We start from the raw sequence: 54693 nt of genomic DNA on the forward strand, positions 1-54693 counted from the left end.
GCAACTGGAAGCGCAGTGCCGGGGTGCCGGCCTCTTTGGCCTTGAGCGCGACCACTGCCGCCATGTTGCCGCCAACGCTGTTGCCAGCCACGGCCAGGCGCTTGCCGTCGACACCGATTTCCTTGCCGTGCTCGGCCACCCACTGGGTCGCGGCGTAGGCCTGGTTGATCGCCGCCGGGTAGTGCGCCTCTGGCGATGGGGTGTAGTCCACGTAGACCGCCACCGCGCCAGAGCCGACCACCAGGTCGCGGATCAGCCGCTGGTGGGTCGGGAAGTCGCCGAGCACCCAGCCGCCGCCGTGGAAGAACATGAACACGGGCAGGTCACCTTTGACATTGGCCGGGCGCACCACTTGCAGCTTGATCGACTGGCCGCTGGCCTGGATGGTGCGTTCCTTGACCTCGATACCGGACAGGTCGACCTTCACCGAAGCTTGGGCGCCGGTCAGCACGGCGCGGGCGTCTTTCGGGCTGAGCTGCTCGAGCGGCTTGCCACCCCCTTGTTCCAGCGCTTCGAGGAACGCCTGGGTGTGCTGTTCGACGCCTGGGCTGCCGGCGGCGAATGCGCTCGATACGAACAGGGCGAGGAGGGAAGCGGTGAGGGTCTTGTGGACAATGTTCATGAGCGAATCCTTTTCTGTTCAAGTGTTGGTAATGGGCGTCTTGCCTGGCCTTCAGGGCCATCGCTGCGACCTGTGTGTAGATTAAGAAGATGCACTTGCGAGAAAAAGCCGCTATAAAGCGTTTGACTGTCACCAAGAACGAGACAATGAACCCCTACGAAGACATGCGCATCTTTGCTCAGGTCATGGAGGCCGGTAGTTTCACTGCCGCTGCCGACCGCCTCGGCATGTCCAAGCAATCGGTCAGCCGCCGCCTGATGCAGCTCGAAGAGCGCCTCGGCGTGCGCCTGCTCAACCGCTCCACCCGGCGCCTGGACGCCACACCGCTGGGCCAGCACTACTACCAGTCGGCGCTGCGCCTGCTGGGCGAGGTGCAACAGGTGGAGCACGACATCAGCGGCCAGGCCCAGGCCTTGCGCGGCACCTTGCGCGTCAGTGCGCCGCTGTCGTTCGCCATGGCTCATTTGGGCTGCTTGCTGACCGAGTTTCTGCAGTTGCATCCGCAGGTGGATGTGGAGGTGGACCTCAGCGACCGCCCGGTGGACCTGATCGGCGAGGGTTACGACCTGGCACTGCGTATCGGTGCGCTGGAGGACTCCAGCCTGATTGCCCGGCGCATCGCCGATGTCGCACGGGTGTATTGCGCGAGCCCCGCATACCTCGAAGCACGTGGTGTGCCGGCCAGGCCGGAAGCGCTGGCCGAACATGATTGCCTACCCTACGGGCACTCGCGGCAGGTGCAGTGGCAGTTCCGCCAGGGCGGCAAGGTGCAGACGATCCAGGTGAGCGGGCGGATGCGGGCGAACAACGGCGAGTTGCTAAGGGATGCGGCGATTGCCGGGATGGGGGTGACCTATTTGCCGACCTTCATCGTCGGGCAAGCGCTGGCGGACGGGCGGCTGGTGACGGTGCTGGATGAGTGGGCGACGCCAGCGTTGCAGCTGTCGGCGGTGTACCCCCAGCACCGCCAGGTGGCGCGGCCGGTGCAGGGGTTTGTGAACTTCCTGCGCGAGCGGTTGGTGCAGCTGTAAAGCTGGGGCTGCTTTGCAGCCCTTTCGCGACACAAGGCCGCTCCTACAGGCGATCGCATTCCCCCTGTAGGAGCGGCCTTGTGTCGCGAAAGGGCCGCAGAGCGGCCCCCAGGGATATCAAACCTCCTACTCGTCCACCCCAACCCACCCACCATCGAACTCACCCATGGCATCCAGCAGCGCTTCCTGGAAATACGCCAGCGACGCCCGGTCGAACAGCAGCTGCAACGCCGGTAGCTCATCACTCCCGACATTCACCACGATCACATTGATCCGCGCCGCCGAAGTCTGCGCCACGGCCCCGACCGCAAACGCCTGCAAACGCAGATCGACCCCGCACAACTTGGCCATCACCGCACTGCAATGCTCCCCTGACAGCTGCAACCAGGCATGGCTGTCCTGGCGCGGCAGCAGGTAGTTGCGCCGGGCATCCTGCACCCATGCCTGTTCTTCGGCGGCTACCCGTGCACCCTGGTCGGCAAAGCTGCCCAGCAACAGATACTCGCTGGCCGACAGGCGCGCCACCCAGCTGCCGTCATCCTGGCGCAACGCCTGGTTGGGCAGCGCTGGCAAACGGTAGCCGAGTTCCTGCAAATACGCCGCACTGTCCCCCCCACGAAACCCGACCCGCGCCAGGTCGGTCAGGTCGCTCAACGCGCAGGTGTGCAGCAGCTCGGCCCGGGGGCTGCGTGGGATGAAGGCTTCGGCTTTCAGACTGGTCATGGCTCAGAGCTCCTGGCGCAGGTTGTTTGGGTCATGGAAGGGCAGTTGCACCACCTTGGCATTGACCATCAGGCCGCCTTCAACGCGGATCGGGATGTGCATGCCAGGCGTCGCCTGATGGGCGCCGGCATAGGCCAGGCCGATGATCTGCCCCAGGGTTTGCGAGTACTCGCAGGAAGTGACGTTGCCGCTGATGTCCGGGCCGTCCAGCACCAGGTGGCCTTCCAGTGGCTGCGGGCTGCCCTTGGGCAGGGTAAAACCGACCAGCTTGCGTTTGAGCGGCTGCGCTTCAAGAATCTCGATCGAGCGCTTGCCGACGAAGAACGGCTTCTTGCGGCCGATCGCCCACTGCATGTCGATTTCCGCCGGGTGGGTCATGCCATCGGTGTCCTGGCTGATGATCACGTGGCCTTTTTCCAGGCGCAGCAGGCGCTGGGTCTCGACGCCGAAAGGGCGGATGCCCAGCCCTGCACCGGCCTGCATCAGGGCGTCCCACAGGCGCTCGGCGTGGCGCGCCGGCACGTGCACTTCGTAACCCAGCTCGCCGACGAAGCCGACGCGCAGGATACGCGCCGGGATGCCGGCCACCGTGCCCAGGCGTACACCCAGGTAGGGGAAAGCAGCGGCCGACAGGTCGACATCGTCACAGACCTTGGCCAGCACCTGGCGCGACAGAGGCCCGGCCAGGTTGACCGCGGCCAGCGCGGCAGTCACGTTGGTGATGTCCACGTCCAGGCGCCACTGCGCGTTCCACTTGAGCATCTGCTGGTAGATACGGTCGACACCGCTGGTGGTGGCAGTGACGTAGAAGTGCTGCTCGGCCAGCCGCGCACAGACGCCGTCGTCGATCACCACGCCGTGCTCGTTGGTCATCAGTGCATAGCGGGTGCGGCCGATGGCCAGTTTGGCGAAGCCGAAGGTATACAGGCGCTCCAGCAGTTCGGCGGCGTCCGGGCCGCGCACGTCCAGGCCGCCGAGGGTGGAGACGTCGATCAGGCCGACTTTCTCGCGCACATGGCGCGCCTCCTCCTGCATGCAGCGCTCACGCTCTTCGGGCTTGCCGTAAAAGGCCGGACGCTGCCAGATGCCCGCAGGCATCATCTTCGCGCCGGCTTGCAGGTGGCGGCGGTGCATTGGCGTCTGCCGGTACGGGTCGAATGCGCGACCGGCGACATGCGCCAGCTTCTCTGCCTGGAACGGCGGGCGGGCGGTGGTCACCCCGGTTTCGCTGATGCTGCGGCCGGTGGCCTGGGCCACCAGGCGCGCGGTGGGCAGTGCCGAGTGGCGGCCCTGGGACGGGCCCATGCCGACCGTGGAGAAGCGCTTGACCAGTTGCACGTCGCGGTAGCCGCTGCGGGTGGCGTTGACGATATCGCGCACTTGCAGGTCCTCGTCGAAGTCGACGAAGTCCTTGCCCTTGGGGTGCGGGAAGATCGGCCAGGGGAAGTTGACCTTGGCCTCGGCAACGTAGGCCGATGGCGTAGGTGCTTGCAGGCCCAGCGCTGCGAGTGCTTCAGCGGCGCCGCGGCTGGCGTCGGTGAGCACGTTGTCCAGGCGGTGGCGGCCGTTCACGGAACCTGCGATATCCAGCCCGGCTGGCAGGTTGCTGATGGCGAACTCGTCACGGTCGACGTCATAGGCCAGCTTGCCACCGGCCTGGCACAGCAGTTGGTACACCGGCATGTAGCCGGCGGACATGCACAGCAGGTCGCAGGCCACACGCAGGCCCTGCTCGGCAACCTTGCCCTGGCCAGTGACCGGGCGGATGTCCGCGCCCGTGACATGGCGCATGCCCGCTTCGTGCAGGGCTTCATAGACGGTGCAGCCCAGGTGCAGTGGAATGTCGCGGCGCTTCAGCTCGCTGGCCAGCGCGGCATCGGCAGGCGCGGCGCGCATGTCGACCAGGGCGGCAATGGCCACGCCTTGCTCCTGCAGGTCGAGCGCGGCGAGGTAGCCGTCATCGTGGCCGGTGAGGATCACCGCGCGCTGCCCCGGCTTCACGGCGTAAAGCTTCATCAGCCGCTGCGCGGCACTGGTCAGCATCACCCCGGGCAGGTCGTTGTTGCGGAACACCACCGGCTGGTCGAACGAGCCGGCCGCCACCAGGCAGCGCGTGGCCCGCACTTTGTACAGGCGCTTGTGCTGGATCACCGGCAGGTAGTTATCGGTGAACCAGCCGTTGCAGGTGGCCTCGCACAGCACCTGGATGTTCGGGTGCCCATCGACGGCGGCCAGCAGTTCCTGGCGCAGGCTGCTGGCGCGGCTGCCGGCGATGTCGAAGCGGGCGTAGGTCAGCGAGCCGCCGAGCACCGGCTGCTGCTCGACCAGCAGCACCTTGGCCCCGGCATTGGCCGCGTCCAGCGCAGCGCGCAGGCCGGCCGGGCCAGCACCGATGACGGCGACATCGACAAACAGATAGGCCTTGTCGTAGTACTGCGGCTTGAAGCCCTGGTCCAGCACGCCGAGGCCGGCCTTCTTGCGGATCAGCGGCTCCCAGACCTTCCACATGCCCTTGGGCTTGTAGAACGAGCGGTAGTAGAAGCCCACCGGCATGAAGCGCGAGAACTTGCCCAGATAGGCGTCGCGGTCGTGTTCCAGGCTGCCGCTGAAATTCTGCCCGGTGACCACCTGGCCATCACGGGCGGCCTCCATGTCGGCCAGCACGTTGGGCTCTTCGGGTAGTTGCACCAGGGTGTTGGCGTCCTGCCCGGCCATGCTCAGCGGGCCACGCGGGCGGTGGTATTTGAACGAGCGCGACAGCAGCCAGCGGCCGTTGCCAAGCAGGGCGCTGGCAATGGTGTCACCGGCAAAGCCCGGGCAGGCCTGGCCGTCGAATTCGAAACGAATGGGTCGCTCGCGGTCGATCAGCAGGCCCATGGGCGCGGGGAGGCGAGTGTGGCTGTTCATCCGGCGATCTCCGGGGTGGCGGCAGGGCTGAAGTCGACGCGGCGGTCGAACAGTTCTTTGGGGTCGAAGGTGCGCAGTACCTGGTCGCTGAGGGTGTGGCGCTCAGCCAGGAACCAATAGCTGGAGGCGTTGTGCAGCCACCACTCGATGACCACGCCGGCCAGGTTGTCGCTGTTGAACACGTAGTCGGCCCACTCGGCGTCACTGCAACTGGCCGGGTCGGGCATGTGCTTGAACTCGCCGCCGTAGGTGAACTCGCTGATGTTGCGCGGGCCGTTCAAGGGGCAGGTCAGGATCTTCATCGTCGTATGCTCCTAGTGGCTGGCCGCGGTGGCGCCCATTTCGTTGACTTGCTGGAAGCGGCTGAAGCGCTCCAGGGCAAATGGCGCAATCATGTCTGGCACCTTGCCGCCGCTGGCGACCAGCTCGGCCATGGTCTTGCCGCAGATCGGCGTCGCCTTGAAGCCCCAAGTGCCCCAGCCGGCGTCCAGGTAATAGTTCTCGACCGGCGACAGGCCCATGATCGGGCTGTAGTCCGGGGTCATGTCGGTCATCCCGGCCCACTGGCGCATCAGCTTGGCGTTGGCCATGAACGGGAACATCTCGATGGCATGGGCCAGCAGGCTTTCCTTGAGGTCGAGGGTGGAGCGGGTGTTGTACAGCGGGTACGGGTCGGAGCCGCCGCCGAAGACGATCTCGCCACGGCTGGTCTGCTGCACGTAGCAGTGCAGTGCCGAAGAGCTCACCAGCGGGTCAAGGAACGGTTTGAATGGCTGGGTGACCATGGCTTGCAGCGGGTAGGTGTGGATCGGCGCACGGATGCCGGCCTTGGCCATCAGTAGCGAACTGGCACCGGCCACCGCCTGCACCACGCAACCGCACTGCACGGTGCCACGGTTGGTCTTGACCGCTTCGATGCGGCCGTTGCGGATCAACAGGTCCTGCACTTCGGTCAGCTGGTGGATCTCCACGCCGCGCTTGGCGGCCTGCTTGGCGTAGCCCCAGGCCACTGCGTCGTGGCGCGCGGTGGCGCCATCGATGTGCCACAGCCCGGCGAGCACCGGCAAGTGCCCGGGGTCGAGGTTCAGGCTTGGCACCAGCTCGCGGATCTGCTGGCGGTCGATCATTTCGGTGCGCCCGCCGAAGTGCTTGTTGACTTCGGCGCGCTGGCGGAAGGCGCGCACCGTGGCGTCGGTGTGCGCCAAGGTCAGTTGGCCACGCTCGGAGTACATGATGTTGAAGTCGAATTCGTTGGACAGGTTCTGGAACATCCGCACCGATTCTGCGTAGAAGCGCACGCCCTCCGAAGTCAGGTAGTTGGAGCGGATCACCGCCGTGTTGCGCGCAGTGTTGCCGCCGCCCAGGTAGGCCTTTTCCAGCACCGCGACATTGGTCACGCCGTGATACCTGGCCAGGTAGTAGGCGATGGCCAGGCCATGGCCGCCGCCGCCGATGATCACCACGTCGTAGCGTGGCTTGAGTTCGCACGGTGGCGGCAGGTCGACCTCCACCGGGTAGTCGGCGCTCAGGCCGTATTTCAGCAGGGCGAAAGGCATGCGGTGCGCTCCTGGTGGGCGGCCTGTTGCTGCAGGTCGAGGGCGAGCAGGGTGTTTTTCATCAGGTAGGCGATGGTCATCGGGCCGACGCCGCCGGGTACCGGGGTGATGGCGGCGACCTGTGGCAGTGCGGCGGCGAAGTCGACGTCACCGACCAGGCGGCTGTGGCCGGCCTCCTCGATGCGATTGATGCCGACGTCGATCACCACCGCGCCGGGCTTGAGCCAGTCGGCACCGATCAGGCGCGGCTTGCCGACGGCGGCGACGACGATATCGGCCTGGCGGCACAGTGCTGGCAAGTCGCGGCTGCGCGAGTGCACCACGGTCACCGTGCAGTCGGCCTGCAGCAGCAGGGCGGCCATGGGTTTGCCGACGATGTTCGAGCGGCCGACCACCAACGCATGCTTGCCGCGCAATTCGCCGCAGGCATCGCGCAGCAAACGCATGCAGCCGCTGGGTGTGCAGGGGGTGAGCACGTCACGCCCCTGGGCCAGGCCGCCGACGTTTTCGCTGTGGAAACCGTCGACGTCCTTCAGTGGGCTGATCGCCTGCAGAATGCGGTGTTCGTCCACATGCTCGGGCAACGGCAGTTGCACGAGGATGCCGTTGACCCCGGAGTCACGGTTGAGCCGGTCGATCAAGGTCAGCAGCTGCGCCTGGGTGGTGTCGGCAGGCAGGCGGTGTTCCAGCGAACGGATGCCCACTTCCTCGGCACGCAGCACCTTGTTGCGCACATACACCTGGCTGGCCGCGTCGGCCCCGACCAATACCACCGCCAGGCCCGGCTGCACGCCAGCCTGGCGCAAGCTCTGCACCTGCTCGCGGACCTCGGCCAGCACCCGCGCCGCAGTGGCCTTGCCGTCGATCAGCTTGATGCTGGGGATGGCGTTCATTTGAAGATCACCGTGCGGTCGTGGTTGAGGAACACCCGGTGTTCGAGGTGGTACTTCACTGCGCGGGACAGGGCGATGGTCTCGGTGTCGCGGCCGATCGCCACCAGGTCGTCGGGGGCGTAGGCGTGGTCCACGCGCTGCACTTCCTGTTCGATGATCGGGCCTTCGTCGAGGTCGCTGGTGACGTAATGGGCGGTGGCGCCGATCAGCTTGACCCCGCGCTGGTAGGCCTGGTGATAGGGTTTGGCTCCCTTGAAGCCGGGCAGGAACGAGTGGTGGATGTTGATCGCCCGGCCCGACAGCTGGCGACACAGGTCATCGGAGAGAATCTGCATGTAGCGCGCAAGCACCACCAGCTCGGTGCCGGTGTCCTCGACGATGCGCATCAGCGCGGCTTCCTGCTCGGCCTTGGTCTCCTTGGTCACCGGCAGGTAGACGAAGCGGATGCCCTGGCGCTCGGCCATCGGCCGCAGGTCGAGGTGGTTGGAGACCACGGCGGTGATCTGCATGTCCAGCTCGCCCTTGGCGTGGCGGTAGAGCAGGTCGGCCAGGCAGTGGTCGAACTTGCTGACCATCAGCAACACGCGCAGCGGCCGGGCACTGCTGTGCAGGCTCCAGTCCATGTCGAAACGCCGGGCCACGTCGGTAAAGCCCGCTTGCAGTTGCGGGGTGTCACCAGTGATGCCGGTGTTATAGCGGAACACGGCGCGCATGAAGAAGCGGCCATTGTCCTCGTCGTCGAACTGCGCCATCTCGCTGATGTAGCAACCGTGCTCGGCCAGGTATGTGGTCACCGCGGCGACGATGCCGGACACGGCCGGGCAACTGACGCGCAGGATGAAATGATCGGGAGCGGGGTGCATGTCGGATAGGCCTCGTGATGGAGTGGGGCAGGTCGGGCACAAGGGCAAAAGAAGTTTCGCGGCGGGCGAAGTGGTGTTTCTTGGTGGGAATATAAATTTCCCTTGGGCGATTTATAGGCGAAGGGAGGGGCTGCGGTCTAGTAGTTTGTGAAATTTTTTATCCTGTCAGGAAAGTTCTGGTCAGGCGTTCACCGCGAACTGGCCGTGAGGCTATGCTTGCTCCATGAGCTCCCCACCCCCTCTTCGCCAACCGTGCCCCCCTGGCGCCTGTGACTGCGGCCGCGAACACCTGGCCGAGCACCCGCCGGCGGCCCAGCGCATCCTTCTGCTGACCCGCCAGGAAGAGAAGCGCCTGCTCGAACGCCTGGAACACCTCAAGGACCTCGAAGACCTGCAGCGTCTGCAGCTGAAGCTGTACGAAAACCTCGGCATCCGCGTGCACATCAGTCCAGGCTTCAACGAGGTACGTACCATGCGCGGTATCGTTATTGAACTGGACGACCAGCCCGGGCTGTGCCGCAAGACCCGCCAGTCGATCCCGGCCGCGATCCGCCGGGGCCTGGAACGCAACCCAGAGGTGGCGTTCCGCTTGCTGGATGCTCACGACCTGTTGCGTAACACTTGAGACCAGACGCGATTTTGGTAGGAGCGGCCTTGCCGGGGCGCCGGACCGGTCGGAACGGGGCGCGAAGCGGCCCCAGGATTTCAGCGCTAATGCATAGATGACTGGGGCCGCTTCGCGCCCCGTTCGCGACACAAGGCCGCTCCTACAGGGGTTCTTGCCGGGGCCGCTAATTTTTCTGAAGCTTCCTACGTCTACCTGAGAACCTCCCTGCGCCAAGCGCGCAGCGGCATCCAACACTCAAGGAGACAGGCAATGACTTCCGTATTCGACCGCGACGATATCCAGTTCCAGGTAGTGGTCAACCACGAAGAGCAATATTCCATCTGGCCGGACTACAAGGCCATCCCCGAAGGCTGGCGCGCAGTGGGCAAGAGCGGCCTGAAGAAGGACTGCCTGGCCTACATCGACGAAGTGTGGACCGACATGCGCCCCCTGAGCCTGCGCCAGCAGATGGCTGAAGCTGCCGCCCAGTGACCACGCTCAACCTGCTGTGCCTGCCTTACTCCGGGGCCAGTGCCATGGTCTACAGCCGCTGGCGGCGCAAGCTGCCGGCCTGGCTGCAGGTGCGCCCGGTGGAGTTGCCTGGGCGCGGCGCGCGCATGGGCGAGCCGCTGCAGACCGACATGCAGGCCTTGGCCCGGCAGCTGGCCAGCGAACAGCGGCTGGCCGCCAACGCCCCGTACGCGTTGCTTGGCCACAGCCTGGGCGCATTGCTGGCCTTCGAGCTGGCCCACGAACTGCACGCGCTGGGCTGCCCGCCACCGTCTGCGCTGTTCGCCTGTGGCACCGCAGCGCCGACCCGGCGCGAAGACTATGACGGCAACAACTGGCGCGTGCCCAAGAGCGACGATGAACTCAAGCACGAGCTGCGTGAGCTCAACGGCACCCCGCCAGAGGTGCTGGACAACGCCGAGCTGATGAGCCTGACGTTGCCGATCCTGCGCGCCGACTTTCTGCTCTGCGGCCGTTACCTCTACCGCCAGCGGCCGGCCTTGCAGTGCCCACTGCACGTGCTGGGTGGCGAGGCGGATCGGGCCAGCGCAGAGCAACTGCAGGCCTGGCGCCAGGAGACCCACGGCACGTTCACGCTGCAGATGTTCCCTGGCGGCCACTTCTTCATCCATGAGCACGAAGACCGCGTGCTCGGCGCGCTGACGCAGGCCCTTGAAGCGCATAGGCTTTCTGCCTGATTGACGTCGCCGCCCGCCTGGGGGAGGCTAGGCCTTTTCCCAGGCAAGGGGCAGACAATGCTGATCGAACATCGCAAGGCCACGCTGCTGGTCGTCGACATCCAGGAAAAACTCATCGGCGCCATGAGCGACCCGCAAGGCACCGGCGACCGCGCGCGCTGGTTGCTGGCCGCCTGTGCCGACCTGGAGCTTCCGGTGGTGATCTCCGAGCAGTACCCCAAAGGTCTGGGCCATACCTTGGCAACACTGCTCGCCGCGGCCCCGGCTGCCGAGGTGGTGGAAAAGACCCACTTCTCCTGCGTGGCCGCCGAGTGCCTGCCTGCCAGCCTGATGGCCCGCGAGCAGGTGATCGTCTGCGGCATGGAAACCCACGTCTGCGTGCTGCAGACCGTGCTCGGCCTGCTGGCCCTGGGCAAACAGGTGTTCGTGGTCGAGGATGCCTGCGACAGCCGCACGCCGGCCAACAAGGCCGCGGGGCTGGCACGCATGCGCCAGGCCGGGGCGCAGGTGGTGACGCGGGAAATGGTGTTGTTCGAACTCATGGGCAGCGCCAGCCACCCGCAGTTCCGCCATATCAGCAAGACCTACATGGTCGGTGAACAGCCCTGAACGGGCGGCTGCTGGCGGCAGGGCTGATGGCCCTGGCGCTGCTGCAAGGTTGCGCCGGGCGCCACGAGGAAGAACCTGAAGCCGACCCGGCCAAGGTGCGTGCCCAGCTGCTGCGCCTGTTGCCGGCACAGGCCAAGGACCGCGAAGGCTGGGCCAAGGACATCCAGGTGGCGTTCGAGGCCCAGCGCATCACGCCGAGCAAGCGCAACCTGTGCGCCGTGCTGGCGGTGACCGAGCAGGAGTCGACCTTCAACGCCGACCCGCAGGTGCCCAACCTCGGGCGCATCGCCCGCGAAGAAATCGACCGCCGCGCGGCGCGCCTGCACATCCCCGGTCTGCTGGTCGACGGCGCACTGAAGACTCCATCGGGTAACGGCCAAAGCTATCAGCAGCGCTTGCTGGCGGTGCGCAGCGAGAAGCAGCTGAGTGCGCTGTATGACGAGTTCATCGCTCGCCTGCCACTGGGCAAGACCTTGCTCGGCGGCTTGAACCCGGTGCACACCGGTGGGCCGATGCAGGTCAGCATCGAGTTTGCGGAAAAGCACGCCAAGGATTATCCCTACACCTACGACGGCACCATTCGCCAGGAAGTGTTCAGCCGCCGTGGGGGCATGTACTTCGGTATTGCCCACCTGCTCGGCTACCCGACGCATTACGAACGGCAGCTGTACCGCTTCGCCGATTTCAACGCGGGTTGGTACGCCAGCCGCAATGCCGCGTTCCAGGCAGCCTTGAGCAAGGTCACGGGGGCGGACCTGGCGCTGGATGGTGACCTGATCGCCCCGGGTTCGATCACGCCCGGCAGCACCGAGCAGGCAGCGCGCAAGCTGGGGGTGAAGCTGGGGCTGCGCAATCCGCAGATCCGCAGCCAGCTGGAGTTGGGTGACAGCTTGGCGTTCGAGGACAGCAAGTTGTACAGCGGGGTGTTTGCCCTGGCCGATGCGGCGGCAGGCAAGCCGGTGCCGCCGGCGGTGTTGCCGGGGATCGAGCTGAAGAGCCCGAAGATCACCCGCAAGCTGACCACCGCCTGGTTTGCCGGGCGGGTGGATGAGCGCTATGAGCGGTGCATGAACCGGTAGACCGCACAGGCTTCTTCGCGGCGGTACGCGCAGGGGATGGCGTCAGGGCCACCCTGTGCTCGCCATGACAAGTTCAGTGCCTGTGAGATCGAGCGCCGCCCGCGCGGCGCATCGCGGATAAATCCGCTCCTACATTTGTTGCAACGTGCCGAACCTGTGACGCCATGGTCGCCTGCCTTGGTGCATGTCTTGAGTCTTGCAAACCGGCTGAAAACCATGGCCTGACAGGCATGGCCACGTTGCAACAAATGTAGGAGCGGATTTATCCGCGATGCGCCGCGCGGGCGGCGCTCGATCTCACAGGCACTGAAGATGTTGTGGCAGGCACATGAAAGCCCTGATGCCATTCCCAGGCGACATCACCCTTCGCTCAACGCCCCGACCACCTGCTCGACACTGGCCTTGAGCCCAGCCACAGCATCCTCCGGGTCACTCTCCACCACCAGCAACTTCGCCCCGGCCGCTTCGATCACCTTGGCCAGCGCCGCATCCGGTTGCCGATGATCCAGCACCAGTGCCACATCCTGCCCCTTGAGGTTCTCGCCTAGCGCTTTCAGCGCCGCCGCGTCCCATTTGCCATCCGCCGGCAGCGGCTGCTCCACCACATCCAGGTTCAAGCCGCTGGCCAGATACCCCAGGCGCTCGGACAGGCTGACCACACTCAGGTTATCGACCTTGGCCAATTGCGTCTGGCTGCTGGCAGTCATCTCCAGCAACTGGCGTTTGAGCCCTGCCAGGTTGCCCTGGATCCTGGCCTTGTCGGCGGGCGACAGGCGCTCCAGGTCATTGGCCAGCACGTCGGCCATGCGACCGAGGTTGGTCGGGTTGAGCCAAGGGTAGGCGGCATAGGCATCATCACCACTCACGGCGATACCCGGCAGCGCACCATCCACCGGCCGCGCCGCGTCGATCTCGACGATGCGGATGTTGCTGCGCCGCGCCATCGGGTACAGCGGGTCGTCACGCCAGATCGAGCGCACGCCGATCACCGCATCGGCCTGCAGCGCGGCCTTGGCCAGTGCAGCGCCACCCCGGCTGCTGAAGTAAGACGGCTGGCGGCTGGCCGGCAGGTTGGCCGGTGCGGCGCGCTTGAGCTGCACGGCGGTGCCGGCGAGCAGGGCGCTGGCCAGGCTGTGGGTCACGGGCAGGGTGGTCAGCACTTGCGTGGCCGAGGCCAGTGCAGGCAGGCCTGCGAGGGCGACGGCCAGGGTCAGCTGTTTCAGGTTCATGCCGGGTTTCCTTGCAGGCGTGGGACGAGGGCGCGGGCCAGCGCGGCGAGGGCGAAGCAGATACCCGCGACCAGAATGATCGCCGCGCCCGAGGGCACCGGCAGGTCGAGGACAATTGGCAGGAGGATGCCGAGCAGCGTGCTCAGGGTGGCGATCAGCACCGCAACGAAGAAAAACCCCTTCAGCGACTGGCTGACCAGGCGCGCCGCCGCCGCCGGGATCACCAGCAGGGCACCGACCAGAATCGCCCCGATCACCTTCACCGAGGCCACGGTGACCAGGGTCACCAGCACCACGAACAGATAGTCCAAGGTCTTCACCGCCACCCCGCGCACCGCCGCCAGCTGCGGGTTGAAGCTGGCCAGCATGATGCGGTTGTACAGCGGCAGGGCCAGAGCCAGCACCAGCAGCGCGACGATGCCCAGCACCATCAGGTCCTGGGCGCTGACGGTCAGCACCGAGCCGAACAGCACGTTTTCGAGGATATGCACGTTGATCTTGCCGGCCAGCATCAGCAGCAGGCTGGCGCCGAGGGCCAGCGACACCGAAAGGAACACGCCGATCAGTGTGTCTGGCGACAGCCCGGTGCGGTTGCGCAGGAAGTTGAGCAGGATGCCGAACAGCAGGCAGTAGCCGAACAGGCTGCCATAGGGGCCGGTGTAGGGTTCGCCGAGCAGGATGCCGATGGCGACCCCGGTGAGCGCGGCATGGCCGACCGCTTCGGAGAAAAAGGCAAAGCGTTTGACCACCACCAGGGTGCCGAGGCCACCCAGTACCGGGCCGATCATCAGGCCGGCCAGCAGGGCATTGATAACGAAACCGTAGGCCAGGGCCTCTGGCAGGTAGCCAGCGCCGGCCCAGCCCTGGACCAGTTGGCGGAATGCTTCAAAACTCATCTGGCAAGGCTCTCGCTGCGAGGGTTGACGGAGAACAGGCCAAGCAGGCGTTCCGGGGTCAGGGCCTGGGCGGGCGGGGCGTCGAACAGGACCTGGCGGCTCAGGCCAGTGACCCGGTCGGCCAGGCGCAGCACGGCTGCCAGGTCATGTTCGATCCACAGCACCGTGGTGCCGGCCTGGCGCCAGCCTTGCAGCAGTTGTTCGAATACCTGAATGCCGGCTTCGTCGAGCGCCGACATTGGCTCGTCGAGTACCAGCAGTTGCGGTTCGGGAATCAGGCCCTGGGCCAGCAGCACGCGCTGGCGTTCACCGCCGGACAACGCGCCCATCCGCCGTTTGCGCTTGTCGAGCATGCCGACCCGTGCCAACGCCGCATCGATCGCCGGCTGCACCCGGCGTGACAGGCCAAGGAACGCCGGGCGCCGCTGGCACATGGCAGCCATGAAGTCGTCCACGGTCATCGGCAGCCCGCGGTCGAACTCCAGCGCCTGCGGCACATAGCCGATCACCTGCTGCGCACCCGGCCAGTGCAGGGTCAGCTGGCCCTGATGCGGCATCTGCCCGAGCAGGGTCTTGATCAACGAGCTCTTGCCGCCGCCATTGGGGCCGACGATGGCATGCACGCTGCCGGCGGCAACGCTGAACTGCACCTGTTCGAGTATGCGTGTGCGGCCCAGGGTAAGGTCGATGCCGGCGAACTCGATGCGCGGCCCACCGGGCGCCGTGAGGTTGGCAGCGGCGGTCATGCGCGGTTCTCCTGGATGGCGCGGACCACGGTGTCGAGGTTGCGCTTCATTTCCACTTCGTATTTGTCCTTGGTGTATTCGCCGTAGGAAATGTGCGTCAGCGGGTACAGGCGCACGCCGGATTCACGCTGGATGGTTTCGACATAGGCCGACGGGAAGTCCATTTCCGAGAAGATCACTTTCACGTCCAGCGCCTTGAGCTGGTCGATGGTCTTCTTCAGCTGCGCCGGGCTCGGTTCGATGCCGTGGGCAGGTTCGACCACAGCCGTCACTTCCAGGCCGAAATCGCGCACCAGGTAGTCGTAGGCGGCATGAATGGTGGCCACGCGGAAGGTGGCCGCCGGCGCTTCGCTGACCTTCGCCAGGGCTTCGGCGCGCAAGCCCCGCAGGCGCTTGGCGTAGGCGCGGGCATTCTGCGTGTAGAACCTGGCGTTGTCCGGGTCGAGCTTGCCCAGCTCGCGGGCGATGTTGTTGACCTGGGCGATGGTGGTGCTGATCGACAGGAAGGTGTGCGGGTTGACCACCTTGCCGGCGCCGCGGGCGGCGATGCCGGTGGCCGCCAGCAAGGGCACGTTCTGGTTGGCCTCGATGGTCGTGATGGTGGGCTTTTCGCTGGCGGCGATCATGCGGTCGGCGAAGTCGTCATGCCCCACGCCATTGAGCACCACCACGTCGAGCGTGCCGATGCGCTTGATGTCCTCGGCGCGCGGTTCATAGGCATGGGGGTTGAAGCCGGCCGGAATCAGCGGCACCACCTCGGCCTTGTCGCCAACGATATTGCTTACGTAGCTGTAGTAAGGGTGCAGGGTGATGCCGATGCGCAGGGGCTTGCCGGTGTCGGCCAGGGCCAGCGCCGGCAGGGCGCAGGCCAGGAGCAGGGCGAGGGCTTTGCGGAACATGGGGGAGTCCTTGGGTTCAGTGACGGTGTTCGCGGGTGACCCCGGCGTCGTAATGGCTGACCACCTGCTGCCAGCCGGCGGCGCTCAGCGCGGCCTGGCCGAGGTCGTCGGGGAGCACGGCGGCGCTGTCGCGGCGCAGCCAGATATCGACCTCGGCGCTGCCAGCGTCGGGCAGGATCAGCAAAAAGCTGCCCGCCACCTGTGGCGCCTGGCTGCGGCCCAGGCAGGCACCGCTCGGCAGCCACTGCCACTGGTGGCCACCACGGCTCTGGCTGCCGGCATCGACCACGAACGGTGGCAGGCCTTCCTCGGCCAGGGCCTCGATGCTGGGCGTGGCGGCGTTTTCCTCGCGCAGCAGCTGGATTTCGTCGAACGCCACGCGCAGGTCGGTATAGATACCTTGCTCGGCCGCTGTCAGGTCGCGGCGGGCGTCGATCTGGTGGCTGGCGATGATCTGTTCGTCCTCGCGTTCCCCGCGCAGCAGCACCACGCTGGTGGCGAGGGCGACGATCAACAGGCTGACCAGCAGCACGTAGAGGGTTTCGTGCCCGGCACCCGCCGGGCGCACCACCTGGGTCTGGCTCATGGCAGGGCGGCTCATGGTTGCGCGATGTCGGCGTGGTCGACTTCCACGACATGGCCGGGGCCTGCGTCGAACAACACGTAGAACTCGCCGTCGGGGCGCTTGAAGGTCAGGCTCGAGTCGTCACCGAGCTTGCCGCCGACCAGCACCTGCTCGTCGTAGCCGATCACGTCGAGGGTCACCCCAGGCGCGCCGCTGCCATCGGAGAAACCGCCGGTGCACTTCACCTGGCCGCCAGCGACTTCCTCGCACTCGCACATCGGGTTGTGGGCCAGGGCCGGGCCTGCGGCCAGCACCAGCAAAGGCAGGGCGAGCCTGCGCATCAGGTGTTTCATGGTTTGCCTCCTTGTTTTTCGAGCCAGGCCACAGTGGCTGGCGAAGCCTTGGCCAGGGGCACGGATGCCTGGTGCAGGCTGCCGTCCCAGCCTTCGAGGGTGATCCAGATCTGCGCATCGGTGCGGGTGCGCGGCGGTATCGGCAGGTTGGTGACCATGCGGTACGGTGCGCCGAAGAAGATGGTGCCGGCGGCGCGCAGGCTGCGCGGCTTGCCGATGCGCAGGTAGACCGCCTTGACGTCATTCACGCAGGCCTTGCACAGCGCCGCATTGAACAGCTTGAAATGGCCGGCGGGGCCGTCGGCGCGCGGTGCTTCGTTGCGCAGTTCGGCGAGGTCGAGGCTGTAGGGGCCGACCTGAATGTCGCTGATCGGGTTCGCACCAAGCCCGGCGTCACCACGGAACAGCCTGACGTCGGCGAAGTACTTGGGCATGAAGCCCAGCGGGATGAGGATCAGCAGGATATTCAGGTGAAAGCGCCACTTCAGCCACCATTGCTTGAGTGGGCGGGCGGGCAGGGCTTGGGCCTGGCTCATGGGCGGACCTCCAGGGTGGTTTCGCGGCTTGTGCTGCGGGGGGCGCGTTCGCTGCGCTTGAGCGCCGCAGCCGTGGCCTGGGCGGTGCGCTTGGTCCAGATCAGCAGGCCGCTGAACACCATCAGGGTCAGGATCAGGCCGAAGAAGAACCAGATCAGCTTGATCGGCAGCCCGCCAAAGTCGCCGGTGTGCAGCGGGCGCATGGACTCGGTGACGAATTCCAGGGCCGAGCGGTCGCTGAGCAGGAACTGGCTGTCGACCTGGCGGGTGTAAGGGTTGACCGAGGCGCTCTGGAACATCAGCGGGTACCAGCCACGCCCGCCCATTTCGATGTGGCTGTAGGCGGTGGCCGGCAGCGAAATGGAAGTGATGTCCAGGCTCGGTATGGCCAGGCCGGCGATACGCGCGGCCTCGTCCAGGTCGATGCGCGGCGCCGGGCTGCCATCAGGTGTTTGCGGCACCTGCTCGCGGGCGATCACCGGCACGATTGGCTCGCTGGAAATGGTGATGTGGTTGTCGGAGAGGACCGCCCGGATCAGGAACCAGATGCTGGTGATGGAAATGACCGCGATGAACCAGATCGACCAGACGCCGGCCAGGCGGTGCAGGTCGCCCCAGAAGATGCGCGCGCCATGGCCGGTGCGTACCGGTTTGAAGAAGCCTTTCCAGAACTTCTTATACACCACCAGGCCTGTGACCAGCGACGCCAGCATCGGCAGCCCGAGCAGCGAAACCATGTACCAGCCCCAGCTGAAGCCGTTGGTGAAAGGCACCAGCCACCAGCCATGCAATGCACGGGTGAAGGCTTCGAAGTTGAAGTCCGGCATCTTGCCCTGAATGGCCCCGGTATACGGGTTGACGTAGAGCATCGGGCTGGAACCATCGGCGTAGGTGACCCGCGCCGTGAGCGCGAAGTGCGTGCCGTCTGGCTGGCTGAGCGAGTTGACTGCCATGTCTGGCTCGGCCTTGTGCATGGCATCGAGCACTTGCTGGAAGCTCAGGCGTTGGGCGCCGTCGTCGGGCTTGCTGGCACGCACGTCGGGGTTGGCCAGCCAGACGATCTCCTGGCTGACCACGGCCAGCATGCCGGTGAAGCAGACGATCAGCACGAAGAACCAGATTGGCAGGGCGAGCCAGCTGTGGACCAGGAACCACAGCTTGGACTTGGATTTTTTCGGTGATTTAGCCATCGGTCAGTCTTCTGAAAAAAGGGGGCGAGCACAGGCCCAACCAAAGAGGGCTGTTCTTCAAAGGACGAATGAGAATGAAAATCCTGCCGGATTAAGTGCAAGCAAATGTTTCGGCGGGTACAAACGCTGACAGGGCGCTCGTGGCGCCCTGTCGGTGGGGGAGCAGCGTGAATCAGGCGCTGGTCAGGGCCACGGCGGGCTGAGCCTTGCCATGCTGGCGTGCCAGGTCGTGGTACAGCGCCTGGCCGATTTCGGCGGCACGCGAGGGCAGGACCGAAAGCAAGGTGTCGCTGAGGCCGTGGCTGTTCTCGCAGAACCCTTGCAGATAGACCGAAGCCTGCAGGTCGGGGCTTGCCAGTACCCGGTAGTTGCGGTCGACGCTGAAGTCTTCCACATAGTTCGCCAGCGGGGCGAGCAGGTCGCGGTGCGAGCGGCGCTCGTAGCCGGTGGCAAGAATCACGGCGTCGTAGCGGTGGGTCTGCTGCTGGCCGGTGGCCAGGTCGCGCAGGGTCAGTTCGATGCCGTCGCGGGTGGCCACCACGGCCTCCACCTGGCGGCGGCACAGCACGTTGTGGCGGAACTGATGCGCCACCTTCTGCCGGTAGAGGATGCCGTAGATGCGCTCGATCAGGTCGAGGTCGACCACCGAATAGTTGGTGTTGTGGTACTCGCCGAGCAACTTGGCACGCTGGTCGGCTGGCTCGTTGTAGACCAGGTCGGTGTAGTCCGGGGAGAAAATCTCGTTGACGAACGGGCTGTCATCGGCCGGCTTGAGGGCGGAGCCGCGCAGCACCATGTCGACCTTGACCGACGGGTAGCTGTCGTTGAGGTCGATGAACGCCTCGGCGGCGCTCTGGCCCGAGCCGATCACGGCGATGCGCATTGGTTTGCCGGCCGTGCACGGCAGCTTGTTCAGGCTGCTCAGGTACTGGGAATGGTGGAAGACCCGAGGATCGTCCTTGAACGCACCGAATTTTTCGGGGATTTTCGGTGTGCCGCCGCTGCCGACCACCACCGAGCGCGTACGCCGGCTGAACTCCCGGCCTTGCCCATCACGCGAGACCAGGCGCAGGTGCTCGACGCGCCCGGCTTTCACTTCCGGCTCGATGCGCAGCACTTCTTCGCCATACACGGCCTGGGTGGCGAAATGCTCGGCTGCCCAGCGCAGGTAGTCGTTGTACTCCAGGCGGCAGGGGTAGAAGGTGCCGAGGTTGATGAAGTCGGCCAGGCGCTGCTTCTGGTGCAGGTAGTTGACGAAGCTGTAGGGGCTGGTCGGGTTGCGCAGCGAGACCAGGTCCTTGAGGAACGAGATCTGCAGTTCGCTCTGGGTGGCCAGGGTTTCGCCGTGCCAGCGGTATTCCTTCTGCTTGTCGATGAACAGCGCATCGAGGGCGTGGCCCTGGCTTTGGGCAAGTTCTTCCAGGGCGATGGCCAGGGCCAGGTTGGACGGGCCGAAGCCCACGCCGATCAGGTCCTTGATTGTTTCCGGGTGTGCAGACTGGCTCATGGCTGCGATTCCATAATGGGGCGAATGTGGGCGCATGCCGGGGCTCCGGCGCCTGCGCTTGTACATTGGGTGGAACGAGCCAGCTGAAGGGGAATTTACTGCCGGGGAGGGTGCCTGCGGCCGAGCGGGCCTAAAGGTCTGGGCCTGCCGGCCGATACGCAGGTCAACTCAAGGACCCATCGCAACGCAGGGAGAAAAACATGGTTGGTATAGCATCAGTCAGCATCAGCAACGCTTCGACCCAGGCGGCCAGCACCCTTCAGGCCGGCGACAGTGACAAGACCGAGGGCGGCAGCTCGACGCTGCAGGTCGACACGTCGAAAGTGCGCGGCGACGGGCAGGCTCAGGCGGCGGGTGGCGCTCAGGGCAGCAGCGAAAGTGATGAGCCGGCGCACATCAAGCAGCTGCGCGAGATGATCAAGAACCTGCAGAAGCAGATGGCGGAAGAACAAAGGCAGCTGGCCAGCCTGATGGCGCAGAAGGGCGATGACACCACCAAGCTGGCGGCAATCACTGCCAAGCAGGCCAGCATCGCCACCCTCAGCGGGCAGATCATCACGGCAACCGGGCAGTTGCTCGAAGCGCTGCAGGAGACCGGTGGCAGCAGTGCCGGCGGGGTGGTAAACACCCAGGCCTGAAGCCTGCCGCACCGGCCTGCGGGGCATGGCACCGGCGTGGCCGGCGCTCGCGGGCAAGTCGGGGCGCCGAACCGCCGCCCCCACAGGTAATCTGCAGGCTTCAGGTTACTCCGAAGCCAGGCGCCCCTTGCTGTGCTTGTCCGCCTTGTACTGCATGGCCACTGCCGGTGCCGGCTTGGTCGCACCGGTTTCCAGCCACTGGCGCATGCGGGTGGCGTCGGCGAAGTGGGTGTACTTGCCGAAGGCATCGAGGATCACCATGGCCACCGGTCGGTTGTCCATCTTGGTCAGCAGCACCAAGCAGTGGCCGGCCTCGTTGGTGAAACCGGTCTTGGTCAGGCTGATGTCCCAGTTGCTCTTGTTCACCAGGTGGTCGGTGTTACGGAAGCCCAGGGTGTAGTTAGGCTTGCGGAAGGCCACGGTCTTCTCGCGGGTGGTCGACAGCTCGCTCAGCATCGGGTACTTGCGCGATGCCATCAGCAACTTGGCGAGGTCGTGGGCGGTGGAGACGTTCTGCGTCGACAGGCCGGTCGGCTCGACATAGCGGGTGTGCGCCATGCCCAGGCTGCGGGCCTTGGCGTTCATCGCCTTGATGAAAGCCGGGTAGCCGCCCGGGTAATGGTTGGCCAGGGTGGTGGCAGCGCGGTTTTCCGACGACATCAGGGTAATCAGCAGGGTTTCCCGGCGGTTCAGCTCACTCCCCAGGCGCACGCGCGAGTACACCCCTTTCATGTCCGGGTTGTTGGCGATGGTCATGGTGAGCATCTCATCCATGGGCAGCTTGGCATCCAGCACCACCATCGCTGTCATCAGCTTGGTCACCGAGGCGATGGGCACCACGCGGTCGGCGCGGCTCGAATACAGTTCCTGGTTGGTATTCAGGTCGATCAGCAGGGCGCTGCCAGACGCGAGGTGCAGCTTGGACGGGTCGCGTTGGACCTGGGCCGGGGGTTGCGCAGCAGCGGTCGACGGAAGGGTCGCAGTACCTGTGAGCAACAGCAGCAGGCTGAGGATGGACAGGGATGTTTTCACGTTGAGGCTCACTAAAAGTTGGTATGTCGTTGGCTGTGCAAGGGTTTTCCCCCAAAAAACCGATGCATTCTGGAGTATGGCTGAACGCCTGTCGATTGCTCGTTGAGTCGGCTAACAGAAATGAAAAAAGCTTCATGCTGTATCGGTTTTTCTGTCTCCGTTCGTCGGTTCGCTCGGGCAAAAAAAGACCCGCCAGAGGCGGGTCAGAAGAGGCGTAGGGAGCAACGCACAACAAATTCGGTCAAGCGATCAGGCAAGCGGCCTGAAGCTGTTCTGCCAAGGCCTGGGCCGAGGCACGGGTGGCGAGCGGGCCGCTGACAGCCTCACCATTGCTTACCAGGTACCAGCAGGCCAGCAGGCCTTGCTCGCGCAGGGTGACGGGGACAGCAGTGCCGACGACGGACATGATCTGGATAGTGGCCATGGGGACCTCCTGTGAAACATGGCCCTACCTTACGCAGCAGCCGGTACGGTTTGAAATCAACTCGCTCAATAGTGCTCATCAGTTTTATCAACGGTCACCAGCGTGGCGGGCCGTAATACACCGGTGGCGGGCCGTAATAGGGGCGGTACGCCGGCGGCGGCGGTGCCGGCACGTAGTACGGTTGGTAGTAAACCGGCTGCGGCGGGGCCTGCACATACACGGGCGGTGGCCCATAGTAGGCTGGCTGGCGCTCGACATAGACGGTGCGGTCGCGGCCGCCATACACCGTCGCCCCGACCACGGCCCCGACCACGGCCGCGCCGAGCAGTGGGCCTGGGCCATACCAGCCATGCCCGCCGCCACCATGGGCAGAGGCTTGCCCGCTGATGGCCAAGGCACCGACCAGCAGGGCGATTCCGGGGAGATGACGGTTCATGAGACTTCCTCGCAAGATAACCCCGCGCTTGGGGCCTTATTACTATGACTCCGGTCTCTGTAAGCCGAGCACAGGGGAACGGTAAAGGTTGTGTAAGGGACGACCAGTGGTTGTGTCTGTTAGGCTGCACAAACGATTCAGTTATGAAAAAGGAGCAGGTTATGGCGACAACTCCCAGCAGAGACACGGTGCTGTGCATATCCCTGGCCGGGCGGCCTGGCACCTTTGGCGTGCGTTTTCATAATCACCTCTACCAGCAGCTGGGCCTTGACTATTACTACAAGGCCATGACCACCGACGACCTGCCGGCAGCAGTTGCAGGCATTCGCGCGCTGGGCATTCGCGGCTGTGGCGTGTCGATGCCGTACAAGGAGGCCTGCATGGCCTTGGTCGATGAAATCGACCCGTCGGCGGCGGCGATCAAGTCGGTAAACACCCTGGTCAACAGCGCAGGCCACCTGAAGGCCTACAACACCGATTACCTGGCCGTGCGGCAACTGCTTGAGGCGCACCAGGTCGACCCTGCCACGGCCTTTGCCTTGCGCGGCAGCGGTGGCATGGCCAAGGCCGTGGCCAGTGCCCTGCGCGATGCCGGGTTCCGCGAAGGCATCATCGTCGCCCGCAACGAGCAGGCCGGGCGGCAGCTGGCGGACGTTTGCGGGTATCGCTGGGTGGCCGAACTGGGCGACTTGTGCCCGCCGATGCTGGTGAATGTGACGCCAATCGGCATGGCCGGCGGGCCGGAGGCCGATGTGCTGGCCTTCAGCGAAAACGCCATCGCGGCGGCCGAGCGGGTATTTGATGTGGTGGCGATGCCGGCGCGCACGCCATTGATCCAGCGGGCAGAGGCGCTGGGCAAGCCGGTGATTACCGGGCTGGACGTGATCGCGTTGCAGGCATTGGAACAGTTCGTGCTGTACACCGGGGTGCGGCCCAGCCGTGAACAGGTTGAAGCGGCGGTAGCTTATGCGCGAAATGTCTGATTAACCCGATCTCCTGTAGGAGCGGCCTTGCCGGGGCGCCGGACCGGTCGGATAGGGCTGCAAGGCAGCCCCAGCGATTTATGCATCAAGGCTGATGTCTTGGGGCTGCTTAGCAGCCCTATCCGACCGGTCCGGCGCCCCGGCAAGGCCGCTCCTACAGTTCCCGCGCAGGTCTTCAGAAGGCTTTGTGCCCTTTGTCCAGCTGCTCGTCCACCAATGCCCGGCCATGGGCCAACGACACATGCTGAGCATTCTCAAGGTCCGAGAAGAACTTCATCGGCATGGCCATGCGCCTGCTGGTGTGCCCCTGGGGGTCGGTGATCAGGCAACCGGCGGCATAGGGCAGGGGGGAATCGGGGTGGGGCATCACGCTGGCGGTGATGGTGTGGTCGCGGTATTCACAGTGAAGAGATTGCATCGTCCTGTACCTCGCTGTGGCATGTGAAGCGCTTACCTTCATATACCACAGCAAGGGGCCAGGAGTTCCCGGCCCGACGAGCGCGAACTGCGGCTGTCAGCCCTTCAGTTCGGTTGGCTGGATCACTTCCACCCAGTAACCGTCCGGGTCCTTGACGAAGGCCAGGTGGTTCATGCGGCCGTCCTGCAGGCGCTTCTGGAATGGTACGTTCAGCTCTTCGAAGCGGGCGCAGGCAACACGCACGTCCGGCACCGAAATGCAGATGTGGCCAAAGCCGCGCGGGTCGGTGTTGCCGTTGTGGTAGGCGAACTCGGCGTCGTTCTCGGTGCCGTGGTTGTGGGTCAGCTCCAGCACGCCCGGGATCGACTTCATCCACTGGTGGCGCGCGGCGTCGTCGGCAGGGATCTGCGCCGGGTCGACCAGGGCCAGGAAGTACAGGCTGAAGGCAGCTTCAGGGAAGTCACGCTTGTCGACCAGGCGGAAGCCCAGCACGCGGGTGTAGAAGTCCAGCGACTTCTCGATGTCCTTGACCCGCAGCATGGTGTGGTTGAAGACGAACTGGGCGGTGGCAGCGTCTGGCTGCGCGGTGACGCCAGGCAGGGTTTGCAGATCGTGCAGGCTCATGGGTACTCCAGAGACGGGGCCGGCATCAGGTGCCAGCGAAACAGACAGGAGGGCCATGATACGGCAGTGAAGCGTCTGCGCAAATGAAAGCGCCCTGCTCGGTGGGAGCAGGGCGCCGGAATTAGAGGCCCGCATGTGCGGGCGCGTGATGGGGTCGCTAGTCCTTTAGCTGTCTCGATACTGCTGCAGCCCTTGTGAAAAAAGTGTGAAGTGGGCGTTGATGTTTCATCAGCGCACCCAGCTTTCCACGGTAGCGGCCCCGTACTGTTCTTTCCATGCCTTGAGGCCGCGGTGGTTGCCGCCTTTGGTCTCGATCAGCTCGCCGCTGTGCGGGTTTTCGTAGACTTTCACCACGCGCGGGCGACGCTGCTGTTTCGGTGCACTGGCAGTGCCACGGGTTACCGCCTTCGGGTCGAGGATGGCGATGATATCGCGCAGACTTTTGTCATAGCTTTTCATCAGGCCGACTAGTTTCTGCTCGAATTCGATTTCGCGTTTGAGGCCGGCATCCTTTTTCAGCGCTTCCAGTTGTGCCATCTGTTCCTGGAGCGCTTTTTCGGCAGCACGAAACTCTGCAAGTCTGGACACTGTAATCACTCCTGTACGTCTTCCGTGGCAGGGCGTGACGAACATTGATAAGACTAAACGCCGGCCACGCGGGTGGGTAAAGCTGTTCGCTGACATCGAGTGTAGACACTTGCTTGAATTCGGTAAACCGCAAACTTTTTATAAGTAAGACGGGAACTTTCCAAGTTTTCCGGGCGGTAATTGATGCGTTTTTTCGGCCCGCCTGTCAGGGGCTCTAGACCATGGTCCAATGGCCCGGCCCAGAGCGTTTGAGCGATCATTTCAGATGATGGTCGGCGTATGTTCGGCCGCGACGCATTAGCGTGACGCAGGTGCGTCATGATTTGTTTTTTTCGCCTTTCTTGTGGATGTTCCCTCGCATGTTTTCCCCCCTTCCTCTCGCCCCCGGGCGTCGTGTTGCCGGCTTGTTCCTGTTGTGTACCGGCGCGCATGCCCAGGCCGCCGGTTTTCTTGAAGACACTAGTGCCAAGGTCGAAGCACGCAATGTCTACTTCAACCGGGATTTTCGTGACGGCCACAGCAGTTCCAGCCAGGGTGCGTCAAAACGTGAAGAGTGGGCGCAAGGCTTCATTCTCAATGTGCAGTCGGTTTATACCCAGGGCCCGGTCGGCTTCGGTGTGGATGCACTGGGCATGTTCGGTTTGAAGCTCGACTCCAGCCCGTCCGACAGTAACAGTGGTTTGCTGCCTTCTTCCGGGCACGACCCACGTCACTCTGCCGACCAATACGCGAAGATGGGCCTGGCGGCGAAGGTCAAGGTGTCCAACACGGTACTGAAGTACGGCTCGATGATGCCGGATGTACCGTTGTTGAAATACAACGATGGTCGCCTGTTGCCGACCATGTTCCACGGCGCAATGCTGACCTCCGAAGAAGTACGCGACCTGAAGTTCACCCTGGCTCGCTTGAACAAGTACACCGCGCGAGATTCCACTGATCGCCAGGACATTCGTGTGCATTGCAAGAACAAGCGCTATGCCTGCGATATCGAAGCCGATCACTTCGACCTGGCTGGCCTGGACTACCGTTTCAACGACCGGATCAGTGCCCAGTATCAGGTCGCCAAACTGGAAAACATCTACCGCCAGCATTTCCTTGGCCTGGTCGCCAGCCAGCCGCTCGCGGTCGGTAGCCTGTCGGCAGACCTGCGCCTGATCAAGAGCGATGACATCGGCAACGCCCGCGCCGGAGAGATCGACCACCGTGCCTTCAGCGGCATGCTCGGCTACAGCCTGGGCGGGCACAAGATCAGCGCCGGCTGGCAGCGCATGTACGGCGAGAGCGCCATGCCGTACCTCGATGGCAGCAACCCGTACCTGGTCAACTACGCCCAGGTCAACGACTTCGCCGCCGCCCAGGAACGCTCCTGGCAGTTGCGCTACGACTACGATTTCAAAGCCCTCGGCGTACCCGGCCTGAGCTTCTTTACCCGCTACATCAACGGTGACCACATCAAGGTCCCGGGCAGCAATGCCGAAGGCAAGGAATGGGAACGCGACACCGAACTCAAGTACCAGGTGCAAGGCGGGACCTTCAAGGATGTCAGCGTGCGCCTGCGCAACTCCACCTACCGCAGCAACTATGAGAAGTGGGCGCGTGACATGGACGAGACCCGGGTCATCGTCAGCTATAACTTCTCTATTCTCTAGGTCACAGGCCGGGCGGTGCCATGAAGGACTTGTTGTTGATTGGCATCGGCCCGGGCGACCCACGCCAGATTACCGTTGAGGCGGTCGATGCATTGCGCAGCGCCACGCTGTTCTTCGTGCTCGACAAAGGCGCTGGCAAGGATGAACTGGTGCGCCTGCGCAAGGCCATGCTTGAACGCTACCGGCCAGAGGGCGGCTACCGCCTGGTGCAGGTCGCGGACCCGCAGCGTGATGCCGAGGCTGCGGATTATGCCGGCGCGGTTCACGACTGGCACCGCCAGCGTGCCGCACTGTACGCCCGGTTGATCACTGAGGAGATGGGCGCCGACGATATCGGCGCCTTTTTGCTATGGGGTGAACCGGGCCTGTACGACAGCACCTTGCGCATTCTTGACCTGGTCCGCGAACGCGGGGTGGCCTTGCGCCTGCAGGTGATCCCCGGCATCAGCAGTGTGCAGGCCCTGGCGGCGCGGCATCAGGTTCCGCTCAATCGCATTGGCGAGCCGCTGACTGTGCTGCCAGGGCGGCGCCTGGCCGAGCAGGGGCAGGTGGACAATGTGGCGGTTATGCTCGATGGGCAGTGCGCGTTTGCCACGCTGGAGGACCCGGCGCTGGTGATCTACTGGGGCGCTTACCTGGGCACCGAGCATGAAGTGCTCATCGCCGGGCCATTGCAGGCCGTGAAAGCACGGATTCTTGAAGTGCGCGAGCGGGAGCGGGCGCGCATGGGGTGGATCATGGATACCTACCTCTTGCGGCGGGAGCTGTAAGGTGGGGTGCCTGTACCGGCCTCTTCGCGGCTGAAGCCGCTCCTACAGGGATGCAACAGGCCTGTAGGAGCAGCTTTAGCCGCGAAACAGGCGCCGCCGTTCTCAAGGCGTACCCAATATCTCCACGACCTTGTCGCGCAACTGGTCGATGCTGAAAGGCTTGCCAATCATGTGCATGCCCTCGGGCACATCGAAACTCTCGGCATAACCGCTGGCAAACAGCACCGGCAGCAACGGCCGCGCCGCACGGGCCTTGGCCGCCAGTTCTTCGCCGCGCATGTCCGGCAGGCCCACGTCGGTTACCAGTAGAGCCAGTTGCTGGCTGGCATCTTCGATGATCTTCAGCGCCGCCGTGGCATCTTCCGCTTCAATAGTGCTGTAGCCTAATTCATCGAGCACTTCGAGCATCAGCATACGGACGATGTCGTCGTCTTCGACAACCAGAAGTTGCATGGTGGGTTCCCTGTTGAAAAAGTCATGTTCCTACTCTGTGCGCCAGGCAGCATCAGAAGTTCCCGAGGATACCGACAGTCGCACTTCGATGGAACGATTCTCACAGGCAGCCTTCAAATACTGGCTAAATGCCCTGCCGAAGCCGCCCAAGCGGGTTAGACTCGCATGTTGACCGGTGAGCGCAGCGGCAGACAATAACAGGCTTCAGCCGCCACACTTTTCAATGGACTTTTTTCGCGCGGGCGTTTTCAGATGATTCAAGCAGCCTCGATGGACCAGCAAAGCTTCCGCAAGCTGTTGAGCCGCAATGTCGGCCTGCCCCTGGGGGTAGGCCTGCTTGGCGCCGTGGCCTTTGTCGCGGTGATCAACTACCTGCTTTCGGCCATGCAATGGGTCGAGCACACCGATCGGGTGATCGGCAATGCCAACGAGACGGTCAAGCTGTCGATCGACATGGAAACCGGCATGCGCGGTTTTCTGATCACCGGTGACGAACGCTTCCTCGACCCCTACGAGGTGGCCAAGCCGCGCATCCTCGGCAGCCTGCAGAGCCTGCGCGCCATGGTCGAGGACAACCCGCAGCAAGTCGACCGTATCGACCGGCTGATCGCCCTGCAGAACGCCTGGAACGCCTTTGGTGGCGAGATGATCAGCCAGCGCCGCGGCGGTGGTGACTACCGCGCCTCGGTCGGCAATGGCCGTGGCAAGCGCATCACCGACGAAATACGCAAGGAGTTCGATGGCCTGATCGGCACCGAACAGCAATTGCGCATGGCGCGCACCGAGAAGGTCAGCACTGTCACCGTCACCGCCATTTCCGTGTTTGTGCTGTTGATCGTCGGCCTCAGCGCCTTGCTCGCCTACCTCGGCCGCCGTGACCTGCTGGCACTGTCGGCCAGCTACACCGAAAACCTGCAGGCTCAGCAGCGCGCCGCCGAGCGCCTGGAGCGCCAGGCCTGGCTGCGCAATGGTCAGACGCAACTGGCCGAGCAGGTGCTGGGCCAGCTGACCTTGCCAATGCTTGGCGACAATATCCTGCGCTTCTTCGCCAGCTACCTGGGCAGTGTGGTCGGTGCGCTCTACGTGCGCGACGAACATGGCCACCTGGTGCGGGTGGCCAGCTATGGCCTGAGCAGCGAAGAACAGGCCCGCCAGCAGGTGCTGGGTGACCACGACGGCCTGCTGGCCCAAGCCGTACGTGAAGGGCGCCTGTTGCGCCTGGATGACCTGCCGCAGGACTACTACCGGCTCAGCTCGGGCCTTGGCGACGGCCTGCCGCGTGGCGCCTTGCTGATGCCTGCGCGTAACGACGGGCAGATCAACGGCGTGCTCGAACTCGGTTTTCTGCGTCCGCTGCAGGACCGCGACGACGAGCTGATGGAGCGGGTGAGTGAAAACCTCGGCATCTCCATCGAAAGCGCCCGCTACCGCCAACGCTTGCAGGAAGTGCTGGCCGAAACCCAGCAACTCAACGAAGAACTGCAGGTGCAGCAGGAAGAACTCAAGACCGCCAACGAAGAACTCGAAGAGCAATCGCGGGTGCTCAAGGAATCCCAGGCGCATCTGGAAACCCAGCAGGCGGAACTTGAACAGACCAACGAACAGTTGTCCGAACGCACCGACGCCCTGGACCGCAAGAACGACGAACTGAGCCAGGCTCAGGAAGAACTGCAGGCCCGTGCCGACGACCTGCAGCGCTCGAGCAAGTACAAGTCCGAATTCCTCGCCAACATGTCCCACGAGCTGCGCACGCCGCTCAACAGCTCGCTGATCCTGGCCAAGCTGCTGGCCGAGAACGGCGAGGGCAACCTCAGTGCCGAGCAGGTCAAGTTCGCCGAGTCCATCTATTCTGCCGGCAACGACTTGCTGAACCTGATCAACGACATCCTCGACATCGCCAAGGTCGAGGCCGGCAAGCTCGAAGTGCGCCCCGAAAGCACACAGCTCGAGCGCCTGGTCGAAGGCCTGCGCGGCATGTTCCTGCCGCTGGCCGAGCACAAGGGCCTGGGCTTTGACGTCACGGTCGAAGCACAGGTGCCAGCGACCTTGTTCACCGACCGCCAGCGCCTGGAGCAGATTCTCAAGAACCTGCTGTCCAACGCCATCAAGTTCACCGAGCGTGGCCAGGTCAGCCTGAACATCGGCTACCAGGTCGGCAGTGGCATCATCTTCTCGGTGCGCGACAGTGGCATCGGCATTGCCGCCGACCAGCAGCAGGCGATTTTCGGCGCCTTCCACCAGGTCGATGGCACCAGCAACCGCCGCTACGGCGGCACCGGCCTGGGCCTGTCGATCTCGCGCGACCTGGCGCATTTGCTCGGCGGGCAGATCAGCGTCGACAGCAGCCCAGGGCAGGGCAGTGTGTTCAACCTGCTCATGCCCGAACGCTACGAGTCGCAAGGTGAGGAGATCGAAGCGCTGAGCCTTCGGCCGGCGGTCGACAGCTTGCCGCCGGCGCCGTCGATTGCCGCGCCTGCAGTGTCCAAGCGCCCGGCCCCGGCCTTCAGCGATGACCGTGAGCGTGCACCGTTTGGCAACCGCTGCATCCTGGTGGTCGAAGATGAGCCCAATTTCGCCCGCATTCTCTACGACCTGGCGCACGAGCTGGGTTACAGCTGCCTGGTGGCGCCGTGCGCCGATGAGGGCTTCGAGCTGGCCGAGCAGTACATTCCCGACGCCATCCTGCTGGACATGCGCCTGCCCGACCATTCCGGGCTGACCGTGCTGCAGCGCCTCAAGGAGCAGGCCACCACCCGGCACATCCCGGTGCACATCATCTCGGTGGAAGACCGGGTAGAGGCGGCCATGCACATGGGCGCGGTGGGCTATGCGGTCAAGCCGACCAGCCGTGAGGAGCTCAAGGAGGTCTTCGCCCGCCTGGAAGCCAAGCTGACACAGAAGCTCAAGCACATCCTGCTGGTGGAAGACGACGACCTGCAGCGCGAGAGCATCGCCCGCCTGATCGGCGACGAAGATGTCGAGATCACTGCCGTGGCCATGGCCCAGGACGCCCTGGCGCTGCTGCGCGAAAATATCTACGACTGCATGATCATCGACCTCAAGCTGCCCGACATGCTCGGCAACGAGCTGCTCAAGCGCATGACCGCCGAGGATATCCGCTCGTTCCCGCCGGTGATCGTCTACACCGGGCGCAACCTCACCCGCGAGGAAGAGGCCGACCTGCTCAAGTATTCGCGCTCGATCATCATCAAGGGCGCGCGCTCGCCAGAGCGCCTGCTCGATGAAGTGACGCTGTTCCTGCACAAAGTGGAATCGCAGCTGTCCCATGAACGCCAGCGCATGCTCAAGACCGCGCGCAGCCGCGACAAGGTCTTCGAAGGGCGCAAGGTGCTGCTGGTGGACGACGATGTGCGTAACATCTTCGCCCTGACCAGTGCCCTGGAGCACAAGGGCGCGATCGTCGAGATCGGCCGCAACGGGCGCGAAGCCATCGAGCGCCTGGAGCAGCACGATGACATCGACCTGGTGCTGATGGACGTGATGATGCCGGAGATGGACGGTTTCGAGGCCACCCGCCTGATCCGCCAGCAGCCGCGCTGGCGCAAGCTGCCGATCATCGCCGTGACTGCCAAGGCGATGAAGGACGACCAGCAGCGTTGCCTGCAGGCCGGCGCCAATGATTACCTGGCCAAACCGATCGACCTGGACCGCCTGTTCTCGTTGATCCGCGTGTGGCTACCGCAACTGGAGCGAATTTGACTAGCGAGCGCAACACCGACATCGAGATCCGGCTGCTGATCGAGGCGATCTACCTCAAGTACAGCTACGATTTTCGCAACTACTCCGGCGCATCGATCAAGCGCCGGGTCCTGCATGCGCTACGCCAGTTCGACTGCCTCACAGTGTCGGCGCTGCAGGAGCGGGTGCTGCACGACCCGGGCATGTTCATGCAGCTGCTGCAGTACCTGACGATCCCGGTCAGCGAGATGTTCCGCGACCCCGGCCACTTCCTCGCGCTGCGCCAGGAAGTGGTGCCGCTGCTGCGCACCTGGCCGTCGATCAAGGTGTGGATTGCCGGTTGCAGCACCGGTGAAGAGGTGTATTCGATGGCCATCCTGCTGCGCGAGGAGGGCCTGCTCGAACGCACCATCATTTATGCCACCGACATCAACCCACATTCGCTGGACCGCGCCAAGCAGGGTATCTACTCGATGCAGAGCATGCGCGAGTACGAAGAAAACTACCGCCTGGCCGGCGGGCGCCGCGACTTTGCCGAGTACTACACCGCCGCCTACGGCAACGCCATCATGGACAGCAGCCTGCGCGAAAACGTGACCTTTGCCGACCACAGCCTGGCCACTGACAGTGTGTTTTCCGAAACCCAGCTGGTGTCCTGCCGCAACGTGCTGATCTACTTCAACAAGGAACTGCAGGACCGCGCCCTCGGCCTGTTCCACGAGTCGCTGTGCCACCGTGGTTTCCTGGTGTTGGGCAGCAAGGAATCGGTGGATTTTTCCGCCTATAGCGGGCGTTTCGAGCCGTTGGTCAAACCCGAACGGATCTTCCGCAAATCATGAACGGCGTACGCGCGGTGGTCATTGGCGCCTCGGCGGGTGGCGTCACGGCACTGTTCTCGGTGCTCGGGGCGTTGCCTGCCGGTTTCGCCATTCCGGTGCTGTGCGTGCTGCACCTGCCTGACGACCGCCACAGCCAGCTGGCCGAAGTGCTGCAACGGCGTTTGCAGCGGCCGGTGCGCCAGGCCTGTGACAAGGAAGCCATTGCCCCTGGGCAGATCTACGTGGCCGGGCCGGGCTATCACTTGTCGGTGGAAGCCGACCTCAGCCTGTCGCTGAGCCAGGAAGAACCGGTGCATTTCTCGCGCCCGGCCATCGATTTTCTCTTCACCTCGGCGGCCGATGCCTATGGCCCCGGGCTGCTCGGCGTGCTGCTCACCGGGGCCAACGAAGATGGCGCCGAAGGGCTTGCCTACATCAAGAACAGCGGTGGCCGGACCGTGGTCCAAGACCCCCGCGACGCACAGGTGGCGCTGATGCCGGAGGCCGCCCTGGCCCTGCACGCGCCTGACCTTATCCTTTCTCTGAGCGGTATCGGGCAATTGCTCGCTACCCTGGAACCCAGCGCATGCTAAGCCTCACCACTGCCAAACTGCTGATCGTCGACGACCTGCCGGAAAACCTGCTGGCTCTCGCCGCCCTGATCCAGGGTGAAGACCGCGAGGTGCACCAGGCGCAGTCGGCGGAAGCAGCCTTGTCGCTGTTGCTCGAGCACGAGTTCGCCCTGGCCATTCTCGACGTGCAGATGCCAGGCATGAACGGCTTCGAGCTGGCCGAACTGATGCGCGGCACGGAAAAGACCCGCAACATTCCGATCGTCTTCGTCACCGCTGCCGGGCGCGAAATGAACTATGCCTTCAAGGGCTACGAGAGCGGCGCCGTGGATTTCCTGCACAAGCCCCTCGACACCGTGGCGGTGAAGAGCAAGGTGTCGGTGTTCGTCGACCTGTATCGCCAGCGCAAGGTGCTCGACCGCCAGTTGCAGGCGCTTGAGCGCAGCCGCCAGGAGCAGGAGTTGCTGCTGGCCCAGTTGCAGGTGGCGCGTGGCGAGCTGGAACACGCAGTGCGGATGCGCGACGACTTCATGTCGATCGTTGCCCATGAAGTGCGCACGCCGCTCAACGGCCTGATCCTGGAAGCCCAGTTGCGCAAGATGCACCTGGCGCGCGGCAATCACGACGCGTTCAGCCCCGATAAGCTGCAGGCCATGGTCGAGCGTGACGAGCGCCAGATCAACAGCCTGATCCGCCTGATCGAGGACATGCTCGACGTGTCGCGCATTCGCACCGGCAAGTTGTCACTGCGGCCCAGGGCGTTCGACCTGAGTCAGCTGGTACGCGGCCTTGTAGAGAACTTCGCGGCCCAGGCCACGGCGTTGCAGACGCACATCGAGCTGCAGCGCTGTGAGCCTTTGCAGGGCGAGTGGGACGAATTTCGCATTGAGCAAGTGCTGGCCAACCTGTTGTCCAACGCCTTGCGCTATGGCGAGCGCCAGCCGGTGCAAGTGCGGGTGTTCGAGCAGGGCGGCATGGCCTGGGTGCAGGTGCAGGACCACGGGATCGGTATCAGCGCTGCCAACCAGCAACGGATCTTCCAGCAGTTCGAGCGCGTGGCCACCCAGCAGGCCAGCGCCGGGTTGGGGCTGGGGTTGTATATCTCCGAGCAGATCGTGCATGCCCACGGCGGGCGTATCGAGGTGCAAAGCGAGGAGGGCAAGGGTGCCACGTTCAGCCTGCAGCTGCCGCTGGCGGGCAAAACCGAACAAAACGACCAGCTGCGGGCAACCTCCGCGTAAGCCTGGGGTCAGATGGCCAACTGTATGAATTTCAAGGCGTTGTCATGAGTGAAGATGCACAAGATGTGGTACTGGTGGTCGAGGATGAACCGGCGATCCGGATGATCCTGCGCGATTACCTGGCGGGTGAGGGCTACCACGTGCTGGTGGCCGAAGACGGTGAGCAGGCGTTTGCCATTCTGGCGAGCAAACCGCACCTGGACCTGATGGTGACCGACTTCCGCTTGCCCGGTGGCATTTCCGGGGTGGAAATCGCCGAGCCTGCGGTGAAGCTGCGACCGGACCTGAAGGTGATCTTCATCAGTGGCTACCCGGCGGAAATCCTTGAGTCCGGCAGCCCGATCGCCCGCAAGGCACCGATCCTGGCCAAGCCGTTCGACCTCGATACCCTGCACGAGCAGATCCAGGCGCTGCTGCGCTGAAGGCAGAGTACTGACGCCTGTGGGAGCGGCCTTGTGTCGCGAAAGGGCTGCGCAGCGGCCCCAGAATGTCAGCGTAACGGCATAGATTCTGGGGCCGCTGCGCGTCCCTTTCGCGACACAAGGCCGCTCCCACAATGACCGTGCGTTACTTCAGGGTCCGCTCGATCCCGCCAACCAACAGGCTCTCCATCAACCCGAGCCCTTGTTGCTCAGGCAAGCCCTTGAGCATCCCCGGCAACTGGTTGAGCAAGGTCGCCACGACATGCGCCGTCGCCACCAATGCCTCCCCCTGCAAAGTCGCCTGCGGCGCGATCAGGCGCAGCAACCCTGCCTCATAGCGCTTGCGCAGCAACCCCAGGTGCGCCTGCTGCTGCTCGCTCAAGCAGCACAAGTCGCGTTCGGCCAGGCGAAACTGCATGGGCCGCTCGGCATGCAACTGCCAGTGCGCGGCAATCAGGCAGTTCAACGCCGAACCCCCACGTGCCATGGCCCGCCGCCCCTGTTCCAGGGTCGCCTGGAGCTCTTCGTACAATTCCTCGATCAGGTCGAACAGCAGGTCCTGCTTGCTGGGGAAATGGTGATACAGGGAGCCGGCGGTCAGCCCCACATGCGCTGCCAGCTCGCGCATGCTGACCTGGCCAAAGCCCTTTTCGGCGAACAGTGCCATGGCCCGGTCACGTCGCTCTTCGAAGTTGGCACAGCGCATGGCGGCATTGACCGGGGGCATGGCGTGCACTCCTCAGTAGGTGAAGAAACCACGGCCGCTCTTGCGCCCCAGCCATCCGGCCGCGACCATTTCCTTGAGCAGCGGGGCGGGGCGGTACTTGCTGTCGCTGAAGCCTTCGTGGAAGGCCTCCATGATCGCCAACAGGGTGTCCAGGCCGATAAGGTCGGCCAATGCCAGCGGGCCGATCGGCTGGTTGCAGCCCAGGCGCATGCCGGTGTCGATGTCCTCGGCACTGGCCAGACCTTCCTGGCGCACGAAGATCGCTTCGTTGATCATCGGCACCAGGATGCGGTTGACCACGAAGCCCGGGCGGTTGCCGGCGGTGATCGGCGTCTTGCCAAGCTTTTCGGTGACCACCAGTGCCTGGGCATAGGTGCTGTCGCTGGTCTGCAGGCCGCGGATGATTTCGACCAGGGCCATCATCGGCACCGGGTTGAAGAAGTGCACGCCAATGAAGCGCTGCGGGTGCTCGATGCTGGCAGCCAGCTGGGTCACCGACAGCGACGAGGTGTTGGTGGCGATCAGGCAGTCGGTTGCCACGTTGGCCGCCACCTGCTGCAGGATGCGCTGCTTGAGCTGCAGGTTCTCGGTGGCGGCCTCGATCACCAGCTGCGCGCTGCCCAGTTGGGCGTAGTCGGTGCTGGTGCGGATGCGGTTTTTCGCCGCCTCGGCGCGCTCGGCATCGAGCGTGCCCTTGCTCACCTGGCGCTCCAGGTTCTTGCTCAAGGTAGCCACGCCACGCTCCAGCGCGGCGTCGGAAACGTCCACCAGCAGGACCTGGTAGCCGGCCACCGCGCACACCTGGGCGATACCGTTGCCCATGGTGCCGGCGCCAATCACGGCAATCTGTTCAATCGTCATGTTTCAGCCCCTCAGACGCGCTCGAAGACCACGGCAATGCCCTGGCCGCCACCGATGCACATGGTGGCCAGCGCGTAGCGGCCCTGGATGCGCTGCAGTTCGTGGATGGCCTTGGTGGCGATGATCGCCCCGGTGGCACCGACCGGGTGGCCGAGGGAAATGCCCGAGCCGTTCGGGTTGACTTTCTCCGGGTCGAAGCCGAGCTCGCGGGCCACGGCGCAGGCCTGGGCGGCGAAGGCTTCGTTGGACTCGATCACGTCCAGGTCGCTGACGCTCAAGCCAGCCTTTTCCAACACCTTGCGGGTCGCCGGGATCGGGCCAAGGCCCATCAGTTCCGGCTCGACGCCAGCGTGGGCGTAGGCCACCAGGCGCGCCAGTGGCTTCAGGCCCAGGCGGCGCACCGCGTCACCGGTCGCCAGCACCAGGCCGGCGGCGCCATCGTTGATGCCGCTGGCGTTGCCGGCAGTGACGGTACCGTCCTTCTTGAACACGGTTTTCATGCCGGCCAGTTGCTCGGCCGTTACATCGGCACGCACGTGCTCATCGACGGCGAACTGCACGGTGCCTTTGCGGGTTTTCAGTTCAATTGGCACGATCTGGCTGTCGAAGCGGCCTTCTGCCTGGGCGCGGGCGGCGCGGCGCTGGCTGGTCAGGGCCAGTTCGTCCTGCATTTCGCGGCTGATGCCCTGCTGGGCGGCGACGTTTTCCGCAGTGATGCCCATGTGGAAGTGCTCGAACGGGTCGTGCAATACGCCGACGGTGTAGTCGATGCCTTGCAGATCCCCCATGCGCGCGCCCCAGCGAGCCTGCGGCAGCAGGTACGGGCCGCGGCTCATGGACTCGGCACCGGCGGCCAGGGCGACCTCGGCGTCACCCAGCAGCAGGCACTGCGCGGCCGAGACGATGGCCTGCAGGCCCGAACCGCACAGGCGGTTGACGTTGAAGGCCGGGGTTTCCTTCGGGATGCCGGCGTTCATGGCCGCTACCCGCGACAGGTAGGCGTCGCGTGCTTCGGTAGGGATGACGTTGGCCATTACCACATGGCCGATCTGCTCGGCAGCTACGCCCGAACGTTCGATGGCGGCGCGGGTCACGGCGGTGGCCAGGTCGGCCAGTGGCAGGTCCTTGAGGGCACCACCAAAACCACCGATGGCGGTACGGACGGCACTGACGACGTAGATTTCTGCGCTGCTCATAAAGGCTCCGATTGCGAAGGCATGGCGGGAGCGGGCCAGGCTCTGCGAGAATGGCCGGCGATCCCGAGGTGGGTCCGAGTCTAGGCAAAGGCTCTGTTGCAGCCTATGCCGGATCTGTTCAGTCAACCTGGCATTTTTTGCCACTCAGCATAGACAGTGAATTCCGCCATGCGCGATAGCGATTCGGTCGCGGTGTACTTTCTCAATGCCATGCTGCATGCCTTGCGCGAGCAACCCGAGGTGCTCGAGGCTCGGCTGCGCGGCGTGGGCATCGACCCGGCCGTGCTCGGTCAGCCCCAGGCACGGGTGCCGGCCAAGGCATTCGCGCGCTTGTGGCTGGAGCTGATCGAGCTGCTGGACGACGAGTTCTTTCGCCTCGACAGCCATGGCATGCCGCTGGGCAGCTTTGCCCTGATCTGCCGTGGCTTGATCCAGGAACCGAACCTGGAGAAGGCCCTGCGCCAGTGCATGAGCAGTTTCGCCCTGTTCCTGCGCGACCTGCGTGGCAGCCTTACGCTGCGCGGTGGGCGTGCGGTGATCAGTGTGCAGTCGGCGATCGCCGACCCGCTGACCCGGGTGTACGCCGAGGAAACCTACCTGGTGCTGATGATCGGCCTGCTGTGCTGGCTGGCCGGGCGGCGCATCGCCATCGATCGCACCGAGCTGGCGGTGGCACGCCCGGCCCAGGATGATGACCCGCTGCTGTGGGGGCCGGACCTGCGCCTGGGTAGCGGGCGCACCGAGGTCGAGTTCGACAGCGCCTGGCTGCGCCTGCCGGTGGTGCAGGACCTGGCGGGCCTGAAGACCTTCCTGCGCAGTGCACCACAGGGCCTGGTGATCCGCTTTCGCAATCAGAATGGCCTGGTTGCCGAGGTCTATCGGCATTTGCGCGCCCGCCGTTATGGGCAATGGCCGACGCTGGCGGCCATGGCCGAGCAGCAAGGGATCAGTGCCAGCACTTTCCGCCGCCAGCTTGAGCGTGAAGGGCGCTCGTATCAGCAGATCAAGGATGAAGTACGCCGGGCGATGGCCTTCGAGCATTTGCGCGAAGGCACGTTGAGCATCGCCGAGATTGCCGAGCAGGCTGGCTTCCAGGAGCCCAGTGCGTTTCACCGGGCGTTCAAGAAGTGGACCGGGCAGAGCCCAGGCAGCTATCGGGCCAGGTTGGCCGGGCTTGCCAACCTCAGTCTTGCAGGTCGGCTGCCAGCGCCTTGACCCGTTTCAGGTCACCCTCTGCGATTTTTGCCACCCTCGTCCCGTACTCGGCATCAGCCTTGTAAAGGAACGACAGAATGATGTGTTTGCTCTGCTCATCGGCAACAGCCAGTGATTGGCCAAAGCTGTTGACCAGGTCACGCTGCTCGCTTTTCGAATAAGCGCGGTAAAGGTCACCGGCCTGCTTGAAATTCTGCTCGCGGGCGATGCCCTGTTGCTGGGTCGTGCCGCTCAAGGCCAGCTGGCTGTAGCGCGCGGACTCGGTGGTGCTGCGTGGCTGCAGGCGGCTGGGCTGGTAATTGACCATGTCACGGGTGCGGTTGGGGTTGAGTGCGCCATCCTGGTTGCCATTGTTGACGGCTGCGCGTGGCTGGTTGATCGGCAGGCTGCCAGCGTTGGCGCCGACCCGGTACATCTGGGTGTCGGCATAGGAGAAGAGCCGGCCCTGCAGCAAGCGGTCTTCGGAGGGTTCTATACCTTTGATCAGGTTGGAAGGCGCCAGTGCGACCTGTTCGGTTTCCTGGAAGAAGTTGTCGACATTGCGCTTGAGCACCATCTGCCCCACCCGGCGCTCGGGCACTTGCGGCCAGACCTTGGTGGCGTCCAGCGGGTCGAAGTCGAAGCCTGCCAGCTGCTCAGGGCGCAGCGTCTGAATATAGAGGTCCCACTTGGGATAGTCGCCACGGGCAATGGCGCTTACCAGGTCCTCGGTCATGTGGCTGAAGCTTTTGCCCTGGATCTGCTCGACAGCTTTGGGGTCGAGGTTTTCCTGGCCTTGCAGGCTCTTCCAGCGGAACTTCACGTAGGTGGGTTCACCTTTGGCGTTGACGAACTTGTAGGCATGCACACTGTTGCCATCCATGTGCCGATAGCTTTTAGGTGTGCCTTCGTTGGAGTACAGCAGGGTCAGGGTGCGGGTGGCCTCTGGCATGTGCGAGAGCAGGTCGAAGCGCCGGGCATCGTTGCCCAGGTTGTTGCGAGGGTCGGGCTTGAAGGCATGGACCATGTCCGGGAACTTGATGGCGTCGCGGATGAAGAACGTGGGGAAGTTGTTGCCGACCAGGTCCCAGTTGCCCGTCGAGGTGTAGAAGCGGGTGGCGAAGCCTCGCGGGTCGCGCAGGGTTTCCGGCGAGTGCAGGCCATGCACCACCGACGAGAAACGCACGAACACAGGGGTCTTTTCGCCGGGGGTGAACAGCGGCGCCATGGTCAGCGCCGACAAGTCTTCGGACGCGGTGAACTCGCCATGGGCGCCAGTGCCGCGGGCGTGCACCACGCGTTCCGGGATGCGTTCGCGGTCGAAGCGTTGGAGCTTCTGGATCAGTTGCACATCCTGAAGCAAGGTCGGGCCAGTGGCACCGGCAGTCTGGGAGTGCTGGTTGTCACCGACTGCCGCGCCGTTATCGCGGGTCAGGGGCATGGCCAGCAGCGCAGGGCTTGTAAGAACAGTTGCGCACACCAGCGTCAATGCAGCGCAGTTGGGGCGGATCAGAAGCATGGCAAAGGCACTCGCTTGATCAAGGGAGTGCCGATGCTAGCCACGCTGCAGGTACCTCACAGTAAGGCTGTACGGCTCATGCTGTATGACGTTTCACTGCTTCGAGTCAGTGGATAGCCACCGGGTTGATGTTGACCTGGGTCGAGCCCTTGTACAGCGGCTGCCCCAACACGAACAGGAACTCGAAGGCTTTGTCTTTTACCAACGCGCGGGTGTCGATCAGTTCCAGGTTGTAGATCCCGCGCTTGGCCAGCATGAACTGGTTGACCGGGAACTCTTCACCGGTCGGGTTCGGGTACACCTCCGAAGCCCAGGTGTCCCCGCCGAAGGCGACGATGCCCTGGTCCGCCAGCCACTCGGCGGCCGCCAGGTCGATGCCAGGCTCGGTGGCGAGGAACTGCTGGTTGTCTTTGCCGATCAGTTCCAGCCAGCCGGTGTTGAACAGCACCACATCACCCTTGCGCAAAGTGATGCCTTCTTTTTTCAGCACGGCCTTGATGTCGTCGACATTGAACGCGGTGCCACCGGGGACGATGGCCTTGCCGTAGTGGGAGGTCATGTCCAGCACCACGCCGCGGGTGACCATCGGCGGCACTTTTTCCACGCCCAGCTTGGTCACGCCTTCGACGGTGACGAAATCGGCCGCCTTGTTGCCGTTGTAGTAGACGTTGTCGATACCGATATGGCCGATGCCGTTGAGCTGCGTGCCGACGCCGGTCCAGCCGTTGACCAGTTCGTCGTTGAAGCTGAATTTGTTGCGGCCCAGGGTCTGGCCGGCCTGTTCACCGGGCTGGATGTTGTACAGGTGGAAGCTGCGATGGCGGAAGGCCGGCAGGTCTTTGCTGACCGGTACTGCCAGGGGGTAGGTCTTGCCGGTCTTGACCAGGCCTACGGCCTGTTTCACCACCTCGGGTGTGAGCAGGTTGGCGGCGCCGATCTCGTCCTGCTTGCCGTAAGGCGAGGCCTGCCAGTCGGCGGCCAGGGTGGCCTGGGCGGTGCTTGCCAGGGCAGCAGCGAGCAGCAGGGGCTTGAAGCGTTTCATTGAATTCTCCTGAAGGTGAAGCCTTGTCAGGAGCGCATTCTGGGCAGGGCCGCCGTGGGGAAAAAGCGGCCCGGGGGACAATGACTTTTGCCTGCCGGTCAATAACCGTCGTCGTTCAGGGCCAGGCTCTGGCGCAGCTGTTCGACCATCGACACGCGCAGCGTTTCTGGCGCTTTGACCCGGATCGAACCGGCCTGGGAGAGCAGCCAGCCCATCAGCGCCCGGCTGTCTTCGACCGTGGCCGCGAGCATCGCGCCGCCATTGTCGTGGGGGGCCAGACGCATGTCTTCAGAGAGTGGCTGGTCTTCCAGGCGACGGGCGAGGCCATCGTCGACCCACGCTTGCAGTTCGATCTGTTGCGAAGGGCTGAGTACATCCGGCTGCAGCTGCTGGGCAGCATCCAGGCTCAGGCCCGGCTGCCAGTACCAGCCATAGGGCATGCCCTTGCTGTTGCAGTGCAACGGGAACAGCGTTGCCAACTCATTGAGGTCGCGCTCGACAGTACGTTTGCTGGTCTTGTGGCCGACCCTGGCCAGTGCGGCCTGCAACTGTGTAGAGCTCATCCCGGGATGGCGGTCGGGCAGCAGTTTCAGCAGCTGCCATTGTCGGGCGATGGTGTGGCGTGTCGGGTGGCTGGGCACGGGGCTTCGTCCTTGAAGGCCAGGCACGGGGCGTGCCTGAGTGATGGCATATAGCTATTGCGACAGGATACTCCTTCGGCGGATGGGATCCAAGTTCAGCAAGATCGGCGGTTGTTGGGGAGGTATCCAAAGAAAGAGCCGTGTCAGGGCCTCCGAGGTGCCCGCCACAGCACTTGAAGCGCCTGTGAGATCGAGCGCCGCCCGCGCGGCGCATCGCGGATGAATCCGCTCCTACATCTGTTGCAACGTGCCGAACCTGCAACGCCATGGTTGCCAGCCCTGGCGCATGTCTTGAGCCTTGTAAACAAGGCTGACAACCATGGCCTCACAGGCATGGCCACGTTGCAACAAATTGTAGGAGCGGATTCATCCGCGATGCGCCGCGCGGGCGGCGCTCGATCTCACAGGCGCCAAGAGCTCAAGGCTGACACCTGCCCAAAACAGTTCAATTCAGGCGAGTTACCCACTTCCCGCCGCGTCCGCCTGCCTTCAATTGGCCTAGCGCCTCAGGTAACGCCGCGAACGCAAACTCGTGGCGCTGCGGTGCAATCAGGCGGCCATCGGCAACGGCCTGCAGCAACTGTTCACCGGCCACGCGCAGGGCTTGGCGATCCTGCAAGCGGCCATGGGCATGAATGCTGTTGAGGGCCACTTCATGCAGTGAAATCGCCGTGCTGAAGGCGGCCAGCGGTGCGGCTTCCTGGCGGTCCTGGATGCACACCAGGTGGCCGTTGTAGCCGAGCAGGTGGGCCAGGCCGCCAGCGTGGGCGCCGCTGACCGTGTCGAACAAGGCATGCAGCGGGCGCTCGCCGAGGGCCGCCTGCAATTGGGCCTGCCAGTCTCTGTCGTGATAGTCGAACAGGCCGGCCACGCCGAGTGCCTTGAGCAGCGCGTGGTGGCGGTGGCCAGCCGTAGCCCAGACACGCAGGCCGCGTTGCACTGCCAGTTGCGCCAGATAGAAGCCCACTGCGCCGCCTGCGCCAATCACCAGCACATCGCGGCTGGCACCGTCGGGCACCTTGCTCAGGGCCTGCCAGGCGGTGAGGGCGGGGCACGGCACGGCTGCTGCTGCGCTGTCGTCCAGTGGGGCGGGTATGTGCATGACCAGGCTGGCGTCGAGCAGGCAGTATTCGGCGAAACTGCCGTCACGGGCCAGGGACTGGTGATAGGCGACGCGAGTGCCCAGCGGCAGATCCACGCCTGCGCCAGTGGCGACTACCACGCCGGCACCATCGACGCCGGGCACCGTGCCTTGCTGCCAGGCCGGGTGAGCCCATTCGCAGATCTTCCAGTCCACGGGGTTGAGGGCGATGGCGCGGTTGGCCACCAGCACTTCGCCGGGGCCAGGTTGGGGCAGGGGTTTATGGATGAGCTGCAGGCCGGCGAGGCCGGCGTTCGGGGTCCAGGCCCAGGCTTGATGAACGGTTGGCATGCTGCGGGTCCTTGTGAGACGAGTGTGGGCGGCAGGCTAACGGGTATCGGTTGGAGGAAACAGGCTGGCTGGGGACAAGGTGTTTTGACTGTGGGACAAAAACGGGGGCCGCTTTGCGGCCCGTTCGCGACACGAGGCCGCTCCTACAGGAGATCGCGTTTTTCTGTAGGAGCAGCCTTGTGTCGCGAATGGGGCGCAAAGCGCCCCCATGTTCTCAAGCCAAAGTGGATGCCAAAGCTTGCAGGCCACCTTCATAGATACCCTTGAACAGCGCCTCGGCCTCGGCATCGCTGACCCCGGCCGGGGTGAACTCGCCGAACCATTCGATCTGGCTGCCCTGGCCATCGGCCTTGACCCGCAGGGTCGACAGGTAGCCAGTCACCGGGAACGGGCTGGTGAGAATCGTGTAGCTGTAGCTGCGTGTCTTTTCGTCGAAGGCCATCAGGCGTTCGACGATGCTGTTGCCGTCCGGGTCTTTCAGCGAGCGCACGCGGCCGCCCTCGCTGGACAGGCTTTCAGGGATGAACGGCAGCCAGTCCGGCAGGCTGTCGAAGCCGCCGATCAGGGCCCAGACGTGGTCAGGGCTGTGTTGGGTGTGCAGGGATGCGTAGGCAGTTTCCATGGTGTAAGTCTCCAGTTGAATTCAGATAGCGAGGCTGTCGACCACACCGCCGTCGACCCGCAGGGCCGCGCCGGTGGTGGCAGAGGAATAAGGGGAGGCCAGGTACACCGCCAGGTGGGCGACTTCGTCGACCTCGGCGGCGCGCTGGATGATCGAGCTTGGCCGTGCGCTGCGCACGAAGTGGTCGGCTTCTTCACGGATGCTGCGCCCGGAGGCCTGGGCGGCGTCGGCCACCAGTGCGGCGACGCCGTCGGTCAGGGTCGGGCCAGGCAGCACGGCATTGACCGTTACCCCGGTGCCGGCCAGGCGCTTGGCCAGGCCGTGGGACACGGCAAGGTTGGCGGCCTTGGTCACGCCGTAGTTGATCATGTCGGCGGGGATGGCGATGCCCGATTCGGAGGAAATGAACAGGATCCGCCCCCAGCCTTTGCCGACCATGCCCGGGGCATAGTGGCGGGCCAGGCGCACGCCGGACAACACGTTGACGTCGTAGAAGCGCTCCCACTCGCTGTCGGGCACCTCGAAGAAGTCGGCGTCGTCGTAGATGCCCAGGTTGTTGACCAGGATATCGGCGTGCGGGTGGGCGGCGAACAGGGTTTCGGCGCCTTCGGCAGTACCCAGGTCGGCAACCACGCCGTGCACCTGGCCACTCCCGCCCTGGGCGCGCAGTTCGGCCAGGGCGGCGTCGAGCGACTGCTGGCTGCGGCCGGCAATGACCACGTCGGCATGGGCGCGGGCCAGGCCGCGGGCGATGGCCAGGCCGATACCGCCGGTCGAGCCGCTGATGATGGCGGTGCGTCCGCCGAGGTCGATGTTCATGGAATGGCTCCTGTGATGAGTTGCTTCGATGGGAGTCATCCTAGTGATGCGCATTAAGACTGTAAAAGACGGAATTCGACTGAGTTCAGACCCTATTCGACTGATCAGGTTCTTTATCAGCAAGGGCCAATACCTGTTCGCGGAAGATGCCCACGATCGGCCGCAGGTCTACCTGGTGCCAGGCCGCCCACAGCTGCACGCTGGGCTGGAACCAGTCCAGCTGGCGCAGCACCACGCTTGGCCCGACGCTCGCCGACAGGCTGCTCTGCACCATGGCCAGCCCCAGGCCGGCGGACACCAGGCCGAGCACGCTCAGCGGGTCGGTAGCCTCCAGTGACAGGCGTGGGGTGAAGCCGGCATCGCCGCAGCGGGCGATGAAGTCGTCACGCTTGTTGACCTGGTCGGGCTGGCCTCCGGTGATGATCCATTCCTGTTCATGCAGGTCGGCCGGTGTCAGCTCGGCCTTGCTGGCCAATGGATGCACGGCCGGGATGGCCAGCAGCATCGGGTCGTCGAGCACCGGCTGGCTGCGCAGGTCGGGGTCGTTCTTCGGTGGCGGCTCGCAGACCAGGGCGATGTCCAGGCTGCGCTGGCGCAAACCTTCGAACTGTTCGCTCGGGGTCATGTTGTACAGCGCAATGTGAATGCTCGGGCGCTCACCACGGATCGCCCGCACAGCGCCGGGCAACACGCCGGCATGGATGGCGTGGTTGACGTAGCCGATGCACAGGCCGCCTTCCTCACCGCGGCCCAGGCGCTTGCCCAGCGACTCCAGGCGCTCGGCATGCTTGAGCAAGCCACGCGCTTCCGCCAGGAAGGTGCGCCCGTCGTTGGTCAGGTACAGGCGCTGGTTACGCCGTTCGAACAGCGCCAGGCCCAGGTTGTCTTCGAGCTGGGCGATCTGACGGCTCAAGGGCGATTGGGAGATATGCAGCTGCTCGGCGGCCCGGCCGACGTTCTCGCATTCGGCGACGGCTACGAAGTAGCGCAACTGACGTAGATCCTGCATGAGACCTCCAGGGACTTAACTGTGTCGAATTATGACTTGGACGGTCTTGTCTTGGCCAGCCTAGGATGCGCTCACGTCGTCGGCTGACGACCTTTCACACCCTTACTGGAGAAGATTCCATGAACCTGAAAGACTTGATCGCCAACCCGCTGGGTTTCGGCACCGCGCCACTGGGCAACATGTTCCGCAACGTGCCGCAAGACGAAGTGCAAGCCTCGGTGGACGCTGCCTGGAACAACGGTGTGCGCTACTTCGACACCGCGCCGTTCTACGGTGCCGGCCTTTCGGAAATACGCCTGGGCAAGGCCCTGGCCCAGCGCCCACGCAATGAATACGTACTGAGCAGCAAGGTCGGCCGCGTCATCCTCGACGAGCTGGAAGACCCCGCTGCCCGTGAACTGGGCGAGAAGAGCGGCCTGTTCGAGCATGGCAACCGTAACCGCATCGTCAACGACTACAGCGCCGATGCCACCCTGCGTTCGATCGAGGACACGCTCAAGCGCATGGGCACCGACTACCTGGATATCGTCTGGATTCACGACATCGCTCAGGACTTCTACGGTGACGAATGGCTGAGCCAGTTCGAAATCGCCCGCACCGGTGCCTTTCGCGTGCTTAGCCGCCTGCGTGAAGAGGGCGTGATCAAGGCCTGGGGCCTGGGTGTCAATCGTGTCGAGCCGATCGAACTGACCCTGGACCTTGAGCACGCCCGCCCGGACGGCTTCCTGCTGGCCGGCCGCTACAGCTTGCTGGACCACGAACGTGCGTTGCAGCGGGTGATGCCGGGTGCGCAGGCGCAGGGCCTTGGCATTGTCGTCGGCGGCCCCTACAACTCGGGTGTGATTGCTGGGGGGGACCACTACGAATACCAGAAGGCCAGCCCAGAAATCCGTGCCCGTGTGCAGCGCCTGAACGAGGTAGCAGCGCGCCATGGCGTGAATATCAAGGCGGCGGCGCTGCAGTTTTCGCTGGCGCACCCTGCAGTGGCGGCGGTAATTCCCGGGGCCACCCGGCCACAGCATGCCGACCAGGACCTGGCGGCGTTCAAGGCAGTGATTCCGGCGGCGTTCTGGGCCGAGCTGCGTGAGCTGGGGCTGATCGCCCAGCATGCGCCAGTGCCAACGGCCTAATTACGCAAGGGGGCTTTGCCCTCCATTGCTGGCAAGCCAGCTCCCGCGAGCTCACTACAGCCTTCAGCTTTGGTGGGGGCGCACAATTCTTCAGTTCTTTGTGCACTCTGTGGGAGCGGGTTTACCCGCGAATGGGCCTATCAGGCGAGACTGGCCTGCAATGCTTCGATAAACACCTCTTCAGCCCGGCTCAGGCGCTGTTCCCTGTTCCACAACAGGTGAATGTCCACATCGGCAATCCCTTCTTCAGGTGGCAGCTTCCACAGCAACCCCGCCGCCACATCCGGCGCCACCACATGCTCGGGCAGGCAGCCGATGCCGAACCCGGCAATTACCAGTCGGCGCACTTCTTCAAGGCTCGGCGAGGACGCTACGATCCGCCCGGAAAACCCCTGCTGGTCGCGGAAAATGGTCAGCGGCGACAGCATGCCGCCAATCTGGTCGCTGGTGAAACTGACGAAATTCTCCCGCTGCAGATCGCCCTCGGCCTGGCCGAACAAGGCATGGTGCTTGCCGCAGAAAAACGCATAGCGCTGGCGCAGGAACAGCCGCTGTTCCAGGCGTGGTTGCGGCCGGCGATTGAGGCTCAGGCCCGCAGTGGCGGTTTTTTCCTGCAATGCGGCAACGATGTCCGAGCTGCGCATCACGTCGATTTCCAGGTCGACCCTTGGGTGCTGGCGATGGAAGTCCGCCAGGAAGTCATCGAACCGCTCGCTGACGATGCGGCTGATCATCAGCAAGCGCACCTTGCCCACCAGTTCGTCCGCCGGCTGCTCCAGCAGGCCGCCGATCTGCGACATCTGCCCATACACCTCACCGGCCAGCTGAAACAGCTGCTCGCCCATGTCGGTGAGCACGAAGCGTGGCCCACGGCGAGCGATCAGCTGGCGGCCGAGCTGTTCTTCGAGGCGTTTCAGCGCTTGGCTCACGGCTGGTTGGGTCAGGTGCAGGCGGGCAGCCGCGCGGCTGATGGACAGCTCCTGGCCGATCACCCGGAAGGTGCGCAGCAGGTTCCAGTCGAGGCGGTCGTTGAGCAGGCGGTCGGACATGGCAGGCTCGATGATAAGCAAGGCTAATAGTGCGAATAATAAATAGAAAATTGACTAATCATAGCCCCAGGACGATAAATCCCAGTCATTGAGGCCTGTGACATCGGTGCTGGCTTCTTCGCAGGCAAGCCCGCTCCCACAGGTACAGCACAGGTCTTGAGTGCAGTGAAATCCCTGTGGGAGCGGGCTTGCCCGCGAAGAAGCCAGCACCGGCCACAAAGCCAAGCGCCACCAGAGCGCCACCGTGACCCCATAAACTCCTGCCAGAAAAACAAGCAAAGGAGCCACCATGAAGCCCACCGCTTCGCCCCAGCCGCGTCGTGCCGCCGCCGCCGCGTTCATCGGCACCATGATCGAGTGGTACGACTTCTACATTTACGCCACCGCCGCCGCTCTGGTGTTCGGTGCCTTGTTCTTCCCCTCCGACGACAGCCTGTTCAGCACCATGGCCGCGTTCGGCACCTTCGCCGTGGGCTTCTTCGCCCGGCCGCTGGGTGGCATTGTCTTTGGACACGTGGGCGACCGCATCGGCCGCAAGAAGTCGCTGGTCATCACCCTGCTGATGATGGGCATCGTCACTGTGTGCATCGGCCTGCTGCCGACCTACGCGCAGATCGGCGCTGCCGCGCCGGTGCTGCTGATCATCCTGCGGGTGATCCAGGGCATCGCCGTGGGCGGCGAGTGGGGCGGGGCGGTGCTGATGGCCGGCGAACATGCGCCCAAGGGCCGCCGCAACTTCTTCGCTTCGTTCGCCCAGTTGGGCAGCCCGGCGGGCCTGATCCTGTCGCTGCTGGCCTTTGGTGCGGTGACCCGCCTGCCGGAAGAAGACCTGATGAGCTGGGGCTGGCGTGTGCCGTTCCTGGCCAGTGCGTTGTTGCTGCTGGTGGGCCTGGCGATTCGCCTGGGGGTCAACGAGTCACCCGAGTTCATCGCCAGCCGCGAGCAGGCAGCCAGGGCCCAGCGCAAGGAGCAGGCACCGGTACTGGAAGTACTGCGCACCGCCTGGCGCCCGCTGTTGCTGTGCATTGGCGCCAATACCCTGGGCATCGCCGGGGTCTATTTCACCAACACCTTCATGATCAGCTACACCACCCAGCAGTTGCACCTGGAGCGCTCGCTGATCCTCGAATGCCTGTTCTTCGTGGCGCTCATCCAGTTCTGCGTGCAGCCGCTGGCCGCCTGGCTCTCGGAAAAACTCGGCGCCACCCGCTTCCTGGCCCTGGTCGCCCTGCTGGCGATGGCCTCGCCATACCCGATGTTCGTGTTGGTCAGCTCCGGCGAAGGCCCGCTGATCGTGCTCGGCATCGCCCTGGCGGCGGCTTGCATGGCGTCGTTCTACGCGGTGATCGCCGGCTATGTCAGCGGCATGTTCGAAACCCGCGTGCGCTACACCGCGATTTCCATGGCTTACCAGGTGTGTGGCGCCATCGCTGGCGGCCTCACGCCACTGATCGGCACCTGGCTGGCCCACACCTTCACCGGCCAATGGTGGCCGATGGCTGTGTTCTACACCCTGATCGCCAGCATTTCCCTGGTCTGCGTGCTTGCCCTGGCACGCCAGTACGCCCGTAGTCAGCGCCTGGAACTGGCCTGATCGATCCACCTGATTCTGGAGTATCCGCACATGTTGAAAAGCAATGGCGAACGCCTGTGGGCGAGCCTGATGGCCATGGCTGAAGTCGGCGCCACCGCCCGTGGCGGCAGCTGCCGCCTGGCCCTGAGCGACGAGGACAAGGCCGGCCGTGAACTGTTCAGCCACTGGTGCCGCGAAGCCGGCCTGACGCTGACGGTGGATGCCATCGGCAACCTGTTCGCCCGCCGCGCCGGCAGCGACCCGGCTGCTGCCCCGGTGATGATGGGCAGCCACCTCGACACTCAGCCCGAAGGCGGCCGTTTCGATGGCGTCTATGGCGTGCTGGCGGGCCTTGAGGTGGTACGCCGCCTCAACGACCTTGGCATCCACACCCGCAAGCCGCTGGAAATCGCGGTGTGGACGAACGAGGAGGGTGCGCGCTTCACCCCGGCCATGTTCGGCTCGGCGGTGTTCACCGGCACTCTGGCGCTGGACCAGGCCCTGGCCATCCGCGATGCCGATGGCATCAGCGTCGCTGACGAACTGCAGCGCACCGGCTACGCCGGCCAGCGCCCGTTGGGCGGCCAGGTCGATGCCTATTTCGAGGCGCACATCGAGCAAGGCCCAATTCTTGAAGACAACGCCAAGGCCATCGGTGTGGTCAGCGGTGGCCAGGCCATCCGCTGGCTGGACGTGACCGTCGAAGGCATGGCCGCCCACGCCGGCACCACGCCGATGCCGCTGCGCAAGGATGCCCTGTACGGTGCCGCGCGGATGATCCAGGCGGTCGAGCAACTGGCGGCAGACTTTGCGCCAGAAGGCCTGACCACCGTGGGTGAACTGTCGATTGCCAAGTCCTCGCGCAACACCATCCCCGGCGTGCTGCGCTTCACCGTCGACCTGCGCCACCACCGCGACGAAGCCATCGAGGCCATGGAGCACGACCTGACCCTGAAGCTGCAGGCCATCGCCAACCAGCGCGGTCTGCAGGTCCGTATCGAACGCCACTGGGTCAGCCCGGCGACGCCGTTCGACGCCGGCTGTGTAGCCGCCGTGCAGCAGGCGGTGGACGGGCTTGGTTATGCCCAGCAGACCATCGTCAGCGGCGCCGGCCACGACGCCATCCTGCTGGCCCGCTACTGCCCGACGGCGATGGTGTTCATCCCCTGCGTCGGCGGCCTGAGCCACAACGAAGCCGAAGACGTACTGCCCGAGGATGCCCGCCAGGGCGTCGATGTTCTGCTCAATGCCGTGCTGGCCCGCGCCGGCCAGGTCGAACAAGGAGAAGCCTGATGCGTTGCTACTTCCACCCCGAACAACTGCTGCACCATCCGCGCAGCTACTACTCGCGCGGCGCCATGCGCACCCCGCAGGAAGTCCCCGAGCGCGCCCAGCACTTGCTGCAAGCCGCCAAGGACCTGGGCTTCGATATCCGCCAGCCCGACGATGCCGGCTTGGCGCCGCTCAAGGCCGTGCACGGCGAGGCCTACCTGACGTTCCTCGAAGAAGCCCATGCGCGCTGGAAGGAAGTGCCCGAGGACTGGGGCGACGAGGTGATGTCGAACATCTTCGTGCGCGAGCCCAACGCCCTGCGCGGCATCCTCGCCCAGGCTGCGCGCTACCTGGCCGACGGCAGCTGCCCGGTGGGTGAAAACACCTGGCGCTCGGCCTACTGGTCGGCGCAGAGCGCGGTGGCCGCGGCCAAGGCCATTCTTGATGGCGAGCCCGCCGCCTACGCGCTGTGCCGGCCACCGGGGCACCATGCCCGGTTCGATGCGGCCGGGGGGTTCTGCTACATCAACAATGCCGCAGTGGCGGCCCAGGCACTGCGCAGCCGCTATAGCCGTGTGGCGATCCTTGACACCGACATGCACCATGGGCAGGGGATTCAGGAGATCTTCTACGAACGCAACGATGTGCTGTACGTGTCGACCCATGGTGACCCGACCAATTTCTATCCAGGGGTGGCGGGGTTCGAGGACGAGCGCGGCAGTGGTGCGGGGGAGGGGTATAACCTGAACCTGCCGATGGCCCATGGAGCCAGCGAGGCGGACTTCATGGGGCAACTGGAGATTGCGCTGAATGCGGTGAAGGATTTTGGGGCCGAGGTGTTGGTGTTGTCGCTTGGGTTCGATATCTATGAGCTGGATCCGCAGAGCAAGGTGGCGGTGACGACTGACGGGTTTGCGGCGTTGGGTGAGCGGATTCGGGCGTTGCGGTTGCCCTGCCTGATTGTGCAGGAAGGGGGGTATCACCTGGAGAGCCTGGGGGCGAATGCGCAGGCGTTCTTCGCGGAAAAGGCTGACTGGCGATAGTCGGCAAGTGTCGGCAGCAGTGTCGCTGCTGCCGTTTCTTCAAACGAATATTCACTCATGACGAACAAGGACGCACCACTCAAAGCGGTAAGTTCAGCTCAGAGCTCATACTTTTTTTGTTTCAGAAACTCAGGCTCTCGCCAATTTGGACCTTTGATGTAACCGTTGCCACCATATTGTATAAGTCCGGTCTGGTCCATTTTTTTAATTAAATTAATCAGGTGTAAGCAATCTCCGATGTTTGCCCATCCGTTGCGGTTGTATAGATTGTCGAGCCGGGGGTGAGAAATGCCATCTCGCCTAACAAGCCATAGGATGACATCTGTCGGGCTTTCGTTGGTTACGATGTCGCTGATGGTATTCATTTGTTTTCTCGCGCAGTCTGTTGGTCGTCAGCCTCAATGGCTTCTGGTGTGTAGAGTAACTCAAGCGCTGATGTGAGTTGGTAGTCCTCGAGTGTTGCAGCATGCGTATTGTTCCATGCCTCTCCACCATCTTCGGGTCTGATTCTATCTGGCAACCCAAGTGCTCGAAAGCGCTCAAGCTCTCTTATCTCGTGCGTGTAAAATCGCTTATCGGTGTCGGTTGCTTGTGATTCGCCATGTAGGATTTTTTCAAGCCTATCGATCATGATGTTGTTAGCGTCGGATGGTTCGAAGCGACTTGTATGTAATTTTACAAGGTCGACCCCTGTGCGAGTGAATGTGGCCTCCCGCCAATCCAGGCGCTCGACGGGCCCACCAGCTTTATCCGGATTGTAGGGTCTACCGCTATATGTGCCTATCGTAGTTGCTCCCGGATAAGGCGAGTTGAATACGATATATAATGGCGAAAGTCCTGACTCTGCGGGGAAGCAGTAGATGCAATCTTTGGGGTCTTGTAGTTCCAAGGCGGGGAAGGGGGTTGTCGCTCTCCGGACCGTATCGAGATTCACACCCTCATAGGGGTTGGGGTCGATAGTTAGGCCGGGAGATGTACTCGAAGAGTCGCCGGAGGAATGTATGGGGAAAGTTAGCCGTATCGGAAAATTTCTTGAGGGGATTGAGACATAGCTATTACTCGCTTCGTCAAAGATAAGGGCGCGAACGGGTATTTGGTGCGTTCCGTTTGCTGTCTTTGGATAGCGAGTAAGGATATAGGTGTCGACCTCGGCGTGAATTCGAAACGGGGAGTCAATCACACCTTGGGTTGCAGCGAGTTCATGAATGTTTTCGGGTAATTCAGGGGTTAGCAGCTCTGCTGGGACGCTCAGGGCCGAATCATGGTAAAGGTCAGCGTTACCTAATTCTCGGGAGTAAAAAGCAGCGCCAATCCCCAATCGAGAAACTCGAAAGGCTACAGATAAGGCGGTTTCGCTTAATCTCTCCCAGGCGTTTAGCAGTTCAAATGTTATGTGCCGATCTATCGCTATAGCACCCTGGGTTGTCCCTAATTGAATGGTGGGGCTTAGCCTCAGGGTGATGGTTTTGCTCTGAGGGAGTTGCTGGCTTTGCTCAAGCAACGCTATTGTGGATTCCTGGTTGTTCCGCTCAAGCGCCTTTAGTAGTTTTTTCATGCAGCGTTTTAGTATAATTTCTTTCTGTGCGGCAGTAATGGCTACAAGGAGGGTGTCAAGAAATTGCTCAATTATGAGGAAGTCGCTATCAATATATCCATGTGTTTGTACGACGTGCTTGAATGACTGGGCGGGGGTCAGGTCGTCTGGGGCATAAATGTGAATTCCTGTGGGGAGCTCAGTCTCCAGGGCAGCCCGGCCAATGATCTTGCTGTGGAGCCTTGTAAGGAATACTTTTTTGGCGTAGAGCTCATTGATTTTTTGGGCGTGATCATTTTCGATTTTTAAGTAGTGCTTCTCAATATAGTTGTCGAATCCAGGCGCTCCCATCGGGAGAGTTGCTTCGACTCTGTCGATCACATCTTGTGCTATAGCCTCGGCGTTCGCATAAAGTATTTCGTCGGTTACTGTTGTCAGGTCTGGAGGTGTAATAGGTGTCGTAAAGGGGTGGTCCCAAGAGAGCAGGTTTTCGAAGTCATAGCTAAATGGTGTTTGAGAAAAACCTTTTTTATATCCAAGACTCGCTAGCGTTGTGCGCGTAGTCATCTCGCTCTCCGTAAACCAGGTTTGTGGGAGAGGCATGCTGTATAAGATGTCAGTTAGATCAAAGAGGGTAATAATTCATGGCTAGTGTAACTAGCCAGCTCCCATGGCTTGAAATTTGGCTCTGTGCCGGGCAGTGCCTAGACTCTGTATGAAAAGAGATGTCGCAGAGACCGCATGGAGCGGAAAGGTAAAAAGTCGATTTAGATGAGAGGTAGCTATTTTCCTGAATTAGGTTTTACTGTGTGTTAGTAGATCTAGGCTCTGTACGAAAAGAGATGTCGCAAACACCGCATGGAACAAGCCAGTGAGACCATAGCGGCATAGCTTTTCGCGAGCTTGTCGAAGCGTGTCACGATGCGGCGGTTCTCTTTCAGCCAGCCAAACATGCGCTCGATGATGTTGCGCTGTCGGTATTTGGGCCGATCAAACAGTCTGGGTATGCCAGGCTTGGGTTTGCGTTTCATTGAGCGCATCGGGATGACGGGTTGCATTCGATATTGGTCGCAGTACCGGCGAAGCGCTTCGGCGTCGTAGCCTTTGTCGGCCAGCAGCCATTTGCAGCGCTTGCGCGGACGACCTCGTTGGCTTGATGGAATGCTAACGTCGTCCAGCAGTGGCTGGGCGTAGCTAATGTCACTGGCTTGACCGCCAGAGAGGAGAAAACGCAGCGGTGTCCC

The 54693-nt window shown here is 63.7% G+C and carries 57 protein-coding genes (2 of these 57 only partly in view); 20 read left to right on the plus strand and 37 right to left on the minus strand.

From position 1 onward, the window contains the following. A protein-coding gene (locus tag BUQ73_RS09160; protein ID WP_079227549.1) for an alpha/beta hydrolase crosses the window boundary here: on the minus strand, positions 1–622 show its 5' portion. The gene continues 398 nt to the left of window position 1, outside the view; 622 of the gene's 1020 nt are visible here — the first part of the coding sequence; it begins with the start codon at positions 620–622; the stop codon falls past the left edge of the window. Positions 623–768: 146 nt separating this feature from the next. Here BUQ73_RS09160 and BUQ73_RS09165 point away from each other — a divergent pair, with 146 nt between their 5' ends. After that, positions 769–1653, plus strand: a complete 885-nt coding sequence (locus BUQ73_RS09165; protein WP_079227550.1) for a LysR family transcriptional regulator — start codon at positions 769–771, stop codon at positions 1651–1653. A gap of 126 nt (positions 1654–1779) precedes the next feature. Here BUQ73_RS09165 and BUQ73_RS09170 read toward each other — a convergent pair whose 3' ends face one another. From BUQ73_RS09170 to purU, 6 genes are read right to left on the minus strand one after another with little or no spacing between them, the layout of a single operon-like run. Further along, entirely contained in the window at positions 1780–2376 is a 597-nt protein-coding gene (locus BUQ73_RS09170; RefSeq protein ID WP_079227551.1) for a sarcosine oxidase subunit gamma, read from the minus strand. Between the two features lie 3 nt (positions 2377–2379). Next, on the minus strand, positions 2380–5283 hold the full coding sequence (locus BUQ73_RS09175; protein ID WP_079227552.1) for a 2Fe-2S iron-sulfur cluster-binding protein: 2904 nt from the start codon (positions 5281–5283) through the stop codon (positions 2380–2382). Further along, positions 5280–5585 (minus strand): sarcosine oxidase subunit delta, encoded by a 306-nt coding sequence (locus BUQ73_RS09180; RefSeq protein WP_079227553.1) that lies wholly within the window; start codon positions 5583–5585, stop codon positions 5280–5282. The genes BUQ73_RS09175 and BUQ73_RS09180 overlap by 4 nt, the downstream gene beginning before the upstream one ends. Positions 5586–5597: 12 nt before the next feature. Continuing rightward, the gene (locus BUQ73_RS09185; protein WP_079227554.1) at positions 5598–6839 is read right to left on the minus strand and encodes an FAD-dependent oxidoreductase; all 1242 of its coding nucleotides are present in this window, start codon (positions 6837–6839) and stop codon (positions 5598–5600) included. Then, positions 6821–7732: a bifunctional methylenetetrahydrofolate dehydrogenase/methenyltetrahydrofolate cyclohydrolase FolD gene (gene folD, locus BUQ73_RS09190; RefSeq protein WP_079227555.1), complete on the minus strand. Its 912-nt coding sequence runs from the start codon at positions 7730–7732 to the stop codon at positions 6821–6823. Before folD ends, BUQ73_RS09185 begins: the two co-directional genes overlap by 19 nt. Next, a complete protein-coding gene (gene purU / locus BUQ73_RS09195; RefSeq protein WP_079227556.1) occupies positions 7729–8595 on the minus strand; it encodes a formyltetrahydrofolate deformylase in 867 nt (288 codons plus the stop codon). Before purU ends, folD begins: the two co-directional genes overlap by 4 nt. Positions 8596–8818: 223 nt before the next feature. Here purU and BUQ73_RS09200 point away from each other — a divergent pair, with 223 nt between their 5' ends. The 5 genes from BUQ73_RS09200 (at position 8819) to BUQ73_RS09220 (ending at position 12098) form a co-directional block, all read left to right on the plus strand. Then, positions 8819–9220 (plus strand): hypothetical protein, encoded by a 402-nt coding sequence (locus BUQ73_RS09200; RefSeq protein WP_079227557.1) that lies wholly within the window; start codon positions 8819–8821, stop codon positions 9218–9220. A 252-nt stretch (positions 9221–9472) separates the two neighbouring features. Continuing rightward, positions 9473–9694, plus strand: a complete 222-nt coding sequence (locus BUQ73_RS09205; protein ID WP_027918508.1) for an MbtH family protein — start codon at positions 9473–9475, stop codon at positions 9692–9694. After that, on the plus strand, positions 9691–10410 hold the full coding sequence (locus BUQ73_RS09210) for a thioesterase II family protein (protein WP_079227558.1): 720 nt from the start codon (positions 9691–9693) through the stop codon (positions 10408–10410). Before BUQ73_RS09205 ends, BUQ73_RS09210 begins: the two co-directional genes overlap by 4 nt. Positions 10411–10467: 57 nt before the next feature. Further along, on the plus strand, positions 10468–11019 hold the full coding sequence (locus BUQ73_RS09215) for a hydrolase (protein WP_079227559.1): 552 nt from the start codon (positions 10468–10470) through the stop codon (positions 11017–11019). A 26-nt stretch (positions 11020–11045) separates the two neighbouring features. Then, positions 11046–12098 (plus strand): DUF1615 domain-containing protein, encoded by a 1053-nt coding sequence (locus BUQ73_RS09220; RefSeq protein ID WP_079227560.1) that lies wholly within the window; start codon positions 11046–11048, stop codon positions 12096–12098. 359 nt (positions 12099–12457) lie between these two features. Here BUQ73_RS09220 and BUQ73_RS09225 read toward each other — a convergent pair whose 3' ends face one another. The 9 genes from BUQ73_RS09225 to BUQ73_RS09265 form a co-directional block, all read right to left on the minus strand. Next, positions 12458–13327 carry a metal ABC transporter solute-binding protein, Zn/Mn family gene (locus BUQ73_RS09225; protein ID WP_079227561.1) on the minus strand — a complete coding sequence of 290 codons (870 nt, stop codon included), beginning with the start codon at positions 13325–13327 and terminating at the stop codon, positions 12458–12460. Further along, positions 13324–14223, minus strand: coding sequence for a metal ABC transporter permease (locus BUQ73_RS09230; RefSeq protein ID WP_079227562.1), 900 nt, complete (start codon positions 14221–14223; stop codon positions 13324–13326). The genes BUQ73_RS09225 and BUQ73_RS09230 overlap by 4 nt, the downstream gene beginning before the upstream one ends. Further along, the gene (locus BUQ73_RS09235) at positions 14220–14969 is read right to left on the minus strand and encodes a metal ABC transporter ATP-binding protein (RefSeq protein WP_079227563.1); all 750 of its coding nucleotides are present in this window, start codon (positions 14967–14969) and stop codon (positions 14220–14222) included. The genes BUQ73_RS09230 and BUQ73_RS09235 overlap by 4 nt, the downstream gene beginning before the upstream one ends. Then, the gene (locus BUQ73_RS09240; RefSeq protein WP_079227564.1) at positions 14966–15868 is read right to left on the minus strand and encodes a metal ABC transporter substrate-binding protein; all 903 of its coding nucleotides are present in this window, start codon (positions 15866–15868) and stop codon (positions 14966–14968) included. Before BUQ73_RS09240 ends, BUQ73_RS09235 begins: the two co-directional genes overlap by 4 nt. A gap of 16 nt (positions 15869–15884) precedes the next feature. Beyond that, complete coding sequence (locus BUQ73_RS09245) at positions 15885–16454, minus strand: DUF6162 family protein (RefSeq protein WP_079227565.1); 570 nt, start codon at positions 16452–16454, stop codon at positions 15885–15887. An 11-nt stretch (positions 16455–16465) separates the two neighbouring features. Further along, positions 16466–16786, minus strand: a complete 321-nt coding sequence (locus BUQ73_RS09250) for a hypothetical protein (protein WP_079227566.1) — start codon at positions 16784–16786, stop codon at positions 16466–16468. Then, positions 16783–17322 carry a thiamine pyrophosphate-binding protein gene (locus BUQ73_RS09255; RefSeq protein WP_079227567.1) on the minus strand — a complete coding sequence of 180 codons (540 nt, stop codon included), beginning with the start codon at positions 17320–17322 and terminating at the stop codon, positions 16783–16785. The genes BUQ73_RS09250 and BUQ73_RS09255 overlap by 4 nt, the downstream gene beginning before the upstream one ends. Continuing rightward, entirely contained in the window at positions 17319–18512 is a 1194-nt protein-coding gene (locus tag BUQ73_RS09260; RefSeq protein ID WP_079227568.1) for a PepSY-associated TM helix domain-containing protein, read from the minus strand. The genes BUQ73_RS09255 and BUQ73_RS09260 overlap by 4 nt, the downstream gene beginning before the upstream one ends. 172 nt (positions 18513–18684) lie before the next feature. After that, positions 18685–20019: a lysine N(6)-hydroxylase/L-ornithine N(5)-oxygenase family protein gene (locus BUQ73_RS09265; RefSeq protein ID WP_079227569.1), complete on the minus strand. Its 1335-nt coding sequence runs from the start codon at positions 20017–20019 to the stop codon at positions 18685–18687. Positions 20020–20219: 200 nt separating this feature from the next. On the opposite strand from BUQ73_RS09265, the gene BUQ73_RS09270 reads away from it, so the two are divergent. Continuing rightward, entirely contained in the window at positions 20220–20657 is a 438-nt protein-coding gene (locus tag BUQ73_RS09270) for a spore coat protein (protein WP_079227570.1), read from the plus strand. 105 nt (positions 20658–20762) lie between these two features. On the opposite strand, the gene pbpG is transcribed toward BUQ73_RS09270, so the two are convergent. From pbpG to BUQ73_RS09285, 3 genes are all read right to left on the minus strand, one after another. Beyond that, positions 20763–21689 (minus strand): D-alanyl-D-alanine endopeptidase, encoded by a 927-nt coding sequence (gene pbpG / locus BUQ73_RS09275; protein WP_079227571.1) that lies wholly within the window; start codon positions 21687–21689, stop codon positions 20763–20765. A gap of 241 nt (positions 21690–21930) precedes the next feature. Next, positions 21931–22113 (minus strand): hypothetical protein, encoded by a 183-nt coding sequence (locus tag BUQ73_RS09280; protein WP_027918523.1) that lies wholly within the window; start codon positions 22111–22113, stop codon positions 21931–21933. Positions 22114–22207: 94 nt separating this feature from the next. Further along, a complete protein-coding gene (locus BUQ73_RS09285; protein WP_079227572.1) occupies positions 22208–22549 on the minus strand; it encodes a hypothetical protein in 342 nt (113 codons plus the stop codon). A gap of 161 nt (positions 22550–22710) precedes the next feature. Between BUQ73_RS09285 and BUQ73_RS09290 the strand changes: the two genes are divergently transcribed. Then, the gene (locus tag BUQ73_RS09290) at positions 22711–23532 is read left to right on the plus strand and encodes a shikimate 5-dehydrogenase (protein WP_079227573.1); all 822 of its coding nucleotides are present in this window, start codon (positions 22711–22713) and stop codon (positions 23530–23532) included. A gap of 175 nt (positions 23533–23707) precedes the next feature. Here the strand turns inward: BUQ73_RS09290 and BUQ73_RS09295 are convergent, their stop codons facing one another. The 3 genes from BUQ73_RS09295 to BUQ73_RS09305 form a co-directional block, all read right to left on the minus strand. Next, the gene (locus tag BUQ73_RS09295; protein ID WP_027918526.1) at positions 23708–23950 is read right to left on the minus strand and encodes a hypothetical protein; all 243 of its coding nucleotides are present in this window, start codon (positions 23948–23950) and stop codon (positions 23708–23710) included. Positions 23951–24046: 96 nt separating this feature from the next. Then, entirely contained in the window at positions 24047–24574 is a 528-nt protein-coding gene (gene gloA / locus BUQ73_RS09300; RefSeq protein WP_027918527.1) for a lactoylglutathione lyase, read from the minus strand. Between the two features lie 228 nt (positions 24575–24802). Then, a complete protein-coding gene (locus BUQ73_RS09305) occupies positions 24803–25162 on the minus strand; it encodes a histone-like nucleoid-structuring protein, MvaT/MvaU family (RefSeq protein ID WP_027918528.1) in 360 nt (119 codons plus the stop codon). 359 nt (positions 25163–25521) lie between these two features. Here BUQ73_RS09305 and BUQ73_RS09310 point away from each other — a divergent pair, with 359 nt between their 5' ends. Continuing rightward, a complete protein-coding gene (locus tag BUQ73_RS09310) occupies positions 25522–26811 on the plus strand; it encodes an OprD family porin (protein ID WP_079227574.1) in 1290 nt (429 codons plus the stop codon). A gap of 20 nt (positions 26812–26831) precedes the next feature. Continuing rightward, on the plus strand, positions 26832–27581 hold the full coding sequence (cobF, locus tag BUQ73_RS09315) for a precorrin-6A synthase (deacetylating) (RefSeq protein ID WP_079227575.1): 750 nt from the start codon (positions 26832–26834) through the stop codon (positions 27579–27581). Positions 27582–27683: 102 nt separating this feature from the next. Here the strand turns inward: cobF and BUQ73_RS09320 are convergent, their stop codons facing one another. Next, positions 27684–28034 (minus strand): response regulator, encoded by a 351-nt coding sequence (locus BUQ73_RS09320; protein ID WP_079227576.1) that lies wholly within the window; start codon positions 28032–28034, stop codon positions 27684–27686. Between the two features lie 252 nt (positions 28035–28286). On the opposite strand from BUQ73_RS09320, the gene BUQ73_RS09325 reads away from it, so the two are divergent. From BUQ73_RS09325 to BUQ73_RS09345, 5 genes are read left to right on the plus strand one after another with little or no spacing between them, the layout of a single operon-like run. Further along, the gene (locus BUQ73_RS09325) at positions 28287–31754 is read left to right on the plus strand and encodes a response regulator (protein WP_079227577.1); all 3468 of its coding nucleotides are present in this window, start codon (positions 28287–28289) and stop codon (positions 31752–31754) included. Next, on the plus strand, positions 31751–32572 hold the full coding sequence (locus BUQ73_RS09330) for a CheR family methyltransferase (protein WP_079227578.1): 822 nt from the start codon (positions 31751–31753) through the stop codon (positions 32570–32572). Before BUQ73_RS09325 ends, BUQ73_RS09330 begins: the two co-directional genes overlap by 4 nt. Beyond that, positions 32569–33144 carry a chemotaxis protein CheB gene (locus BUQ73_RS09335; protein WP_079227579.1) on the plus strand — a complete coding sequence of 192 codons (576 nt, stop codon included), beginning with the start codon at positions 32569–32571 and terminating at the stop codon, positions 33142–33144. Before BUQ73_RS09330 ends, BUQ73_RS09335 begins: the two co-directional genes overlap by 4 nt. After that, positions 33138–34364, plus strand: coding sequence for a hybrid sensor histidine kinase/response regulator (locus tag BUQ73_RS09340; protein WP_079227580.1), 1227 nt, complete (start codon positions 33138–33140; stop codon positions 34362–34364). The genes BUQ73_RS09335 and BUQ73_RS09340 overlap by 7 nt, the downstream gene beginning before the upstream one ends. Before the next feature lie 44 nt (positions 34365–34408). Then, positions 34409–34786, plus strand: coding sequence for a response regulator (locus tag BUQ73_RS09345; protein WP_023629509.1), 378 nt, complete (start codon positions 34409–34411; stop codon positions 34784–34786). A gap of 145 nt (positions 34787–34931) precedes the next feature. Here the strand turns inward: BUQ73_RS09345 and BUQ73_RS09350 are convergent, their stop codons facing one another. From BUQ73_RS09350 to BUQ73_RS09360, 3 genes are read right to left on the minus strand one after another with little or no spacing between them, the layout of a single operon-like run. After that, positions 34932–35513, minus strand: a complete 582-nt coding sequence (locus BUQ73_RS09350; RefSeq protein ID WP_079227581.1) for a TetR/AcrR family transcriptional regulator — start codon at positions 35511–35513, stop codon at positions 34932–34934. A gap of 12 nt (positions 35514–35525) precedes the next feature. Further along, positions 35526–36374: a 3-hydroxybutyryl-CoA dehydrogenase gene (locus BUQ73_RS09355; RefSeq protein ID WP_079227582.1), complete on the minus strand. Its 849-nt coding sequence runs from the start codon at positions 36372–36374 to the stop codon at positions 35526–35528. An 11-nt stretch (positions 36375–36385) separates the two neighbouring features. Next, a complete protein-coding gene (locus BUQ73_RS09360; RefSeq protein WP_079227583.1) occupies positions 36386–37570 on the minus strand; it encodes an acetyl-CoA C-acyltransferase family protein in 1185 nt (394 codons plus the stop codon). 168 nt (positions 37571–37738) lie between these two features. Between BUQ73_RS09360 and BUQ73_RS09365 the strand changes: the two genes are divergently transcribed. Then, positions 37739–38785: an AraC family transcriptional regulator gene (locus BUQ73_RS09365; protein ID WP_079227584.1), complete on the plus strand. Its 1047-nt coding sequence runs from the start codon at positions 37739–37741 to the stop codon at positions 38783–38785. Here the strand turns inward: BUQ73_RS09365 and BUQ73_RS09370 are convergent. The 7 genes from BUQ73_RS09370 to BUQ73_RS09400 all read right to left on the minus strand — a co-directional run bounded on the left by BUQ73_RS09370 (position 38754) and on the right by BUQ73_RS09400 (position 45848). Further along, on the minus strand, positions 38754–40205 hold the full coding sequence (locus BUQ73_RS09370; RefSeq protein ID WP_192858719.1) for a catalase: 1452 nt from the start codon (positions 40203–40205) through the stop codon (positions 38754–38756). The two genes, BUQ73_RS09365 and BUQ73_RS09370, sit on opposite strands and share 32 nt — an antisense overlap. A gap of 184 nt (positions 40206–40389) precedes the next feature. After that, complete coding sequence (locus tag BUQ73_RS09375; protein ID WP_079227586.1) at positions 40390–41325, minus strand: cyclase family protein; 936 nt, start codon at positions 41323–41325, stop codon at positions 40390–40392. A 98-nt stretch (positions 41326–41423) separates the two neighbouring features. Then, a complete protein-coding gene (locus tag BUQ73_RS09380) occupies positions 41424–41966 on the minus strand; it encodes a WYL domain-containing protein (protein WP_027918541.1) in 543 nt (180 codons plus the stop codon). 445 nt (positions 41967–42411) lie between these two features. Continuing rightward, on the minus strand, positions 42412–43398 hold the full coding sequence (locus BUQ73_RS09385; RefSeq protein ID WP_079227587.1) for a zinc-binding dehydrogenase: 987 nt from the start codon (positions 43396–43398) through the stop codon (positions 42412–42414). Positions 43399–43612: 214 nt separating this feature from the next. After that, a complete protein-coding gene (locus tag BUQ73_RS09390) occupies positions 43613–44020 on the minus strand; it encodes an SRPBCC family protein (RefSeq protein WP_079227588.1) in 408 nt (135 codons plus the stop codon). A 21-nt stretch (positions 44021–44041) separates the two neighbouring features. After that, positions 44042–44839, minus strand: coding sequence for an SDR family NAD(P)-dependent oxidoreductase (locus BUQ73_RS09395; RefSeq protein ID WP_079227589.1), 798 nt, complete (start codon positions 44837–44839; stop codon positions 44042–44044). Between the two features lie 85 nt (positions 44840–44924). Continuing rightward, complete coding sequence (locus tag BUQ73_RS09400; protein WP_079227590.1) at positions 44925–45848, minus strand: LysR family transcriptional regulator; 924 nt, start codon at positions 45846–45848, stop codon at positions 44925–44927. A gap of 119 nt (positions 45849–45967) precedes the next feature. On the opposite strand from BUQ73_RS09400, the gene BUQ73_RS09405 reads away from it, so the two are divergent. Continuing rightward, entirely contained in the window at positions 45968–46978 is a 1011-nt protein-coding gene (locus BUQ73_RS09405) for an aldo/keto reductase (protein ID WP_079227591.1), read from the plus strand. Between the two features lie 140 nt (positions 46979–47118). On the opposite strand, the gene BUQ73_RS09410 is transcribed toward BUQ73_RS09405, so the two are convergent. Continuing rightward, a complete protein-coding gene (locus tag BUQ73_RS09410; RefSeq protein ID WP_079227592.1) occupies positions 47119–48027 on the minus strand; it encodes a LysR family transcriptional regulator in 909 nt (302 codons plus the stop codon). Positions 48028–48316: 289 nt separating this feature from the next. Between BUQ73_RS09410 and BUQ73_RS09415 the strand changes: the two genes are divergently transcribed. Genes BUQ73_RS09415 through BUQ73_RS09425 form a run of 3 tightly spaced genes read left to right on the plus strand, consistent with a single transcriptional unit; the run spans position 48317 to position 51915 of the window. Next, complete coding sequence (locus BUQ73_RS09415; RefSeq protein ID WP_079227593.1) at positions 48317–49621, plus strand: MFS transporter; 1305 nt, start codon at positions 48317–48319, stop codon at positions 49619–49621. A gap of 30 nt (positions 49622–49651) precedes the next feature. Further along, complete coding sequence (locus BUQ73_RS09420) at positions 49652–50893, plus strand: Zn-dependent hydrolase (RefSeq protein ID WP_079227594.1); 1242 nt, start codon at positions 49652–49654, stop codon at positions 50891–50893. Further along, positions 50893–51915: a histone deacetylase family protein gene (locus BUQ73_RS09425; RefSeq protein WP_079227595.1), complete on the plus strand. Its 1023-nt coding sequence runs from the start codon at positions 50893–50895 to the stop codon at positions 51913–51915. Before BUQ73_RS09420 ends, BUQ73_RS09425 begins: the two co-directional genes overlap by 1 nt. A gap of 98 nt (positions 51916–52013) precedes the next feature. Here the strand turns inward: BUQ73_RS09425 and BUQ73_RS09430 are convergent, their stop codons facing one another. From BUQ73_RS09430 to BUQ73_RS09440, 3 genes are all read right to left on the minus strand, one after another. Next, entirely contained in the window at positions 52014–52280 is a 267-nt protein-coding gene (locus BUQ73_RS09430; protein WP_079227596.1) for a hypothetical protein, read from the minus strand. After that, positions 52277–54016 (minus strand): S-type pyocin domain-containing protein, encoded by a 1740-nt coding sequence (locus BUQ73_RS09435; protein ID WP_161492841.1) that lies wholly within the window; start codon positions 54014–54016, stop codon positions 52277–52279. Before BUQ73_RS09435 ends, BUQ73_RS09430 begins: the two co-directional genes overlap by 4 nt. Before the next feature lie 254 nt (positions 54017–54270). After that, positions 54271–54693 (minus strand): IS5 family transposase gene (locus BUQ73_RS09440; protein WP_152031532.1) (it continues 434 nt past the right edge of the window). Within the gene, positions 54271–54693 belong to an annotated coding region that runs on past the window's edge; the region does not span the whole gene.

The organism is Pseudomonas putida (genome assembly GCF_002025705.1).
GTDB lineage: Bacteria > Pseudomonadota > Gammaproteobacteria > Pseudomonadales > Pseudomonadaceae > Aquipseudomonas > Aquipseudomonas putida_J.

Coding starts and splice junctions, on each gene's coding strand:
- BUQ73_RS09165 (WP_079227550.1), top strand. CDS start 769: ATGAACCCCTACGAAGACATGCGCATCTTTGCTCAGGTCATGGAGGCC.
- BUQ73_RS09170 (WP_079227551.1), bottom strand. CDS start 2,376: ATGACCAGTCTGAAAGCCGAAGCCTTCATCCCACGCAGCCCCCGGGCC.
- BUQ73_RS09175 (WP_079227552.1), bottom strand. CDS start 5,283: ATGAACAGCCACACTCGCCTCCCCGCGCCCATGGGCCTGCTGATCGAC.
- BUQ73_RS09180 (WP_079227553.1), bottom strand. CDS start 5,585: ATGAAGATCCTGACCTGCCCCTTGAACGGCCCGCGCAACATCAGCGAG.
- BUQ73_RS09185 (WP_079227554.1), bottom strand. CDS start 6,839: ATGCCTTTCGCCCTGCTGAAATACGGCCTGAGCGCCGACTACCCGGTG.
- folD (WP_079227555.1), bottom strand. CDS start 7,732: ATGAACGCCATCCCCAGCATCAAGCTGATCGACGGCAAGGCCACTGCG.
- purU (WP_079227556.1), bottom strand. CDS start 8,595: ATGCACCCCGCTCCCGATCATTTCATCCTGCGCGTCAGTTGCCCGGCC.
- BUQ73_RS09200 (WP_079227557.1), top strand. CDS start 8,819: ATGAGCTCCCCACCCCCTCTTCGCCAACCGTGCCCCCCTGGCGCCTGT.
- BUQ73_RS09205 (WP_027918508.1), top strand. CDS start 9,473: ATGACTTCCGTATTCGACCGCGACGATATCCAGTTCCAGGTAGTGGTC.
- BUQ73_RS09215 (WP_079227559.1), top strand. CDS start 10,468: ATGCTGATCGAACATCGCAAGGCCACGCTGCTGGTCGTCGACATCCAG.
- BUQ73_RS09220 (WP_079227560.1), top strand. CDS start 11,046: ATGGCCCTGGCGCTGCTGCAAGGTTGCGCCGGGCGCCACGAGGAAGAA.
- BUQ73_RS09225 (WP_079227561.1), bottom strand. CDS start 13,327: ATGAACCTGAAACAGCTGACCCTGGCCGTCGCCCTCGCAGGCCTGCCT.
- BUQ73_RS09230 (WP_079227562.1), bottom strand. CDS start 14,223: ATGAGTTTTGAAGCATTCCGCCAACTGGTCCAGGGCTGGGCCGGCGCT.
- BUQ73_RS09235 (WP_079227563.1), bottom strand. CDS start 14,969: ATGACCGCCGCTGCCAACCTCACGGCGCCCGGTGGGCCGCGCATCGAG.
- BUQ73_RS09240 (WP_079227564.1), bottom strand. CDS start 15,868: ATGTTCCGCAAAGCCCTCGCCCTGCTCCTGGCCTGCGCCCTGCCGGCG.
- BUQ73_RS09245 (WP_079227565.1), bottom strand. CDS start 16,454: ATGAGCCAGACCCAGGTGGTGCGCCCGGCGGGTGCCGGGCACGAAACC.
- BUQ73_RS09250 (WP_079227566.1), bottom strand. CDS start 16,786: ATGAAACACCTGATGCGCAGGCTCGCCCTGCCTTTGCTGGTGCTGGCC.
- BUQ73_RS09255 (WP_079227567.1), bottom strand. CDS start 17,322: ATGAGCCAGGCCCAAGCCCTGCCCGCCCGCCCACTCAAGCAATGGTGG.
- BUQ73_RS09260 (WP_079227568.1), bottom strand. CDS start 18,512: ATGGCTAAATCACCGAAAAAATCCAAGTCCAAGCTGTGGTTCCTGGTC.
- BUQ73_RS09265 (WP_079227569.1), bottom strand. CDS start 20,019: ATGAGCCAGTCTGCACACCCGGAAACAATCAAGGACCTGATCGGCGTG.
- BUQ73_RS09270 (WP_079227570.1), top strand. CDS start 20,220: ATGGTTGGTATAGCATCAGTCAGCATCAGCAACGCTTCGACCCAGGCG.
- BUQ73_RS09280 (WP_027918523.1), bottom strand. CDS start 22,113: ATGGCCACTATCCAGATCATGTCCGTCGTCGGCACTGCTGTCCCCGTC.
- BUQ73_RS09285 (WP_079227572.1), bottom strand. CDS start 22,549: ATGAACCGTCATCTCCCCGGAATCGCCCTGCTGGTCGGTGCCTTGGCC.
- BUQ73_RS09290 (WP_079227573.1), top strand. CDS start 22,711: ATGGCGACAACTCCCAGCAGAGACACGGTGCTGTGCATATCCCTGGCC.
- BUQ73_RS09295 (WP_027918526.1), bottom strand. CDS start 23,950: ATGCAATCTCTTCACTGTGAATACCGCGACCACACCATCACCGCCAGC.
- gloA (WP_027918527.1), bottom strand. CDS start 24,574: ATGAGCCTGCACGATCTGCAAACCCTGCCTGGCGTCACCGCGCAGCCA.
- BUQ73_RS09310 (WP_079227574.1), top strand. CDS start 25,522: ATGTTTTCCCCCCTTCCTCTCGCCCCCGGGCGTCGTGTTGCCGGCTTG.
- cobF (WP_079227575.1), top strand. CDS start 26,832: ATGAAGGACTTGTTGTTGATTGGCATCGGCCCGGGCGACCCACGCCAG.
- BUQ73_RS09320 (WP_079227576.1), bottom strand. CDS start 28,034: ATGCAACTTCTGGTTGTCGAAGACGACGACATCGTCCGTATGCTGATG.
- BUQ73_RS09325 (WP_079227577.1), top strand. CDS start 28,287: ATGATTCAAGCAGCCTCGATGGACCAGCAAAGCTTCCGCAAGCTGTTG.
- BUQ73_RS09335 (WP_079227579.1), top strand. CDS start 32,569: ATGAACGGCGTACGCGCGGTGGTCATTGGCGCCTCGGCGGGTGGCGTC.
- BUQ73_RS09340 (WP_079227580.1), top strand. CDS start 33,138: ATGCTAAGCCTCACCACTGCCAAACTGCTGATCGTCGACGACCTGCCG.
- BUQ73_RS09345 (WP_023629509.1), top strand. CDS start 34,409: ATGAGTGAAGATGCACAAGATGTGGTACTGGTGGTCGAGGATGAACCG.
- BUQ73_RS09350 (WP_079227581.1), bottom strand. CDS start 35,513: ATGCCCCCGGTCAATGCCGCCATGCGCTGTGCCAACTTCGAAGAGCGA.
- BUQ73_RS09355 (WP_079227582.1), bottom strand. CDS start 36,374: ATGACGATTGAACAGATTGCCGTGATTGGCGCCGGCACCATGGGCAAC.
- BUQ73_RS09360 (WP_079227583.1), bottom strand. CDS start 37,570: ATGAGCAGCGCAGAAATCTACGTCGTCAGTGCCGTCCGTACCGCCATC.
- BUQ73_RS09365 (WP_079227584.1), top strand. CDS start 37,739: ATGCGCGATAGCGATTCGGTCGCGGTGTACTTTCTCAATGCCATGCTG.
- BUQ73_RS09370 (WP_192858719.1), bottom strand. CDS start 40,205: ATGCCCCTGACCCGCGATAACGGCGCGGCAGTCGGTGACAACCAGCAC.
- BUQ73_RS09375 (WP_079227586.1), bottom strand. CDS start 41,325: ATGAAACGCTTCAAGCCCCTGCTGCTCGCTGCTGCCCTGGCAAGCACC.
- BUQ73_RS09385 (WP_079227587.1), bottom strand. CDS start 43,398: ATGCCAACCGTTCATCAAGCCTGGGCCTGGACCCCGAACGCCGGCCTC.
- BUQ73_RS09390 (WP_079227588.1), bottom strand. CDS start 44,020: ATGGAAACTGCCTACGCATCCCTGCACACCCAACACAGCCCTGACCAC.
- BUQ73_RS09395 (WP_079227589.1), bottom strand. CDS start 44,839: ATGAACATCGACCTCGGCGGACGCACCGCCATCATCAGCGGCTCGACC.
- BUQ73_RS09400 (WP_079227590.1), bottom strand. CDS start 45,848: ATGCAGGATCTACGTCAGTTGCGCTACTTCGTAGCCGTCGCCGAATGC.
- BUQ73_RS09405 (WP_079227591.1), top strand. CDS start 45,968: ATGAACCTGAAAGACTTGATCGCCAACCCGCTGGGTTTCGGCACCGCG.
- BUQ73_RS09410 (WP_079227592.1), bottom strand. CDS start 48,027: ATGTCCGACCGCCTGCTCAACGACCGCCTCGACTGGAACCTGCTGCGC.
- BUQ73_RS09415 (WP_079227593.1), top strand. CDS start 48,317: ATGAAGCCCACCGCTTCGCCCCAGCCGCGTCGTGCCGCCGCCGCCGCG.
- BUQ73_RS09420 (WP_079227594.1), top strand. CDS start 49,652: ATGTTGAAAAGCAATGGCGAACGCCTGTGGGCGAGCCTGATGGCCATG.
- BUQ73_RS09425 (WP_079227595.1), top strand. CDS start 50,893: ATGCGTTGCTACTTCCACCCCGAACAACTGCTGCACCATCCGCGCAGC.
- BUQ73_RS09430 (WP_079227596.1), bottom strand. CDS start 52,280: ATGAATACCATCAGCGACATCGTAACCAACGAAAGCCCGACAGATGTC.
- BUQ73_RS09435 (WP_161492841.1), bottom strand. CDS start 54,016: ATGACTACGCGCACAACGCTAGCGAGTCTTGGATATAAAAAAGGTTTT.